Consider the following 56,747-nt stretch of genomic DNA (forward strand, 5'->3'; position numbering starts at 1 on the left):
TACGGCCAGCACCAAGGGCGAGGTTGCAATCAGCGTCACTGGCAGAATGTCAGTCTGTGCATCGAAGCCGGTGCTGTCCATCATGCGTTGCGCCGTCGTCAGCGGGCCGTTGATCGTTGTGCCAAATGTGTGCCCGTCACCGGCCGAAACCAGCATTTGCTGAATGCCGATCACGCCACCTGCGCCAGGCCGGTTTTCGATCACAACAGGTTGCCCCAACCGTTGCGCCAGTTCATCCGTGACGATGCGCGCAAGTGTATCAGGCGAGGAACCGGCCGGAAAACCGACAAAAACACGCACAGGCGCGGTGGGCCATGCGTCTTGCCCGAATGCGGGAACGGCGGTCAAGGCGACTGCACCGGCAAGCGCCATGCGACGGGTAAACTGATATTTCACGATCATCTCCTCCAATTTTCCACGTCAAAAGATACCAAACCATCGGCGATTGCAATGCCTACCGGCCACGCCGCAAGCGCATTTCCGGGACATAACGGCCAAATGGAAACCAACGCGCAGACACTTGGCTGACAGGGCACACAGCCCGACCACCCCCGGCAGGGGAATAAAACTTCGATTATCAAAGTAAATCTTTAACGCCCCGCATGCCAAGCAGCGTAAAATTGGCGTTTTATTAGAATTTATGACTACTTCCTTGCCAAGGTGGCGCAAAGAAATACTTTATGTTATCAAATCAAATATGAAAAGATGACTGACCCTATTACAACAAAACCCCTTACTGAAGGAGAGATCGTGCAAACCAAAGACCCACAGAAAGGCTATATTGCCATCCTAGGATGGAGCTTGAGATGCATTGATGCGCTGGAGAGATTTGACCGCCGCTATGTGATCGTTGCCCCGCAATGGGCCGAGGACTACGCGGCGCAACACGGCATTCCATTCGTCAGTTGGGATTTCGAGCGACTGAATGACCGGTCATTCGAGCTTTCGACAAAATTGAAGGAAATGGGCGTCGATGTCGCCATACCACTGTTCGAGGAAACCGTCGAATGGGCGGGGGCGGTCAATTCGGTGATCATGGACAACCCGCGCCTGTTGGGCCAGTCGATGCTGTTTCGGGACAAATCCCTGATGAAGCGCCGCGCGCAGCTTGGTGGTATCCGTGTGGGAATATTCGAGGAAGCAATGGATCAAAGCGACGTGATCCGTTTCCTGAAGCGCGTGAACCAGACGCTGCTGAAGCTGGATGGCGACCCCAACGACCCCATTCATTTCAAGGCGTTTGACAAGGCGGGTTGCCTTGGGCACCGCGTGATCCGTTCGCCCGACGATGTGGCCGCGATTGCCGATGACGAATTCCCGGCACTGCTTGAATCACATCTGGATGGTTGGGAATTCGCAGTTGAAGCATGGATCAAGGACCGCAAAATACAGTTTCTGAACATCTCGGAATATGTGACCTTGGGCTATTCCGTCTTTGTGCCCGCCACGCCCGAGTTGGAAAAATACCGCGCCAAGATCACCGAACAGATCGAAAAACTGATCGAGGTGTTTGACATCGATTTCGGCTTTATTCATCCGGAGTATTTCGTGACCAATGACGGCACGATGTATTTTGGCGAAGTGGCCTACCGCCCGCCGGGGTTCAACGCGTTTGAACTGATGGAACGCGCCTATGGTTTCAACGCCTATCAGGCGCTTGTGCTGGCGTTCGACCCGAAGGCAACGCAGGATGAACTGGATGCATTTTTCCCGACCCCCGTGCAGGATGCCAAGGGGCATGCGGGGTGTTTCGGCGTCTACCCCCGCCGCCGCGTGGTCAGCGAACTCAGCATTCCGCCGGAAACCGAAAACGACCCCTATTTCGAATTTCACGAGCTTGCGCCCCCGATGGAATCGAAGGTGACCAAGCGATCGGCGTTCGGCACGCATTGGGGGCTGGTCTATTTCTTCGGCGACGACCCGCACCGGCTGCGTGATTTATTGAAGGCGCAGGAAGACCTTGACTTCTACGTCTGACATGGCGCGGGTAACGCTGGCGCGGCCTGCGCGCCATGACCTTTTCGTCCGTGATAGGGCAGCCCGCGCAAGCCGCCCGTTCCGTTCGCAATGCGGCGCGATTGTTACGCAAGCCATAAAATCACAGCCTGCAGGGTTGTGCTATGCCAAGGCAGCCGCAAGGTTGGCCATGACACCATAGCCAGCGCTCTTGCGCGAAACAGGACAACCACGGATGACCACCAGCTTTCACGACGACGCCCTTATCGCGATCATGCGCAGCTTTGATCATGTGTTGTCCCAGCTGGCCACCGCATCAACTGCTGGCAAGGCGACATATCAAGGGCGCATGCTTGACACCCTCAAGCGGGTGTTGAAGCACCCGCAGGGGATCGCGGCCATAGAGTCGCGCATGGCCGAACTGGTCAAGGCTGGCATATTCGACGGCACAGACTGGGCCGTTCCCGCAAGCCTTGTTCCCGGAATGGTTGGCAACACGCTGAAAATGTCAGAGCCGCGGACCGTGGCGCTGGAATGCACCAGTCTGCTGCGGTTTCTGGCTGTCGCGAAAGGCACGCAATCGCAACCGGGTTTGCCGGTCGAGCATGCGCGGCATTTTCTGGCTCAGGTGCTGGCACTGAATCTGGACCGTATCCTTGGGGCGCATCATGAAGCGGCCCGCGTTCAGGCCAGCGAGATGGACAGCGCCGTCGACAGACTGCTGCAACACATCCTTGCGAATGTCGGAACAGAGGGGATCCTTGGTCAGCTTGTCGAGGAAGTCTGGCGCATTTTGCGTCAGCGTCCCATCCAGCTTGATCACGTCAAGTCGATGATCCTGCAAATCGCGCTTGCCATGAATGAAAACGGCCAGACCTTCAATGCCAGTGATACGCGGCTGGGTGCCGACAGGCTGATAAGTGCGTTGTTCGGGCCGACTGAATTATGTCGCGAAGATCCGGGGCTGGACGTGTATCTTGATCGACTGGCCGCCGCAGACACCGGCTGTTTGCAGGCCGAAGCCACCGGCATGGCACGCGCCATGCACGATACGGGCCTTGTGTCGGATTATCATGCCGCATTCCTGCGGTTTGTGCTGCAAAGCGGCCAAAGCCATCTTTTGGCAGATGCGCTTGGGCTTAGCAGCACAGGGCTGGATTCGCTTCGGTGTTATCAGGCGCTAGTGCAGCAACTAATTGACGTGGCCGTCCGGCCCGGCACCGCGCAGGCGGTTCTGGGGATCGCCTTGATGCTGGAACGCGGCATTCTGTATTCGCCCCCGATCGCCCCGTCGCTATGGCGGCTGTTGGGGTCGAAACTGACTGCGGAATGCGAAAGCAACCTGAACGCGGCTTTCGGTGCGGACCCTGCACCGCATCAGCGGCTTGTTGCAGGTGTGATGATGCTGCTGGGCCAGCCCTTGGGTATCGGTCAAGGGAACAACCCCACCTGCCAGTCGGCGCGGGCCTTGTCCATGTGGGCGCTGAACGATCCCGACTATCTGCTGTGGCAGCTTGCACAGGCCACAGCAAATGACCGGATCGTCATGCATTTCGAAGGGCAGCCACTGGACTCCGCCCTGTTGCCTGCGGGACTTGCCCTGCACACCCCGCTGGATGCGGACCCGGTTTCGGTTGTGCTGGTGCCACATCTGGACCGGATATATGCCGAAATGGGCCGTCTGGTCGCCGGACGCGGCGAAGATCCGCACCGCTGGATAAACCCCGAACTGCACGGCTGGTGGGTCGGGCGCGAATTTCACATCGCTGTGGACATTGCGACCGGCAAACTGCACGCCTATGACCGGTTCATACGCGATTTTCACATAGCATATCACCCGCTTCATAACGGCAATGAACCTGTCATCCATCCACAACCCGCAGGCATTGCCGTGACCGACAGTCAGGGCGTCTTTGTCGGCTGGCATGCGATTTCCATCATTCGGGTCGCGCTTGACCAATCAGCCGTGATGCGCGTCTATTTTTTCAATCCCAATAATGACAGCGGGCAGGATTGGGGCCACGGCATTGTGGTGTCAACCAGCGGCAACGGTGAACGACTGGGCGAAGCATCGCTGCCTTTTGCGCAATTCGCGTCGCGGCTGTATATCTTCCATGATGACGGGCTGAAAACGGCGTCTGAAGTGCCTGTTGACGACGCGGAAATTCTGGCCATCCGCGAACTTGCACTGCAAAGCTGGGCCAGAAACCGGCACTGACCCCCATTGACCCCGAAAATGCGCGGGCGGCTTTCCCTTGCACCGCTTCGGGCTGGCAATCGAGGCCAGTGCTGTGGCCGTATGACAGCGCGTCACGGTGCCCTTGCGGTTACGCGCCGCCGCCTGCCCTGTTGTAAATTGCCTCCATCAGGCGCAGGGTTTGCAGATTGTCCAGCCGGTCGGTGGCAAACGGGCGACCTGTGCGCAGACCAGTGACAAATTCGGTCACCGCACCAGTGAAACACGCCTGATAGTTTGCCGCCAGATCATGAATCGACACCTCATCAGGGCGGGACAGCAGCGTGATGCGGTCGCGGTCATAGACCAGCGTATCTGCCTCGCCCAGCAATTCCAGCCGGTCGGTCGGCAGATCCGGATACCCCAACGCCGAGATATTGGCATCAATCGTAATAATCGCGCCGTCATGCGATTGCAGTGTCACCAGCGCCACATCCTCGCCTTTCAAGGCGGGGTTCATCCTGTCCAGCCGCGCATCAAGAACGCGCATCTCGCCAAGAATGGACCGCAGCGCGTCCAGATGGTGAATCAGCACCTCGAACACCAGAAGGCGCGGGAATTCCGCCAGATAGGGCTGACGATTCAGCAAGAACGCAGGCGTATCGCCATAGCTGAGCAGTGACGCGGATCGCACTGTCAATCTGGCGTGCCGCAAACGCCCGATCTGGCCGCCCTGCACCCGCTGCGCGATTTCGGCGTAATGGGGCCGGAACCGGTAGTTTTCATGCACCATGAAGCGGATTCCCTCGCCCACATCGGCAATCAGGGCCTCTGCCTCGGCCACGGTGGGGGTCATGGGCTTTTGGCACATGACGTGAATGCCCTGCGCGGCCGCCATGCGCACAAGGGGGGCATGCGTGCCCACGGGCGTAATGATGTCCAGCGCGTCGGGGCGCGCCTCGCTCAGCATGCGGGCTGTGTCGGTGTAGACATGCGCAATGGCGAATTCATCGGCGCGTGCGCGGGCCTTTTGCGCATCCGGGTCGCAAATCGCCACCAGTTCAACACCGGACTGCGCCTGCCATCCTTTCAGGTGGAATTCGCTTATTGCGCCTGCGCCGGCAATGGCAACTTTCAATGGTGTGGTCATCGGTTCGTCATCCTGCATGTATCGCCCTCCATCACACGCCATCTTGCGCCGAGCATGGCGCAAGCCCCGCCACATGGCGGGCGGCTGCGGCATTGGCGGCGTGCACGGCCTGCCGTTCCCCCTGCCCTGCCGCCAAAGCCAGCGTAAAGGCACCGTGCCATGTGTCCCCCGCACCATTGGTGTTTTGCGCCACGACTGCGGGGACGGGTATTTCATAGGCCGATCTGCCGTCATGGCACAGAACAGGGTCCGGCCCGCGTGTCACACAGACCCATGCGTTCAGGTTTCGGGCCACCTGCGCCACGGCATCAGCATCGGCAGAACCCGCGTAATCTGTCAGGCCCTGCACGGAAAATGCAATATGGCTTGCGTGGTGCAGCGCATCCTGAACCAGACGCACAGGCGCTTCGGCATCAATGACGGCGGGTTTTCCGGCCGCGCGCGCCGCAGTCAGCAGCGCATGCGTGATTTGTGGGAAACGTGTATCGACCAGCGCCGCGTCATAGCCGAAGGGCTGCGGCAAGGGGGGCAGACCGGTCGCCAGCATGTCATCGCGCGCATTGATGATGGTGCGGTCGCCGTCTGCCTCGATCAGGACCGCCGAATGCGGGGTGACCCCGCCCGCAACCACATGCACCTGATCCAGCGGCACCCCAAGCGCGGTTATGCGCGCGCGCATCACATCTGCCAGATCATCATCCCCTATCGCCCCATACAGCGTGACCTGCCCGCCCAAACGCACAATAGCACCCGCTGCATTCAGCGCACCGCCCCCGCCCACCAGCCGCGATGCCTGTGCCTTGTGCTTGGCGCCAGCCACCGGAAAGCCGGACACCGACAATTCCAGATCCAGTGCAATCAGCCCCCCACAAATGATATGCGGCGCATTTTTGTCCATACGGGTCATCGTGCCCTAGCGCAGCATGTCAAGGCAGGCGACGCGCGCTTCGCGGGCCGCGTTCGCCAGCATGGCAACATCGCAAGGCCCGACAATCAGGCGGTAACCCGCATCCTGCAAATCGCGGTAATTGCGGTTTGGCCACAACACAGTGCCCAGTGACAACCCGCCCTGAAGGGCCAGCTCCTCGGCCTTGTTCACGACGTCCAGCACCTCGGGGGTGTCCATGCGTTCCAGATATCCCATGGACGCCGCCAGATCGTTGGGGCCGACAAACACCATATCAATACCGTCAATCGCCGCGATTGCCGGTATTTCCGACACCGCATCCACATGTTCAATCTGCACCATAAGCAGCAATTCTTCATGGGCACGGTCGCGCGCGAAATCGGGTAACGCGCCGAAGCCCGAAGCGCGCACAATCGGTGCGGCATAGCCACGCTGGCCGCGTGGCGGATACAGGCAGCAATCCGCCACGCCTTGCGCCATTTTCGCCGAATGCACCATCGGAACCATCAACGACCGCGCGCCCCGATCCAATGCGCGTTTCAGCACGGCCTCGCTGGCGTCGGGGACACGCAAAATGGCCTCGCCGCCTGCTGCTTCCACAGCGCGGATCAGGTTGAAGCCATCCTCCAGCCCCGCAGCACCATGTTCGCAATCCACGACAATCACATCCCAGCCCGCATGCACCAGCAGTTCCGCCACATCGGGCGATCCCAGATCAAGCCATGCCGCAGCGACAGTTTCGCCCGCCTTCAGACGCGCCTTAAGTTTGTTTCTTCCTGTCATCTTGTCATCTCTGTTATTTGGACGAAGTCCGGTTTCCAAAAAAGCTCCAGCCGGCGCGCAGCAACAGCGCGGCCCAGACCAGCAATGTCAGTGTGCCCAGCACCGCGGCCGTGTCGCGCGCGAAAAACTCGGTCAGATCGCCGCGTGATTTCATCATCGACACCATGAAGTTATCCTCGACAATGCGGCCAAGGACGATGCCCAGAATGGCAGGGGCCAGCGGCATGCCCGCCCAGATCATGCCACTGGCCAGAAGCCCCAGCGCCAGAATGATCCAGATTGCGATAACACTGCCGGTTATGGCGTAACCGCCAATCATGGACAGCAGCAAAATCAGCGGCATCAGAACGGCACGCGGCACGCGCAAAACCTGCGTGGCCAGCGCCACCACCAGCCCGCCGGTCAACAGCATCAGCACATTCGCCATGAAGAACGACCCGAAAATCGTGTAAACCAGCACTGTATCATTGGCGAAGATATCCGGCCCTGGTGTCAGGCCCTTCATCATCAACACGCCAATGGCAATGGCCGTCACACTGTCGCCGGGAATGCCGAACACCAGCGCAGGCGTCCATGCCCCCGCCACGGCGGCGTTATTGGCCGCGCCGCCATCAACAACCCCTTCGACATGCCCGCGCCCGTAGGCTTCGGGCGTTTTCGAGAACCGGCGCGACACGGCATAGGCAATCCATGCCGCCACATCGGCGCCCGCACCCGGCAGCGCACCGATAACCGTGCCCCCACTGGCAGACCGGATGACATTTTTCCAGCGTGTCCGGAATTCGCGCCAGGCTGCGCGAATGGCTGAAAACAGCGGCTCGACCACCAGTTTTCCCAGCCGTGTCTGACGGCCCAGCGCGGCATTTCGCAACAGTTCCGACAAGGCAAAAATGCCGATCATGGCGGGAATGAAGTTGATCCCGTCATACAGTTCCATAACGCCGAACGTATAGCGCGGGTGCCCCACGGCCACGTCAATGCCAATCGTGGCCACGGCCAGCCCGATAAACAGGCTTGCAAAATTGCGCGGCACGGACGGCCCGCCCACAAACACCGCGCAGGACAGGCCCAATGTGGCCAGCCAGAACGCCTCGTCACTGGAAAAACTGCGGGACAGTTGCGCAAGCTGCGGTGTGGCATAGGCCAGAATGGCAACCCCGATCACGCCCCCGCATACCGACGCAAAAAGCGATGTGAACAGCGTTGTGCGCGGCTTGCCCGTTTGCGACAGCCGGAAGCTGTCCTCGACATAGGCGGCGGATGCGGGCGTGCCGGGGATTTTCAGCAACGCGCCCGAAATATCGCCCGCAAAGATGGCTGTAGTCGTTGTGGCCACGATTGCGGCTGCGGCCTGAACAGGGTCCATGAACCATGTAAACGGCACCAGAAGCGCCACGGCCATGGTCGCTGTCAGACCCGGCATTGCGCCCACAAACGCCCCGTACAATGTGCATAGCAGGATCGTTCCCAGTATTCTGGGGTCAAGGACGATGGTGAATATGGCCAGCAGATCCATGCGCGCCTACCATGCATAGGGCGCAAGCACGCCCCAAGGCAGCACAACGCGCATAAGTGAATAAAAGATGTAATGCAGGACCACCGGCGCCGTGATCGCCATGATCCCCGCCAGCACCCAATTGCCGCCGAAAATACGCACCGCGCCCAAAAGCACCAGCGCCGCCGCAACATGAAAACCCAGAACAGGCAGCAGCAGCGCAAACCCTGCGACCAGCGCCACAATCCCCAGAAACGACATTGCGGCCAGCGGGGTAATCGCGCCCTGCGCAATGTCATCCTGTGCCTGCCCGCTGCGCATGTTGCGAAGCCCTTCCAGAATTATACCAAGGGCCGACAGGATCAGCCCGCCCGCGATGATTTTGGGAAACAGGTCAGGCCCGTAGGGCATGGCCCGAATGCGCGGGAACCCCTGCGCCCCCCAGATCATGGCAACGGCAAGGGCGATCAGGACCGCCCCCACCACAAAGTCACGTCGGATAATCATCTGTCTGCGCCGCGCTTATTCAGCCAGACCGACAGCTTCAATCGTGGCGCCCAGCGCTTCGTCCTGTGCCTGCATATAGGCCACCAGATCATCGCCACCTGTGAACACGACTTCCGCGCCACGCGATTCCTTGAATTCAGCCCATTCCGACGTTTGGGTGATTTCCTCGACCGCTTGCTGGTAGGCGCAGGAAATTTCCTCTGGCATGCCTTCGGGGCCGGAAATGGTGATATAGGCCGCAAGTGTCCAGCCGCTTTCCAGCGCTTCAGCCGTCACGGGCACATCCGGCAGGGCGGCCATGGGCGTGTCATGCATATAGGCAAGTGCGCGCACTTCGCCTGAATCCACCAGCGCCTTGCCTTCCGACAGCGCGGGGGTTGCCATATCAACACCGCCGGCAATAAGTTCCTGCAACGCGGGCGCCGCCCCTTGCGAGGGGATCCAGCGAATGCTTTCGGGGTCCATGCCTTCGGCATTCAGCATACCGGCCAGCGCAAGATGCCAGATACCACCCAATGATGTCCCCGACGCTGTCAGGTCACCGGGGTTTTCGCGGGCATGATCCAGAACATCGCCAATGGTTTCAAACGGGCTGTCCTTGGACACCAGAACGCTTGCGGGCACAATATCAATCAGCGCCAGCGGGGTGATGTTGGTATAGTTCAGGTCGGTCAGACCAACCCAATGCATGGTGTTGATTTCAACGGTCACCGCCCCCACGGTGTAGCCGTCCGGATCGGCATTGGCGATGGCACTGTGGCCGGTCACGCCGTTGCCGCCTGTGCGGTTCACGACATTGAACGGCACGCCCCATTTTTGCTCCAGCATGGTGGCCAGCATGCGCGAATTGGCATCGGTGCCACCCCCTGCGCCCCATGGGACAATATAGGTGACAGCGCGATCCGGCGTCCAGTCGCACGATTGCGCAAGCGCGGCAGTGCTGGTTGACGCCGCAATGGCACCCAGAACGCCAAGGCGCAGGGCTGTTTTCATCATGGATGTCATGTAAATTCCTCCTCCTCCGTGAACGAGAGCATTTGCACAGCGAATCCGCACGCGCCTCTCTGGGCAGGAGTAAACATGCACAAAGCAATTCAGTCAATCGATTAAACAACTGGATATTGCAAGTTTCGCGCGCTAAAGTTTTTGAATTATGATCAAACGTGTCACCCTTCGGACAATCGCCGACGATCTGGGAATCACTGTCGCGACTGCGTCGCTGGCGCTGCGGCGGCACCCGCGTATTTCACCGGAAACAACGCAGCGTGTCGAACAGGCTGCCGCGCGACTGGGTTATATTTACAACCGCGCCGCCGCCAATCTGCGCCAGACGCGCAGCAACCTTGTCGCGGTGTGCGTCAGTGATTTGTCCAACCCCGTTTTCAACGAATTCCTTGAGCATATAGAAGATGAGCTGCGCGAGCATCAGATGCAGGTTTTTCTGGGCATCGCCCGCGAGGATGCAGCCGTCCAGCGCCGCTTCTTGCAAACTGCACTGGAACAGGGCGTGGGCGGCATTATCCTGCTGCCCGTCAGGGGCACCACACGCGCCGATCTTGCCGCCCTGTTGCCCGACGGGCAAACCGACCCGTTGGTGCCTGCCGTGGTCGTATCGCGGGCGCTAACCGATGTGCCTTTGCCCCAGTTTGTGAATGATGACCTGCTGGCAGGACAACTGGCCGCCCAATGCCTGATAGAGCATGGCCACAGACAGATTGTCTGGGTGGGTGGCGGACAGCAGACATCAACGGCGCAAAACCGGCTTCTGGGTGTGCAGCGCGCGTTGTCCGATGCGGGCCTGCCCGCGGCCGAAATACTGCACGGGCCGACTTCACGCCAGTTTGGCCACCAGACCGCGCGCATGCTGCTTATGCGTGAAACACCGCCCACGGGTGTGGTGTGCTTCAGTGACCTGATCGCCTTCGGCATGATCACGGGCTGTCAGGAACTGGGCAAACTGCCAGGCAAGGATATTTCCATCATCGGCTGCGACGACATGGAAGAAGCGCATCTGACCTTTCCGCCCTTGACCACAATCGCGGTCGACAAGGCCGAAATCGGGCGGCGTGCATCGCGCCGGTTATTGGCGCCCATGACAGGGCAGGACATTGTCATCCTGCCCCCGCGACTGGTCATGCGCGAAACAGTGGGGCCTGCCGCTTCGCACAGCTGACCCCCCGTTCCGGCGCGTTCCTTATCCGATAGCGGCGCGCACTTTCTGGGTTTGAACGCCCAATCCTTCAATACCCAAGCGCACCACCTCGCCGCCCTTCAGGTAATGGGGGGGCTTTTGCCCCATGCCCACCCCCGGCGGTGTGCCGGTCGAAATGACATCGCCGGGTTGCAAGGACATGAAGCGCGAACAATAGGAAACAAGGTGCGGGATTTTATAGACCATCGTCGCGGATGATCCGTCCTGATAGCGCTTGCCGTCAACCTCCAGCCACATATGCAGATTGTCGATATCGTCCAGTTCGTCCGGTGTCACCAGCCATGGGCCCGTCGGGCCGAACGTGTCACAGCCCTTGCCCTTGTCCCATGTGCCCGCACGGTGCAACTGGAATTCGCGTTCGGACACATCATTGACCACGCAATAGCCCGCGACATGATCCAGCGCGCGATCTTCCGCAATATAGCTGCCCCCCTTGCCGATGATCACCGCCAGCTCCACCTCCCAATCGGTATGGGTGGACCCGCGCGGGATCTGGATATCATCATCAGGGCCAACAACGGCCGATGTCCATTTATTGAAGATCACGGGCTCTGGCGGGATGGCTGCGCCGGTTTCGGCGGCATGATCCGCGTAATTCAGGCCAATACAGATGAATTTCCCGATACGCCCCACACATGGGCCAAGCCGCAGGTCCTGTTGCGGCGTGCCCTCGACCACCGGCAGGGTTTCAATATCCAGCGCCGCAATCCGCGCCATTGTTTCGGGCAGCAATGTCTGGCCCGCAATGTCATCGACATGCGCCGACAGGTCACGCACACGACCTTGCCCATCCAGAATACCCGGTTTTTCCTGCCCCACAGGGCCAAAACGTAGTAGTTTCATCATCTATCCTGTTTTTTTCGCACCGCAACGCGGCATGTGTTTGGGGGGAATGTCAGGCATCCCCCGACGAAATCTTGCGTCAAGCCCCGTCAAGGCCATAGAACCGCGCGGCGGTCTGGCCGCTGATCTGCGCGCGGTCCGGCGCAGGCAGGCGTTCCAGCCAGTCGTGAAACACCCCATGCCACCCGTCATAGCTGCCGGCAAGCCGCAGCACAGGCCAGTCCGACCCCCACATCAGGCGATCTGCACCAAACCAGTCCAGCAAATCATCCATGACAGGGAACAGGATATCGCGCGCATGTGGCAATTGGGCAGCGGCCATTTCGGTCAGCAGGCCGGATATCTTGCAGCACGCGGCCGTGTCGCGGGCCAATCGCTGCATTCCGCTGCGCCACATATCATGGCGCGGGTCATCCGGCGCGGCGGCCAGCGCGGGTTTCGCCGCATGGTCAATCACGACCGGCAAATCAGGATTGCGGGCGCAAAAGCGCAAAAGCATGTCCAGATGCCGCGGCAACACCAGCGCGTCAAACCGCAGCCCATGTTCCAGCATGGCAGGCACCCACCCGTCCTGCGGTGCCGTCAGCAACCAGTCATCCTGTTCAATATCCTGCAACATAGGGCGAACGCCGCGCAATGCGCCATCTGCGGCAAGGGCCTGCAACCTTGTGCAAATATCGGGCTGCGTCAGGTCCGCCCAACCGACAACACCCGCCACCGCATCGCAATTTCGCGCCTGCGCCAGCAGCCAGCGCGTTTCATCCTCGGTCGGGGCGGCCTGCACCACGACGGCGCGCGCAATCGCGGCCTGCCGCAACCGCGCGGACAGGTCTTCTGTTCCGAAATCCTGCGCGATGGCCGCAAGGGACGGGTTGTTTCGATCAATCCAGCCATAATCCCCGCGATCCAGTGCCCAGATATGACAATGTGCATCAATTCCCGACATGCTAGATCGTGACCCCGCCATCAACCAGAACGGGCTGGCCGGTCATGAAGCGGCTTTCATCGGACAGAAGATAGGTGATCATCGGCACCAGATCATCCACCGCCCCCAGCCGCCCCATGGGTTGGCGCGCTATGAAATCACGCGCTGCCTGCACCGGATCGGCGGCCTGGGCAATGCGCCCGCGCAGGGACGGGGTTTCGATCGTGCCGGGGCACAGGGCATTGCAGCGAATCCCCTTTTGCACGAAATCGGCTGCAATCGCCTTGGTCAACCCGATGACCGCAGCCTTGGTCGCGCCATATGCCGCGCGATTTGGAAAGCCCTTCACCGATGACGCCATGGATGCCATGTTCAGTATGGCCGCTGTTCCCGTCGCGTCCGCGCGCCGCAGCATTCCGGGCAAAAACGCGCGGCACATGCGCACCATGGACGTGACATTGACATCAAGACTAAGGGTCCAGTCATCGTCGGACAGGTCCAGAATAGACCCTTGATGCACAATACCCGCGCAATTGAACAGGCCATCCAGATCGGGCAGCCGGTCGCGCAGCGCCGCAATGGCCTGCGGGTCACACACGTCCAGCTGCTGCACCTGCACATTGCCCGCACCGGAAGGCCCCGCATAATCCAGCAACGCTTCATTGATATCTGTCGCAATCACATGCGCCCCTTCAGCCGCAAGACCAATGGCAGCCGCACGCCCTATGCCCTGCCCGGCCGCTGTCACCAGGACAGTCTTCCCTTCCAGTCGCATATGCCCCCCTTTTTGCTGGCGGCTTTCACGCGCCTTGCACATGCCAAGATTTATATTTGGACAGACTATTCATATTTGATATGCTTGCAAGCATAAATTTTTGCTGCCATTTTCGCCTCCGACAGCCGGTCACCTTTGCGACCGAAGGGGGCGTATCGGTGCAGGGAACAGGAAACACGCATGACCGGTAAGAAAACGGTAGCCCCTGCAACCGCCAGCGACGCGCGTTACCGCGCACCGGCACTGGACAAGGGGCTGGACATACTGGAACTTCTGGCGACCGAGCCGGGCGGACTGACCCGCAGCGAGATTGTTCGCGCCATGAATCGCAGCCCAAGCGAGATTTACCGCATGATTGAACGGCTGGTCGCGCGGAACTACATCTGCCGGTCAGCAGAAGGCGACCGCTACGCCCTAAGCATGAAGCTGTTTTTACTGGGGTCTGCCCACCCGCCAATGCGGCGTCTGGTGTCGCAGGCGCAACCGTTGATGGACGAATTTTCACGCCGCACATTCCAGTCTGTCCATCTGGTCATGCAGGAAGGTGGCTGTGCGGCAGTGGTCGCGCAGGCCAGCCATCAGGCAACATGGGAATTCCGCCTGCGTGTCGGGTCGCAGCTGGACATTCTGACCACCGGATCGGGCCAGACGCTTCTGGCCTTTCAGGACACAGCCGCCCGCGCCCGCATTCTGCAGGCCATCCGCACAGATCAGGACAAGGCCGCGGACATCCCCGCCCCTGACGGGCTGGACGAACTTCGTGCCGCCGGCTGTCGCATCGGACCCAGCAGGCAACTGGTCGGTGTGACAGATATTTCAGTCCCCATATCCGGCACTGATGGCAATGCTGTCGCCGTGCTGACCTGCCCCTATATTCAAAGGATCGGGACGGACCATGCCCCCGATATTGCAGTATCACACACGCTGGAATTGTTGCGCGGCGTCGCCGCGCAGATTGCGCTGAACTAGGCGGGCGCAGTCATCAGACCGGCAGCCCATGGCGCGACTATCCGGAATAACCACCGGTTTGATGCCAGCGCCACGCATCCTCGATCATCTGCTTCAACGACGACCGCTTGGGAACCCAACCCAGTTCCTCTATGGCGCGGCGGCTACCTGACACCAATGCCGCCGCATCACCTTCGCGCCGCGGGCCGAAACTGTGCGGAACGCGGTGGCCGGTCCCTGCGCGGCATTGGCGAATAACCTCGGCCACGGAAAACCCGACACCTGTGCCCAGATTGAACACGCGACTTTGCTTGCCCGCACGCAACCACTCCAGTCCCAGCACATGCGCCTGCACCAGATCCATCACATGCACATAATCACGAATGCATGTGCCATCATGGGTCGGATAGTCGTTGCCATTGATCACCAGCGCATCCCGCGTGCCAGCGGCGGCTTCGATCATGATGGGAATCAGATGGGTTTCAGGGCGGTGCCATTCACCCACCTCCGCATCGGGATCGGCACCCGCAACATTGAAATACCGGAAGATAACAGAATTCAGCGCATGACTTTTCCCGAAATCGCGCAATATGTCCTCGATCGCGCGCTTTGACGCGCCATAGGCGTTCAAGGGTAATTGCGGCGTTTGCTCATCCAACACAACCCCGTCATGGTCCCCATATGTCGCGCAGGTCGACGAGAAGATCATGTCACGGCAGCCTGCGGCCACCATCGCCTCGATCAAATTCAGCGCCCCGCCCACATTGTTGCGCCAATACAGGCCCGGATCGCGCGACGCCTCGCCCACCTGACTAAGGGCTGCGAAATGCATCACGGCCACAGGACTATACTGCGCAAATGCCGCATCAATGGCGGCACGGTCCAGCAGGTCTGCCTGCACAAGGGGGCCAAACTTCACCGCCGCAGCCCAACCCGTGGACAGATTGTCAAAAGTGACCGGCCTGTATCCGGCCTGCGACAAAACCTTACAAGCGTGCGACCCGATATAACCCGCCCCGCCCGTCACCAACACATTGGGGGCATCCATAGCCAAGCTCATAAAAAAAGAACTCCAAAAAAAGTAGAAAATTCATGGTTGGTTTTGTGGGAAAATGCGCCCTATTGAAAGGCTGATCTGCATTTTTTGCGCATAAATTCGGGTGTATCGGCCGCACAGGCTGAATTCCTGTTCTTTTCCGGCGGGCAAGAAGGGCTTATGTCATGCACGGCAACAAAAAGGGAATAATATGCAGACAGATCCGGCCGTAATGGCATTCTTGCAAACCCGCCGTTCCAGACCAGCCAAACTTCTGGGTCTGCCTGTGCCCGACAAGGACAGTTTGATGACCCTGCTGACCGCCGCATCGCGCGTGCCGGATCATGGCAAACTGGAACCCTGGCGGTTCATCGTTCTGGAACATGCTGCATGTGCGACCATGGCCCGCAAGATCACAGACTATGGCAACGACCAGCACATCGACGCAGACAAGATCACCAAGGCCAGCACCACATTTGCACAGGCACATCTGGTCGTGGCAGTCGTGGCCAGCCCCAAACCATCAGAGAAGGTGCCGCTGATCGAACAGACACTGACCGCAGGCGCCGTATGTCTGGGGCTGGTGAATGCCGCGCTGGCCAGCGGGTTAGGCGCAAACTGGCTGACCGGCTGGGTGGCGCATGATCGCGCATTCGTCACGCCCGCACTGGGGCTTCAACCGGATGAATGGGTTGCGGGCTTCATCCACCTTGGAACAGCGTCATCCGCCCCGCCGGAACGCCCGCGCCCTGATGTCGCGGCAATGACGCAGTTTATCGACTGATTGCCGGTGCGCCGGATCGCAGCCCATAGGCCGCGATCTGGCCGTTAAGATCTGCGCGTGACCGCCTCGATCATGTCATAGGTGATGACACCTGACAGGATTATTCCGGCGATTACGAAAAATGCTGTCGTTGCAATGGCTGTCACAATCTTGACCTTGCGCATCATCTGGGCATCGGATGGTGCGGAAGATGGCGTACCCGGCACAACCTCGCCCGCTTCACCTTGGGTTTTCATGCGAAAGGGCAGGACCAGAAACATGGTCATGAACCAGATAACCCCATACAGCGCGATTGCAGACATGACCGACATCAGATTTGCTCCAGTTCAACCAGACAGCCGTTGAAATCCTTGGGGTGCAGGAACAGGACGGGCTTGCCATGCGCACCGATCTTCGGCTCTCCCGTGCCCAGAACGCGCGCGCCTTCAGCTTTCAGTTTGTCGCGTGCCGCCAGAATATCTTCAACCTCGTAACAGATATGGTGAATGCCGCCGGACGGGTTCTTGTCCAGAAAACCCTGAATGGGACTGTTCTCACCCAGCGGGTAAAGTAATTCGATTTTGGTATTGGGCAAGGTGATGAAAACCACTGTGACACCATGATCGGGTTCATCCTGTGGCGCGCCGACATCTGCGCCCAATGTGTTGCGGTATTGCGCCGCAGCGGCGTCCAGATCCGGCACGGCAATGGCAACATGGTTCAAGCGTCCGATCATGGCAATCCCCCAAGGTAACAATGTTGCGCAGGCTTATGCTGGGGATTTGCGCTTGATGCAAGTGCGGCGTGCCAGAATGGGGCGCAACTTTAACGGCATATTAGGCAAATTGCGGTGAACTGGCCTTCATCAATAGCGGACGGAGGATGTGATGAACACCTATGGCGCAGCAATGGCCCACCAGCGCAGCACACACGCAATGATGATGCGGCCCCGACCGGATGTGCATCATCGCGCCCACGGGGGAACGCTGCTGCTGGTGGAAGACAGCCATGTGGCCAGTGATGCCGTGCGCCTGATGTTTCGTGGCGCCGGTGCACGGCTGCGGCGTGTCGACAGCCTGAAGGCGGCGCAGCGCCATCTGGACCTGTATACCCCCGATGCGGTTATCGTTGACATCGGACTGCCCGACGGGTCGGGGCTGGACCTGATTGGGGCAATGGACACGCGCAGGCCGCGCGTGGGGCTAATTGTCGCGACATCCGGCCAGCCGGACCTTGCGGCCGCCGCACTGGATGCGGGCGCAGACCACTTCCTGCCCAAACCCATCGCCAGTGTTGCGCAATTCAGGTCCATCCTTGCGCCGGTTTTCTTCCACTTGCGTCAACACAATGGCCCTGCGCAAGTCCCGCAGCATGATCCGGCAGCGCTGCGCGATGACGTGTATCTGGCCTGCGATCTGCTGCAAGGGGCGGGCGCAGGCCCGCAGCGGACCTATGCACTCCAGTTTATCGAGGCGTTGGCAAACAGTCTGCATGACACGGCGCTTAGCGCGGCGGCAAGTAATGCACGCGACACAGGGCGCATCACGGATCTGGCGCTGATGTTGCGCAACCGCCTGCGCGGGCAACCGCTGATCTGACACAACCCGCGTTCAGCATGGGACAAACGGGGTGCATGATCAACGATCACACACCCCGCGTGCGGTTCAGGATTTCGGGGCCAGACGCAACCCCAGATCGCGCAACTGTTCATTGCTGGGGTCGGACGGGGCGTGCAGCAACAGATCCTCGGCGCGCTGGTTCATCGGGAACATGATGACCTGCCGGATATTCTGCTCATTCGCCAGCAGCATGACAATCCGGTCAATGCCCGCCGCGCAGCCACCATGGGGGGGCGCGCCGAATTTGAACGCCTTGACCATGCCGCCGAATCGTTTGTCCACTTCGGAATTCGGATAGCCCGCGATTTCAAACGCGCGATACATGATTTCCGGCTTGTGGTTCCGGATAGCACCCGACAGCAGTTCATAGCCATTGCAGGCCAGATCATACTGGTAGCCCAGAACCTGCAGCGGGTCACCGTCCAGCGCGGCCATCCCGCCTTGGGGCATGGAAAACGGGTTATGGCTGAAATCGATCTTGCCGGTTTCCGCATCCGCTTCATACATCGGGAAATCGACGATCCAGGCAAAGGCGAAGCGGTTTTCATCCACCAGCTTCAATTCGCGGCCAATCTCGTCGCGCGCTTTCGCGGCCACGCCCTCGAACTGCGCAGGTTTGCCGCCAAGGAAAAACGCGGCGTCCCCCTCCCCCAGACCAAGCTGGGCGCGGATCGCTTCGGTGCGTTCGGGACCGATGTTTTTGGCCAAGGGGCCAGCGGCTTCCAGCCCGTCATCGCCGGCACGCCAGAAAATATACCCCATCCCCGGCAGCCCCTGCGCCTGCGCGAAACTGTTCATCCGGTCGCAGAACTTGCGCGACCCGCCAGTCGGCGCGGGAATGGCGCGAATCTCGGTGCCTTCATTTTCCAGCAGTTTCGCAAATATCGCAAAACCGGACCCGCGGAAATGGTCGCTGACCACCTGCATTTCAATCGGGTTGCGCAGATCGGGCTTGTCGGTGCCGTATTTCAACAGCGATTCGGCATAGGGAATGCGCGGCCAGTCGGCAGCGGGGTCAACCGTCTTGCCGCCTGCAAATTCCTCGAACACGCCCTGCAGGACGGGGCCGACCGTGGAAAACACGTCTTCCTGTTCAACAAAGCTCATTTCGACATCAAGCTGGTAGAAATCGGTAGGCGAGCGGTCGGCGCGGGGGTCTTCATCGCGGAAACACGGCGCAATCTGGAAATACTTGTCGAACCCCGACACCATGATCAGCTGCTTGAACTGCTGGGGTGCTTGGGGCAGGGCATAAAACTTGCCCGGATGCAGACGCGAGGGCACCAGAAAATCGCGCGCGCCTTCGGGGCTTGATGCCGTGATGATGGGCGTCTGGAATTCGGTAAAGCCGGTGTTCCACATGCGTTGCCGCATGGACCGCACCACATTGGACCGCAGCATCATATTGGCGTGCAGATTGTCACGGCGCAGGTCCAGAAACCGGTAGGACAGGCGCGTTTCTTCCGGATAGTCGGGTTCGCCAAAAACGGGCAGCGGCAAATCATCAGCCGCACCCAGAATATCCATCGCGCGGGCATAGACTTCAATCTCGCCGGTTTTCAGTTTGGTATTGACCAGCGATGCGTCGCGCGCCTTGACCGTGCCTTCAATGCGGATGCAAAATTCGGCGCGCAACTTCTCGATATCGGCAAATGCCGGGCTGTCGCTGTCGGCCAGAACCTGGGTTATGCCGAAATGGTCGCGCAGGTCGATAAACAGAACCCCGCCATGGTCGCGGATGCGATGCACCCAGCCGGACAGGCGCACGGTTTCACCCACATGGGCGGCGGTCAGGTCTGCGCAGGTATGGCTGCGATAGGCGTGCATGGGCTGTTCCCTTGATTTCATAGGTGCAGGCTTGTCGCGCGATACACAATCTGGCGGGCCGGAAGTCAAGGGCAAGTCGGCGAATAAGGCTTATTCATGCGTCATGTCCAATGCATTCCCGCAGTCCCCGCAAGCACGGCCTGCGCCTGTGCCAGCCGGTCGTTTTGCAATTTCAGCGCCGCGCAGCACGCGATGACCGTTTCATCACGCATCAAGATGAAATCCAGCGCCGCCCCCAGAAGGGCCGGGTCCGCCCCCTGCGCCGTGGACAGCGCCGCGCGCAGGTCATCCACGGATGCGCCGCTGGCATTCAGGAAAACGGGCAGCAAATCCTCCTCGGCGCACAGCCACACGAAGGCATCAAGGGCTATGTTTTCTGCGGCATTTTGGTTCATGCAGGCAATCCTGTAGCGGCATGGGGTCAAGGGCTTAAAGGGTTTGTTAACGAATGCGGCGTAGCATGTGATTAACCATGTATAAGGCATCACCTATGTCAGGACGCATACTTATTGTCGATGATCTTTCAATTAACCGGACCATCCTGCGCGCCAAATTGCAGGCGGCTTGCTATGATTGCCTGATGGCTGACTGCGGTGAAAAGGCACTTTCCATGGCGCAGGGGGAAATGCCTGATCTTATCTTGCTGGATTACCGCCTGCCCGACATTGACGGCATCGACATATGCAAGGCGCTGCGCGCCAATCCGGTGACGCGCAATATTCCGATACTACTGTTTTCCGCAACCGCCGACCGTCAGCAGCGGCTGACCGCATTACAGGTCGGGGCGGATGATTTCTTGTCCAAGCCGTTGGACGAATCCTATCTTATGGGGCGGATCCGAAGCCTTTTGCGGGCACGCGACCAGCGCGCCCCGAACACCCTGCCAACCGCAATGCCTGCTGTTGCGGGCATGGCGGAACAGGCAAGCTGTTTCACCCCGCAAGGCAACATCATCGTGATTTGCGATTGCGGGGCCACACATACCGGCACCTGCGCCGACCTGCGAGAGGTTATGCCCGACATGCGCTGCACCTGCCTGAGCCTGCAGCAGGCATTGCGGCTGAATGCGGAAACCATGCGGCCCGACCTGTTTCTGGTGACACCCGATGTGATTACCCAACGCGGTCTGCAAATTATCCCCGACCTGCTGTCGCGCAACCAGTCGCGCGGTGCGGAACTGTGCATTATGCTGGCGCAGAAACAGGAATTGCTGGGCGCAATGGCCCTTGATCTGGGCGCAAGGGAAGTGCTGTACCTGCCGCTGGACGTGCAAGAAGCACAGCTGCGCCTGACCAAAATACTGCATCAGAAGTTACAGCGTGACGCCATGCAGCGCGCCTTTGAAACGCAACTGGATCAGGCGGTCCGCGACCCGCTAACGGGTTTGTTCAACCGGCGCTATCTGGGCGCACGCATGTCAGAAATCGCGGTGAACCTGCAATCAGGCAGCCTGTCACATTGCGCTGTTCTGGTGATCGATCTGGACCACTTCAAGGCGGTGAATGACCGGTTTGGCCACAATGTCGGCGATGACGTGCTGACAGAAGTGGCGCGCCGCCTGCGCGCCAGCCTGCGAAATACCGACATACTGGCGCGCTATGGCGGCGAGGAATTTGTCGTGGTTATGCCCGGCGCCGACCTGATGGCGGCGCGACGTGTGGCACTGCGGCTGTGCAAGGCGGTGCGTGAACATGGTTATGCGATTGCGGGCAGTAGCGAAGCGCTTCAACTCTCTGTGTCGATTGGCGTTGCCGTGCAGCATGCCGGGTTTCAGGGGGGGATGTCGGATTTTGCAAAAACCATTGTCGGTCGGGCAGATGATGCGCTGCGCGCCGCGAAGGATGGCGGGCGCAATCGGGTGGTAACGGGTCAGATTGCGGCGGCCTGACGATGCGGCACGCGTTACTCCTGTGTGCGCCCGCGCCACCAATCCGGCCTGCGTCTGTCCTGCAACCGCTGTTGCAAATCCGCCGCATAGGCCTGACGTTCCTGCGGTGTCATGGCAGCAACCCGCGCGACAAGGCGTGTCTGCATCCGTTCGCCCATATTGATCAGATGTTGCTGCGCCTCGTTCAGCGCGGCGCTAAACTGCTCGGCGTCAAAATCTTCGGCTTGCAGGCTTTCGATCATCTGTTCGGTGACCATGGGGCCGCGCGGTTGCTGGCGGTTTTCACGCCACGCCTGCCTTGTGTCGCGACGAAAGGCGCGCTGGTCATCAGACGGAAGGGCTGAAACCGCAGCACGCAAGGGCGTTCCATTCAGGCCGGCACGCGCCGCGATCCCGCCAATCAACCCGATAAATGCCAGATTCAGAATTATCGACAACGTCAGGACAATCTTGCCCCAGCGCGGCATGCGGTGCGTCTGCGTCGACTGTTCCATCATAGCTTAAAACCCCCACAAAAGCGGATCGTCCAACCCGACAAGCGGGGTGCTGATCACGTCAAAATAAAATAGCGCGTCTTGCAACAACAGCGGCGCATCCAGTGCGGCCACAGGCAACGGGGCCGCCACCCCGAACCAGAACCCCGCCGCCGCCGCAGTAATCCCGCCCGCAAGCGACGGGGCCGCCCAGCCGCCGAACCAGCGCCCGACCCTGTGCGCAAGGGCACGACCGGATCGCACAGGTGCAGAATTTCCCGGCGCGGCTGCTTTCTGCGCGGCACCGGCGGCATCTGCCAGAATGCGCGCCCGCAAATCGGGGGACAGAACAGGGGCCTGATCACGCGCGGCGTCAAAAAATACGTCCAGCGGGTCGGAACCAGTATTCAGGTGCTTGTCAGTGCTCATCTTCATACCCCAGAATTTCCCGTTGCCCTGACAAAAGCGCGGTCAGGTTGCGCTTGCCGCGCGCTGTCAGGCTTTCGACAGCTTCGACACCGATCATCATTATGGCCGCGATATCCGGATTTGACAGCCCTTCCAGATGCCGCAGGATAACGGCCTGACGCTGCCGCTCGGGCAGAAGTGCAAGCGCGTCCTGCAAGGCTGCGGCGCGTTTGGTTTGCATCATCTGCGCATCTACAGCCGGTGCATCATCCGGCAGGTCCGGCATGTCCGCCGGACCGGACCGGCGGCGGCGCAACCGGTCGGTGCACAGATTTGCCGCCACCCGAAACAGCCATGCGGCAGGTGGAATTCCCGTATCCTGCCAGTCAGGCGCGATACGCCACAGGCGCAGCATCGCGTCTTGCGTGACGTCCTCGGCCTCGGTCCGGTCATTCAGCATGCGCGCTGCGAACCGCAGAATGCGCGGGGCCAGCCTGTCGGTCAGGGTCTGTGCGGCCAGCCTGTCACCTTGCGCAAATTGCACAAGCAGTTCGGCATCGTGATTGGCCGCATCCATATCGCGTGGCACCATGCGTTTCCCTGTCCGGCAGTTCCGCCCCCGCTGTCAGTAATGCACAACGGACGGCTTCTGTCAGTCCTGTGCGCGATTTTTCGGGCGATCCCCCCAGCGACCACCCTGACGACGGTCTTCATGCCGCGTCATGCGCGTTTGCATACGGTCCATGAATGCCTCGTATTCCTGTGCATCGACAACGCCGTCATCATTGGCGTCAATCCGGTCGAACATGCGCTGCCCGAATTCCGCGCGCTGGCCGCGCGCACTTGCACCTTGTGCCCTGCGATGGCCCGACATAGCGGCGCGGCGGTCTTCGGCCAGCGCGTCCAGTCCGGCGCGCAGCGCATCCGCGTCCAGCATGCCGTCTGCATTGGCATGCTCCATCAGTTTGTCAACGACCTGATCCTGCCGCTCGGAACGCATGGTCTGCAAATGGGTCTGGAAATCTTCCAGTGTAATGGTCCCGCTTTGGTCGCGGTCCAGCTGTTCAAATCCGGGCAAGGACGGGCGTTCGGCAGTGCGCGCATCGGCAGGCATGCTGCCAAGCCCGAACGCAGAGATGCCGATAATAAACATAAGAGGTGTCTTCATGGGTCAATCCTTTCGGTTCGCATGCGGCACGTTTTGCCGCTTGATGTCCTGAAAACGGCCCATCGCTGACATTCCGTCGCGCAACATGGCAATTTGTTGCGACATCGTGACGCAAAACTTTAATCCCTGATGCAATTTATGCGACGATCCCCTATGTGGACACTCTACACGCGAAAGGCCAGAACATGCACGCAACGCAAACGGACGACATAGACGACAGACCGCTGTCACCGGCAATCATGCGCGGCTTGCGGTGCAAATGTCCTGCTTGCGGGGCTGCGCCGTTGCTGCGCGGATATCTGAAAGTGCGCGATACCTGTCCCGCCTGCGGCGAGGATTTGTCCCACCAGCGTGCGGATGACGGGCCCGCCTATCTGACCATGCTGGTCACATTGAAGGTCGTGACGCCTGCCATGGTTGCGGTCATGTTCCGTTGGGACCCGAACCCTGTGCTTCTGTTCACGGCATTTTCACTGTTGTTGATCCTGCTTTCGCTATTCCTTCTTCCGCGGTTCAAGGGCATGATCGTGGCCATCCAATGGTCGCGCCGTATGCACGGCTTCGGGGGAGTGGATGAACGAAACCGTTGACAAAACCGCAATCCGCCATGCATCGACGGTCCTGCTGGTGCGATCCGGACCTGACGGACCACATGTCCTGATGGGACAGCGCGGCGCGAAGGCCGCGTTCATGCCAGACAAGTTCGTTTTCCCCGGTGGTGCGGTTGACCCCACCGATGCCGATATACCGCTGGCCCGCCCTTTGGGCACACAATGCGCGGCCCGATTGTCCCATGATGCGCCCGGCGCAAACGCCCTTGCCGCGGCAGCAATCCGTGAATTATGGGAAGAAACGGGTCTGATGCTGGGCCAGCCCGGACAATGGCCGGACCCGCCACCGGACTGGTTGCCTTTTGCGCGACAGGGGCTTTTGCCGGATGCATCCGGCCTGCACTATATTTTCCGGGCCATTACGCCCCCCGGCCGCCCGCGCCGATTCGATGCGCGGTTCTTTCTGGCAGATGTCGAGAATGTCACGGGTGATCCGGATGATTTTTCACATGCCTGCGAGGAGTTGGCCCATCTGCATTGGGTGCCTTTCGATCAGGCCCGCAAGCTGAACCTGCCCTTCATCACCGAGGTGGTTCTTGCAGAAGCGCATGCCCGCATCAAAGGCGAGGATATGGCCAGTTCCGTGCCCTTTTTCGACAACTCGACCGGCATGTCCTGTTTTCGCCGGATCGCATAGGCCGGTTCCGGTCAAACTGCACTCTGGACAAAATGGTTCTGGTATTGCTTCTTTGGGGGTGACACTGTTTCGTATCCGGTCAGGATTGCGGAACAAACCTTGAGGAACCGAATGCCACTTCAGCCTGATGTGTCGCTATCGCCCCAGCCTTCGGACGAAGTGCGCAAAACCACCTGTTACATGTGCGCGTGCCGGTGCGGGATCAATGTGCACATGAAGGCAGGCAAGGTCAGCTATATCGAAGGGAACCGCGACCATCCTGTAAACAAGGGCGTGCTATGCGCCAAGGGTAGCGCAGGGATCATGCAGCACCTGTCGCCTGCCCGTCTGCGCGCGCCGCTGAAACGTGTCGGCCCGCGTGGTTCCGGCGAATTTCAGGAAATTTCATGGGACGAAGCGCTGGCCCTTGCCACAAGCTGGCTGAAACCCCTGCGCGAGTCTGCGCCCGAGAAGCTGGCCTTTTTCACTGGCCGCGACCAGTCGCAATCCTTCACCGGCTGGTGGGCGCAATCCTTCGGCACGCCCAACTGGGCCGCACATGGGGGGTTTTGTTCGGTCAATATGGCGGCGGCAGGCATCTATACGATGGGCGGGTCGTTTTGGGAATTCGGACAACCCGACTGGGACCGCACCAAACTGTTCTTGCTGTTCGGCGTGGCCGAGGATCATGATTCCAACCCCATCAAAATGGGCCTTGGCAAGCTGAAGGCGCGCGGGGCGCGGGTGATCGGGGTGAACCCCATACGGTCGGGATACAATGCCATTGCCGATGACTGGGTCGGCATCACGCCGGGCACGGATGGCTTGTTCATCCTGTCGCTGGTGCATGAACTGCTGCGCGCGGGCAAAATCGACCTGAACTACCTGATCCGCTATACCAACGCGCCCTATTTGATAAATGCCCATGATGGCGCACAAAAGGGCATGTTCCTGCGCGATGGCGACGGCAAGCCCATGGTGCGGGACCGCAAAACCGGACAGGCACTGGCATGGGACACACCGGGCATTGCCCCCGATCTGGCCGCTGGCGTCAGCATGGGCGGGGTGGAACACCTGCCCGTGTTCCGTCATCTGGCAGACCGGTATCTGTCGCCCGACTATGCGCCCGACGCCGTGGCCGGACGCTGCGGCATTCCCGCCGCCCGCATTCGCGCCATTGCCGCTGAAATTGCGCGCGTGGCCTTTGAAGAAGAAATCACCCTGCACCAGCCATGGACCGATTTTCGCGGCCAGCGGCATGAAACAATGGTGGGCCGCCCCGTGGCCATGCATGCCATGCGTGGCGTATCCGCCCATTCCAACGGGTTCCAGACCGCACGCGCGCTGCATATGCTGCAAATCCTGATCGGCAGCGTGGAAACGCCGGGCGGGTTCCGCTTCAAGCCCCCCTACCCCAAACCGCCGGAAGCGCATCCAAGACCCCATGCCCGCCACGCACCCGGCCAGCCACTGGACGGCCCGCATCTGGGCTACCCCCTTGGGCCGGAACACCTGCTGATCAATGATGATGGCAGCGCCCGACGCATCGACAAGGCCTTTTCATGGGACGCGCCGCTGTCGGCGCACGGGCTGATGCATATGGTCATCAGCAACGCGCATGCGGGCGATCCCTATGAAATTGACACGCTGTTCTTGTATATGGCGAATATGGCGTGGAATTCATCCATGAATACCAGTGCGGTCATGGACATGCTGACCGATCAGAACGCTGATGGCAGCTACCGCATTCCGCGCATCATCTATTCCGATGCCTACAGTTCCGAAATGGTGGCCTTCGCGGATCTGGTTTTGCCCGACACCACCTACCTTGAACGCCATGATTGCATCAGCCTGCTGGACCGCCCCATCTGCGAAGCGGACGCGCTGGCCGATTCCATTCGCTGGCCGGTGGTGGCACCTGACCGCAATGTGCACCCGTTCCAATCGGTGTTGCTGGATCTTGGCGCACGCCTGAACCTGCCCGGCATGGTCAACCCCGATGGAACACCCAAATTCAGCGATTATGCCGATTACATTACCCACCATGAACGCCGCCCGGGTGTCGGGCCGCTGGCGGGCTGGCGCAATGACGACGGCACAGGGAACGGGCGCGGCAGCCCCAACCCCGACCAGATCGCACGCTATATCGAAAATGGCGGTTTCTGGTCGTCGCATATTCCGGCACAGGCGCAGTTTTTCAAGCCATGGAACGCCGCCTATCAGGACTGGGCGGTGGCGCACGGGCTGTATGACAGCCCGCAACCCTATGTGTTCAACCTGTATCTGGAACCGCTGCGCAAGTTCCAGCTCGCCGCCGAAGGGCATGGCCACCGCCAGCCCCCCGACCATCTGCGCGCGCGACTGATCCGGACCATGGACCCGCTGCCCCTGTGGTATCCGACCTTCACCGATACCGAAACCGACCCGTCCGAATACCCCCTGCATGCCCTGACCCAACGCCCAATGGCGCATTATCATTCATGGGGCAGTCAGAATGCATGGTTGCGGCAAATCCACGGGACCACGCCGCTGTATGTGTCGGGCGAAATCTGGGCACAGCACCAGTTCAAACCCGGTGACTGGGCCACGCTCACCTCGCCCCATGGACAAATCACCCTGCCTGTGGTGCGCATGGACGCGCTGAACCCGAATACGGTCTGGACTTGGAACGCTGTTGCAAAACGGCGCGGCGCATGGGCGCTGGACCCCGCCGCACCGGAAGCCACAAAATCCAGCCTGCTGAACCACCTGATCCATGAATTGCTGCCGCCCAAAGGGGACGGGTTGCGCTGGGCCAATTCCGACCCCGTCACCGGACAGGCTGCGTGGTATGATCTGCGCGTACGCATTGAAAAAGCCCCCGCAGGGCAAGTGCACAGCGCGCCCGCCCATCCGGCGCAAACCTCGCCCGTGCCTGCCGCACCGCATGATCTGGCCCATCAGGTGAAGGAATGATCTTCATGCATCTTCATCTTGCAAAAAATACTCATAAAACATTGCGGCACGGCCCGACGCAGAAGGGACGCGCCCGATGACCGGCCAGCCTGCACAAACAGACCGCAAACTGGGTCTTGTCATCGATCTGGACACCTGTGTGGGGTGCCATGCCTGTGTGATCTCCTGCAAGGGCTGGAACACCGAAAACTATGGCGCGCCCCTGTCGGATCTGGACGCATATGGCGCCACCCCCGAAGGCACCTTCCTGAACCGTGTCCATACATTCGAGGTGGCGCGCGATACCGCGCCGCCGATGGTGGTGCATTTCCCCAAATCCTGCCTGCATTGCGATGATGCCCCTTGCGTGACGGTCTGCCCCACAGGCGCCAGTTATAAACGCGTTGAGGATGGCATCGTGCTGGTCAATGAAACCGATTGTATCGGTTGCGGGCTGTGTGCATGGGCCTGCCCTTATGGGGCGCGCGAAATGGACGGGGCAGCAAAGGTCATGAAGAAATGCACCCTGTGCGTGGACCGTATCTATAATGAAAACCTGCCTGTGGAAGATCGCGAACCCGCCTGTGTGCGCACCTGCCCCGCAGGCGCGCGTCATTTTGGCGATCTGGGCGATCCTGACAGCGATGTGTCGCGCCTTGTGGCCCTGCGCGGCGGGTTCGACCTTATGCCCGAACAAGGCACAAAGCCTGTGAACAAATACCTGCCACCGCGCGGGCGTGACACCTTGCAGGCCCCCGATCTGGCCAGCCTGTGCGATACGACATCCGACACCGCCGCCGCCACGGGCTTCCTTGGCTGGCTGGACCGCACGTTGGGAAAGATCTGATATGCATCCGGCCCCGTCCCTTATTTTGTTCACCGTGCTTTCGGGCCTCGGCTTCGGGCTGCTGGTGTGGTTGGGCCTTGGCCTGTCCGCGCCATTGGGGGCAAGGGCGTTCATCCTGTTCGGCCTTGGCTATGGTCTGGCGGGCGCGGGCCTGATTGCCGCAGCCTTTCATCTTGGCCATCCTGAACGCGCGCTCAAGGCGTTTTCGCAATGGCGCAGCAGTTGGCTATCGCGCGAAGCGGTGTTGTCTGTGGCCACGTTGCTGGCCCTTGCCCCGCATGCCGCCGCATCAGCCTTCTGGGGCACACCACTACCGGTGCTGGGGTGGATCGGGGCCATGCTGGCCTTGGCCACGATTTTTGCAACGGCAATGATCTATGCCCAGATCAAGGCGGTCCCGCGCTGGCACCACGCCAGCACCCCTCCGGTGTTCCTGCTTGCCGCGCTGGGGGGCGGGGCATTGCTTGCGGGGCTGGCAACAATCGCATTATGGGCCATGCTTGCGCTGGCGTTTGCAGTCGTCTTTCATTGGGTCGCGGGGGACCGGCAGTTTCGCGCATCAGGCACCGATACCGGCACGGCAACGGGTTTGGGCAGCGTGGGGCGCGTGCGATTGCTGGAACCGCCACATTCCGGCCAGAACTATCTGCTGCGCGAAATGGTCTATGTGGTGGGCCGCAAGCATGCCCGCAAGTTGCGTCTGATCGCGCTTGGCTTGGGCGCGTTTTTGCCCGCCTTGCTGTTGATCCTGCCCGTCAGCTACATATCGCTTGCGTTGGCCCTTCTGGCCCATACCGCCGGAATGTTTGTTCAACGCTGGCTGTTTTTTGCGCAGGCAGAACATGTCGTCGGACTGTATTACGGCAGTCGCGGGCAGGATTGACGGTTTTCAGCGCGACCGCTTGCGGCTAAACTCTGGTAACCGAGTGAAGCAGGACAACACGCGTGAGCAAGACAATCCTTGACCGACTGGAAGCGCAGGGGCTGCGCATGACCGACCAGCGCCGCACGATTGCGCATGTCATCGAGCAGGCATCGGATCACCCCGATGTCGAGGAATTGCATGCGCGCGCCAATGCGCTGGATTCCCGGATTTCACTGGCGACCGTCTATCGCACGGTAAAGCTGCTTCAGGAAATGGGCATTCTGGACCGGCTTGAATTCGGTGACGGCCGCGCCCGGTTCGAGGACAGCCAGCGCGACCACCATGACCACCTGATAGACATGGACACCGGCGAGGTGATCGAGTTTTGCGACCCCGAGATCGAGGCATTGCAGGAAAAGATTGCCCGCAGGCTGGGGTACCATTTGCACGGTCACCGGCTGGAATTGCTGGGCCGCAAACTTAAGCAATAGCGCATCCTTGGCGGGACGGGCGTGCCCCGCCTGTTTTGCGCCTTGGGGCGTTTACCCCAGATACTCGCGCAGCACGGGCGGCGGGTTGTCCAGCAGTTCCGCAGTCGGAAACGGGCCGGTGGCCTGCCCCTGTGCAACCAGAATCGTGCTGTCGGCAATGGCGCGCGCATCATTCACGTCATGGGTTACCATCAGCAGGGTTGCATTTGTCTGCGCACAAATATCGCGGACAAGATGCAGCATTTCGGATTTCATCGCAGGACCAAGCGCGGAGAAGGGTTCGTCCAGCAACACCAGCGGGCGTGCGCGCAAAAGCACCCGCGCCAGCGCAACGCGGCTTTGCTGTCCGCCCGAAAGTTCTGCGGGCTTGCGCCCCCCAAAGCCCGACAGTCCCACACGGGCCAATGCGGCCTCGATCTGGTGCTGTTCGGCGGCATTCACCCGCAAGGACGGTTTCAACCCCAAGGCAATATTCTGAAAGGCCGTCAGGTGCGGGAACAGATTGTTGTCCTGAAACAGAATGGAAATGGGCCGGCGCGACGGGCTGCGTGCGCTTAGGTCCACGCCGTCCCATTCGATCCGGCCAGACGGAACCGGCACAAACCCCGCGACTGCCCCCAGAAACGTGGATTTGCCCGCCCCGGAAGGGCCGATCACGGCCACATGCGCGCCTGCGGGCACAGACAGCGCTGCGTGCAGCGTGAAATCGCCCTGCCGTATTGTCACATCCTCAAGTCGCAGCATGCCCGCGCCCCCATCGGTCAAACCCCCAGAACAGGGCAAGGCTTGCGCCCAGCAAGACCAGCGCCGCGCCGGCGGCATCATCCAGCCGGTAAGCACTCATCAAACGGTAAAGCTGCATCGGCAATGTCGCCCCTTCACGTTCGGCAAACAGCATGATGACACCCAGATCGCCCATTGACAGCGCCGCAGTCAGCCCTGCGGCAAACCCCAGCGGACGGCGCAAGCGCGGCAGGGTGACAATGCGCAACCGCGCCGCCCCGTGCAGGCCCAACGCATCTGCAAGTTTGCCATGATCCGCCGTGACATCGCGCAAGGCTGGCAGGATCAGGCGCAAGGCAAATGGCATCGCCATGCCCGCATTCACCAACATTGTGACCAGAAGCGCGAAATCGCGCGGGTTCGCAACGGGCTGAATCAACAAAAACAGCCCCGTGCCAATAACCAGCGGTGACGCGGCCAGCGCCGCCAGACCCAACCATTCCAGAAATGCCCCCCCGCGTAGCATGATCACTGCATGGGCCAGCACCAGCGTCATGGCCATTGTCACAGCGGTGGCCCCCAACGCCACACCAAGCGACCGGCCAGCGGCGTGCCAAACCTCAGCGGGCAGTCCGGTGACGAAGGGCACCCCCCGCAAGGCAATCATGGCCAATGGCACCAGCAGGAACAATGCGCCCGCAACAATCAGGGCACTGTCCCACAGCCTAAGTCCCGTGCTGCCGGTGTCAAACCGCTGCACAGGTCGGTCCAGCCCCCCGCCCAATGCCTGCGGAACCGCAACCCGCCATGCCACCACACCAGCCGCCGCACACAGGGCAAATTGCACCACTGCCAGCAGGGCCGCGCGACCCATGTCATAGTCAAAGCGAAACGCCTGATAAATTGCCAGTTCAACCGTGGTTGCCCGCGGCCCTCCCCCCATCGTCAGGGCCACCGAAAAACTGGTCAGGCAGATCAGGAAAATAACCAGCAGCGCCCCGGGTACCAGCGCGCGCAGCATCGGCACCTCCAACTGGCGGAAATTGTCACGCGCGGTGAAGCCAAGCGACGCTGCCAGCCGGAACCGTTCGGCGGGGATGGCGGCCCAACCTTGCAGCAGAATGCGCGTCGCCAGCGGCAGGTTATAGAAGACATGTGCCAACACCACGCCATGCAGGCCGAATATGTTAAACCGCGCCAGTCCAGCCCAGTCCAGCCCCTGATTTATCAGCCCCGACCGGCCAAACACCGCCAGCAGCCCCAGCACGGCCACCAATGTGGGCAGGATGAATGGTGCCCCCATCAGCGTAATCAGCAGACCGCGCCCCCTGAAGTGCCGCCGCGCCAGCGCACGCGCAACAGGTATGGCCAACACAACCGACAGCAGCGCCGACAAGGCGGCCTGAACCAGTGTGAACCGCACGGCCGCCCAGTCCGCCCCGCGAAGTGCACTGAAACCGTCCGCGCGCATGGCAACCGCACCCAAGGCCCCGAAATTCAGGACCAGCAGCCACGCGGCAACTCCCCCGCCCGCAAGCAGGGTGAACAGCCGCGTGGCGCTGGCCGGATCACGGATCACCGCGTCATGCCATCCAGCCAATGCGCCAGTGCGGGTGTGCGGCGGTCATCTGCCATATCCTCGGTCAGGAATATCGCTGTCTCGGGCAAGGGCAGGTCGCGGAATACCTGCGGCCAGTCCTCGCGCGGCAGGGCCGACGGATAGGACCAGTTGGCAGTTGCAATCATGGACTGGAATTCCTGCGACAGGATGTAGGCCATGAATTGCCGCGCCAGATCGGGCTGTGTCGCGCCTGCCAGAATGCCCGCCGCCTCGGCAATGAAATAATGCCCTTCGTCAAAAATCGCGGCTGCTTTGGTGTCATCATCTTCTTCGGCAATATGATAGGCGGGCGATGTGGTGTAACTTAGCACCATGTCAGCCTCGCCATCGGTGAACATGCCATAAGCCTCGGACCAGCCAGCAGTGACCGTGACCGTCTTGGCCGCAAGGTTCTGCCAGATCCTGTGCGCGTCCTCGCCATACAGGTGATCGACCCACAGCATCAGCGCCAGCCCCGCACCGGACGAACGGGGGTCCTGCCAGATCAGGGAAATATCATCCCGTTCAATCAGTTCCGCAAAGCTGGCAGGCGGGGTTTCCAGCCGCGTTTTATCATAGACAAAGGCCGCGTAGGACCAGTTGAAGGGGATAAAACGGTCGTCATTCCATTCGACCGGCACGGTCAACGGGGCCAGATCCTGCCCATGTTGCACAAACAGGTCGGACTGGCGTGCACGCAGCAGTTCATCCGTGCCCAAACCGATAACAACATCGGCCTGCAAGCGCGGCCCTTCCAGCATCAGGCGGGGCAGAACGTCACCTGTTCGATATTCCAGCGTGCAATCGCAGCGCGCCTCGAACCCCTGTTTGATGGCAGGCCCCGGCCCCCAGCTGGACCCGAAGTAATCTGGTGCCAGCACAGTCAATGTGTCCGCCTGCGCAGGACCTGCCATTGCCAGCGCTGCAAGTGCCACGACATGAAAACGTGTCATCTGTTCAATCTCCTTCATTCACCAATGGCGGGGATTGAAACGGGTATATTGCCCGCAACCTTCCCTCCGCCGGTCTTAACCGGGTCAGGTTCAACGGGTCCGCAACAATCGCATCTCAGCCCGCACGCGGGCACCCCGAGGTGCCCTATCACTTAGGGGCTTTCATCTGTCGCGGCAAGTGCGGTGCTTGAGCCTTGCGCGCCTTACCGCTAAGTGAATACGTCAAAGGAGTGCACGCATGAGCTTTAACACATTCGGCCATCTGTTCCGTGTCACCACATGGGGCGAAAGCCACGGTCCCGCGCTTGGCGCCACTGTCGATGGCTGCCCCCCGGGGGTCGCGCTGGATGCGTCCATGTTGCAGCACTGGCTGGACAAACGCAAACCCGGCCAAAACCGCCACACCACCCAGCGGCGCGAACCCGACCAGGTGGAAATCCTGTCCGGTGTCTATGAAGGGCGCACCACCGGGACGCCCATTCAACTGATGATCCGCAATGTCGACCAGCGGTCCAAGGATTACGGCAATATCCTTGATACCTTCCGCCCCGGCCATGCGGATATCACCTATTTCCAGAAATACGGCCTGCGTGACCCGCGCGGCGGCGGGCGGTCCTCTGCGCGGGAAACGGCTGCGCGTGTTGCCGCTGGTGGTGTGGCGCGCGCGGTTCTGGCAACACTGGTGCCGGATTTGACGATTGCGGGATATATGGTGCAAATGGGGACGCACGGCATTGACCGCGCGCGCTTCGATCCGGAGGAAGCGGCCCGCAACCCGTTCTGGGTGCCCGATGCGCAAGCCGCACAGGACTGGGCGCAGGCGCTGGACCAGATTCGCAAGGACGGCAATTCCGTAGGCGCGGTGATCGAAGTGGTGGCATCAGGGGCACCAGCGGGGCTGGGCGCCCCTATCTATGCGAAGCTGGACACGGAACTGGCCGCCGCGATGATGTCTATCAATGCGGTCAAGGGTGTGGAAATTGGTGCAGGTATGGGCGCTGCGGCCCTGACCGGCGTGGAAAACGCCGATGAAATCGAGATGGGACCGGATGGTCCGCGCTACCGCTCCAACAAGGCAGGTGGAATTCTGGGCGGGATTTCAACAGGGCAGCAGATTGTCGTGCGCTTCGCCGTCAAGCCCACATCATCCATCCACACCCCGCGTGCGTCCGTCACCCGTGCGGGCGATCCCACCGATGTGGTGACGAAGGGCCGCCATGATCCTTGTGTGGGTATTCGCGCCGTTCCGGTGGGCGAGGCGATGATGGCTTGCGTCTTGTTGGATCACCTGCTGATGCAGCGCGCCCAGACGGGGGGGCTTGGGCCAGTGGGGCAGATCGGACCGGCAGCGCAGTAACGCTTGCGCGCTTTCCCCGTCAGTCGGCGGTTCTAGGGGTTGAAACGGACATTGGGAACTTTCCAAGGCGCGGAGCCAAGGCCGCAGGCCGCCGCGCCATCGGCGGGCCGTCCCGCGGCCTGCCGACTTGGCCAGCGATACGCCAAGCCATGAGAGGTGGGAGTACGCCGCCAGCATAAAGTGAACTTCACCAACGCAGGATCGACAGACCCCGGCCCGCCGATCGCGCGGGCCTTATCCAAGTACGAAGGGCAACTTCAGGCCACGAACCGCCGCCAACGGTGCCTTGGGAACCTGACACTGTCAGCGTCCGGACAGGTTGCGCCCTGAGTGCCGCCCGTCCCGTTACCTGATCGACACCCCTGCTTCCGGCGCCTGCGCCACCACATCCGCAACGAATTGTTGCAGCCAGCGTGCCAGTTCAGGGTCAGGCGTTGGTGTGCGTCCCAGCCCCAAGGGCACATCCAGCGGGCTGCGGTCATAGATCACTGTGTAATGCGCAAGTGCCATGACATAGGCGCCAAGGTCGTTCACATGAATATCGTCATGAAACAGCGCGTCAATACTGGCCAATCCGGGGGCCTGCCCTGCGCTGATGGCATCATAAAGTGCCGTCATCAGACGCGGGCCGGGAATCATGCGCATTTCGGGCATACCATCAGGACGGTGGCTGTTTACATGGTCGCGGATTTCCAGCCATCTGTCCTGTTCCACCTGCAAGCGTTCACGGAATGGCATATGCCCCTCTGCGGTGTCATCGCCCGATTCCGGCCCCGTGTCGCGTGTGATCCATGTGGCATAGAGCACCGTTTGCGCGCCGTTTTCCCATGCGTGCCGCACCCAGCGTAGCGCTTCTTCAGCGGAGTTATGATAGCCCATCGTGTTCAACAATGGCACACGTTCAGTCAGCACCAGCAGGTCATAATTGGCGATGTCACTGCGGGCATCGACCGGCTGGGCCGTGTTGTTCCAGCGCCAGTCCATCGGGCTGCCCGGAATGGTAGACCGGTCAATGACCGCCGTGCGCCCCCCCGTTGCCTGCACCATGGGGCGCAGCATATCCGGAATCGGATCTGTCAGCGAATGGCCGGACATGACCACACGCGCATCAAGCGGCATCTGGGCCAGCGCTGGCGTATGCGCATGGCCAAGATACAGCACCAGAAACGCGAAGATTTGCAGGGTGAAGCGCATGCGTGTGACCTTTCATCTTAGGCGTCATTCTTACGCCATAGTGGTTAAGGAACCGATAACGCAGCGCCTCAGTCCGCTTTGCGCCCCTGCAAATGTTTGCGCAACTTCGATGGCGGCGCTTTCTTGCGGCCCTTATAGGGGTTTTTGTCCGCTTGTGAGCGCATGAACATACGGATGGGCGTGCCGGGCATGTCGAAACTGTCGCGCAGCCCGTTGACCAGATAGCGCGCATAGCTGGCGGGCAGGTCTTCGGGGTTTGAACACATCACCACAAACCCCGGCGGGCGGGTCTTGGCTTGGGTCATATAGCGCAGCTTGATGCGTTTGCCGCCCGGTGCGGGGGGCGGGTGGGCCTCGACCATGGCGGCCAGCCACTGGTTCAACCGCGCCGTGGGCACACGGCGGTTCCAAACCTCGTGGGCGCGCAGCACGGCCGCATGCAACCGGTCCAGCCCTTTGCCGGTTTTGGCGGAAATCGTGACCAGCGGTGCACCCTTCAGTTGCGGAAGCAGTTTTTCAAACCCTGCGCGCAGCGCTTTCAGCTTGTCCTGCTTTTCATCCTCAAGGTCCCATTTGTTGACAGCGACGACCACGGCGCGCCCTTCGGTTTCGGCAAAATCCGCGATACGCAAATCCTGTTGTTCGAACGGAATCGCGGCATCCAGCAAAACCACCACGACTTCGGCAAAACGCACGGCGCGCAACCCGTCGGCCACAGACAGTTTTTCGACCTTGTCAGTCACGCGCGCCTTCTTGCGCATGCCAGCTGTGTCAAAAATGCGCGTCGGCGTGCCCAGCCAGTTCATCGACAGGGAAATCGAATCGCGGGTAATGCCGGCCTCTGGCCCTGTCAGCAGACGATCCTCGCCCAGGATCTTGTTGATCAGCGTTGACTTGCCCGCATTGGGCCGCCCGATGACAGCAACCTGAAGGGGGCGTTTTGCGCTGGGGGTGAAATCTTCCTGCTCGTCCCCTTCCGGAACGTCCAGATCGGTTTCCGGCGCATCCTCACTCGCCCGTTCGGTGAATTCATCGGCCAGCGGACGCAGGATGTGATAAAGTTCGTCCAACCCCTCGCCATGCTCGGCAGACAGGCGGACGGGTTCGCCCAGACCAAGGCTGTAGGCATCCAGAACGCCACCATCAGCGGCGCGCCCTTCTGCCTTGTTCGCGGCAAGAATGACCTGACCTGCACGTTTGCGCAGGATATCCGCAAACATTTCATCAGTGGGTGTGATACCCGTGCGCGCATCGACCATGAACAGGCATATATCGGCCATGTCTACGGCGCGTTCGGTCAGGCGGCGCATGCGGCCCTGAAGGCTGTCGTCGGTGACTTCTTCCAGTCCGGCCGTATCAATGACCGTAAAGCGCAAGTCGCCCAGTTTGGCAGCCCCTTCGCGCAGGTCACGGGTGACACCAGGCTGGTCATCAACCAGCGCCAGACGTTTGCCAACAAGGCGGTTGAACAGGGTCGATTTGCCGACATTCGGCCTGCCGACAATCGCGAGAGTGAAGCTCATATGCCCCTCCGGGGAAAGCGTGATGGCCCCGCACAGGGGCCATCAAGAAAACTGGGTCGCACCACAGGAAAACCCCTGACGGCGCGCTGGATTATTGGTGTCAGCGATAGGCGTTCAATCGTCCGTCGCTGGACAATACATAAAGTGTCCCACCCGCAACAACCGGACTGACCGCAGCACCGCCACGCAATTCGATCTGGCCATTCAACGCACCAGAGGCAGGATCGAACAGGCGGATCAGCCCGTCATTCGAGGCAACAACCAAGCGCCCGCCAGCCAGAACAGGGCCGTAATGGGCGAAAATCTCGGCGCGGCGCCGCTCGCGCGTCTGGGTGTGCAGCGGCAGCGGCTGCGCCCAGATGAAGTCACCATCGCGGCTGTTCAACCGGATCAGGCGGTTGCGGTCCGACATCAGGAAAACCGACCCGCCGACAGGCCAGACAGGGCCATAAGCGGCCTCATCCGCGGTCCAGATGCGGCTGCCGTCGCGGGTGTTCAATGCCATGACACGGCCGGACTGGTTGCCCACGAAGACCTGATCGCCCTGCACCACCGGATCCCCTGTCACATCGGTGACCCTGGCATAGCCAACCCCGATGCGCGTGCCGGCGATCACTGTGCGCCACATGGTCTGGCCGGTGTCCTGCCGCGCGGCAATCAATTCACCTGCAGGCGTCGGGAACAGCACCAGATTGCCCGCAATCGCAGGGGCAGCACCGCCCACCATGCTGGCAGTCGATGGGGTGCCGCTTAACTGCCAGTCGGTCTGGCCGGTGGTCGCATTGATGGACCACGCCGTGCTGTCAGACGCTACGACATACACGCGATCACCGGAAACAGTGGGGGCGCCCGTCAGGGGGGCGTCAAATGTCTTGGTCCAGATCACGTCACCGCTGCGCAGATCCAATGCGGCCAACACCCCGAAGGCCGATGTGACATACAGCCGGCCATTGGCCACAGCCAGCCCGCCGCCCGACGCGGCGTCGCCGCTGCGCGTGGTCGCGGGTGTCAGATCGCGTGTCCACGCAATTTCGCCTTGCGTGGTCACCGCAGCAACCTGTGCGCGGCTGTCCAACGTGTAAATCAACCCACCGCTGACAACGGGTTCGGCAGTGATTCTGTGCCGCCGCCCTTCGCCCTGCCCGATTTGCACGGACCACAGCGGCTGAAGATTGCCGCCAAGTGCAGGATGCGCGATACGGGTGCTGGGCGTGCCCAAACGGTGCGTCCATTCGGAATTGCTTGCTGTTGCAGGCAGACTGATAGGTTCGGCCCGATTGGCAGGTGCTTCCCCCGCACCTTCCGCAAAGGGGGCGCGCAGGGGAAAACGCTCCCCTTCAAGGATGAACCCGCGGTCACAAGCAGCGACGAGAGTGCCAAGGGCAAGGATGCTCGCGTATGTCCAGAGTTTCACCATGCACTCCTATAATTCTGGTCCGAACGGCCCGTTTTTCGAATTTTACCCCGATGGACAAGGCCCTTATATCTGGTTGCGTGTATCAGTTTGCGGCGGGATCACCACCCAAGGCAATGATTAGTTGTGTTGCCCGACGCTCCAACGCATCCGACACATCGGATTGTGACAGCAAGTCGGCCAGAATTTCAATGGTTCTTTCCGGATTGCCCTGTTCCAGTTGCAGCAACGCTGTTTGTTCAAGGGCCAGCGGCCGGAAAGGGCGGCCGGGTTGCGCAAGCCCTGCCAGAATGGTTTCACGTTCCGCCAGCGGCACGTCATCCCCACCCGCAATAACATATTTCAGCGCGGCCAACTGGCGGTAAGAATCGGTCAGCGCGTCATCTTCTGATGCGGCACGCAAGGCGGCCAGCGCTGCGGCGCGGTCGGTTTCGAACAATTCGCCTGCACTTAGCAGGTTGATCACGCCTTGCTGCGCACCGGTTGCATCGATTTGTGCCAGCGCCTGAATACGGCCTGCGGAGTCGTCGTTTTCCAGCGCCGTCAGCACTGCGTCACCAAACGCCTGCGCAGAGGCGCGGTCACTGGCCTTGCGCCATTCATTCCATGCAGCGCCGCCAACGACCAGCACGACCAGCAAAACGGCAATCCAGCCATAACGGCGCAGGTAGCCAACCATGCGGTCACGGCGCAGTTCTTCGGTGACTTCATTGATGAAACTGTCAGGATTGCTCACGCAGCACCTCGTTGGAAAAAACAACACACTCTTACCGCGAAGCGGGGGGAATTGCCAAGCCCTGCGCAACATTGAAGCACAAGTGTTGAAAGCGGGCGATCATTCCTTATGTTAATGGCTTAAACATCACTTGTGCTTTACCTTTGTCGCGTTTAATCTGAACCCGTCAGTTCAGCGTATCAAAACCAATGTCCGTCAACGATCGGAGTGATCAGCATGCGCTTGTTTCCACTTTTCACCGCGCTGTTGGTGATGTCCCTTGTCTATTTGATGGTGATGGAACGCGAAGCCCTGCTGGGATACGCCGGTGTCGTGACCGAAGAGCCTGCCCCCGAAGAAGCCGCCCCCCCTCCAGCGCGCGTGCGCGTCGTGGTACAGACATCCCACGCGCGCGAAATTGAAAACGCAGTCGTGCTGCGCGGACGGACAGAGGCGGCGCGTCAGGTCGATGTGAAGTCCGAAACCTCCGGCCTTGTCACGTCGGAACCGTTGCGGCGCGGGGCGCAAGTGGCGGCGGGCGCCCCGCTATGCGAGGTTGCCCCCGGCGTGCGCAAGGCCGCGCTGGACGAAGCGCGCGCCCGCCTGTCCGAGGCCGAAATCAATTTCCGCGCCGCGCAGGGCCTGTCGGAAAGCGGGTTCGGGTCGGACACACGGCTGGCCAATGCGCGCGCGGCACTGCAATCCGCGCAAGCCGGCGTGGACCGCGCCGTCGAAGAAATGGCACGGCTCGTCATGTATGCGCCATTTGACGGCATACTGGAAAGCGACACTGCGGAACTTGGCAGCCTGCTGCAACCCGGTGCCCCATGCGCCACATTGATACAACTGGACACAATACGCCTTGTGGGCTTTGCCACCGAAACACAGATCGAACGGCTGGTTCCGGGCGCGGTTGCGCAGGCACAGCTTGCATCGGGCCGTCAGGTCACCGGCGAGGTCAGCTTTCTGTCGCGCGCCGCCGATCCGCAAACCCGCACCTTCCGTGTCGAAGTGACCGTGCCCAATGATGACATGACGATTCGCGATGGCCAAAGCGCGGATATCGTGGTCGCTTCCCGCGCGGAACAGGGCCATCTGTTGCCCGGATCGGCCTTGACGCTGAATGATCAGGGCGAACTGGGGTTACGCGTTGTAGACGAGGACGGACTGGTCGGTTTTGCGCCTGCCACATTGCTGCGCGACACCGATTCGGGCGTCTGGCTGACAGGACTGCCCGATACGATCCGCGCAATCACGGTGGGGCAGGAATTCACCCGCGAAGGTGCATATGTCGATGCCGTGGAACATGACGCGGAAGGGGTTGCACCATGATCGGACTGGTATCATGGGCCGCAAGTCACGCGCGCATGATCATGGCATTGGTGGTAATGACCCTGTTTGCAGGGGCGGTGACCTATATCAACCTGCCCAAGGAAGGCGAGCCGGATATCGAGGTTCCGGCAGTGATCATCACTGTGCCCTTCCCCGGCATTTCGGCTGTAGACGGCGAAACCATGCTGGTCCGCCCGATGGAAACCGAATTGTCCGATCTGGACGGGCTGAAAACCCTGAGTGCGTTTTCCGCAGAGGGGTTCGCGGCGGCAGTTCTGGAATTTGAATTCGGTTGGGACAAGACCGCCACGCTGGCAGATGTGCGCGATGCCATGGGCCGCGCCGAAGGGAAATTCCCCAGCGGGGCGCAGAACTACTCCATCTCGGAAATCAACTTCTCGGAATTTCCGATGATCATTGTCGCCGTGTCGGGCGATGTGTCTGAACGCGCCCTGCTGCGCGCGACCCGTGACTTGCAGCGCCGCATCGAAGGGCTGGATTCGGTGCTGGAGGCCGAGATTGCCGGTTCGCGCGATGAAATGGTCGAAGTGCTGATCGATCCGCTGCGACTGGAAGCCTATAACGTGACCGCCGGTGAATTGATCAACGTGGTCACGCAAAACAACCAGCTTGTTGCCGCCGGTGAAGTGGAAACATCAACAGGCGCGTTCGGGTTGACCGTCCCTGCCAGTTTTCAGGGGCCAGAGGATATCTATCGTCTGCCCGTCAAGGTGAATGGCGATTCTGTGGTCCGGCTGGGTGATCTGGCAGAAATACGCATGACATTTGCCGACCGGACCGGAACGGCGCGGTTCAACGGGGAAACCAACCTTGCCATTCAGGTGGTCAAGCGCAAGGGCTTCAACGCCATCGACACCGCCGATGATGTGCGTGCGGCAATCGCTGCGGAACGCGCAAGCTGGCCTGACGAATTGCAGGCCGCAATTCGCATAACGCCCGCGCTGGACACGTCTGTTCAGGTGGATGAAATGGTCCGCCAGCTGGAAGGGTCCGTGTTGACCGCGATCGCGCTTGTCATGATCGTGGTGCTGGCGGCCCTTGGGGCGCGGTCGGCCATGCTGGTGGGTTTTGCGATTCCCGCGTCCTTCCTGTTGTGTTTCATCCTGCTGGGATTGATGGGAATTGCGGTGTCCAACATCGTGATGTTCGGGTTGATCCTTGCGGTGGGGGTGCTGGTCGATGGTGCCGTGGTGGTGACCGAATATGCCGACAAGCGCCTGCAAGAAGGCGATGGACCTATGCAGGCTTATGTCAAGGCCGCACAACGCATGTTCTGGCCAATCACCGCATCAACAGCAACCACACTTTGCGCGTTTCTGCCCATGCTGTTCTGGCCCGGTGTGGCTGGCGAATTCATGGGCATGCTGCCGGTCACGCTGATTTTCGTGCTGACCGCATCCTTGATCGTCGCGCTTGTGTTCCTGCCGGTTCTGGGCGGGTTAAGCGGGCGGGCCGCACGCATTCTGGACCACGCCACACAAGCACTGCGCCGCCTGCCATGGATCGCGCGCCTGCCGTTTGCCATTGCGGCTGCGGGCGCGATGTGGCTGGGCGCCATGCTGATGCTGAACCCCGGTTTTCTGCAAGGGGGGACACAGGCCGCGCAATCGGTGGGGCAGCTTGTGCCCGGTGCCGCGCTGATGGTCCTTGCGGCCATGGGGGTTTCTGTCAGCTTCGCGGCCATCAAGCGTGACCGCAAACCCCGCCGCATTGATGCAAAACGCAGATATTCGCCAGCTGGCCATGTGATGCGGTTCTTTGTCGGCAATCCTGTCATGCCGCTGGTGCTGGTTGCCGTGGTTGCGGCATTCGTGGTGGGGACATTCCAGTATTACGGTGAAAACAACCGTGGCGTGGAATTCTTTGTCGAGACCGAACCGGAACGCGGCATCATCTATGTTCGGGCGCGCGGCAATTTCTCGATCTCGGAAAAGGACGCATTGGTGCGTCAGGTTGAAGACATCGCCATAGCCGAGGAAGGAATCGACGCCGTTTTCGCCTTCGCTGGCGATGGCGGGCTGAACACCAACACGGCAGGCGCAGGACCGCCCCGTGATGCGATTGGCCAGATCCAGTTTGAACTGACACATTGGCAATCGCGCATCGGCGACCCGCGCATGCGCGGCGCGGCGATTCTGGAACGTCTGGAACAGCAATTCGACCAACTGCCCGGCATACAAACGGAATTTCTGGTGCAAACCGGCGGCCCGTCCGGACAGAAACCCGTTCACCTGCGCCTGAAAGGGCAGGATTTTGATGTGCTGGAAGGTGCCGTCGAAACCGTGCTGGCACAGTTTCAGGACACAGCGGGATTGTTCGATCTGGAAGACAGCCGGCCCATTCCCGGCATTGACTGGCAAATTGATGTCGACACCGCAATGGCGGGGCGTTTCGGTGCCGATGTGGCCACGATCGGGGGGATGGTGCAACTGGTCACACGCGGGCTGCTGCTGGACACGATGCGCGTGGACAGTTCGGATGAAGAAATCGACATCCGCGTGCGCCTGCCCGACGGCGACAGGTTGCTGTCAACGCTGGAAACGCTGCGGGTGCAAACGAGCTTCGGCATGGTGCCGCTATCCAACTTCATCTCGACTCAGCCTGTGGCGCGGCGCGGCCAGATCGACCGTGTGGACCAGCAACGCTATTTCGATGTGAAGGCCGATGTCCGCGCCGGACTGGTGCGGCTGGTCGACCCTGCGGGCGAGACAATGCGTGTCGTGCCCCGTGCCCAAACTGTCTTGCGTGAAAACGAGCCGGGCACCGAAGGCTATGCCCGCGCGCAGGACACACTGGCCGAGATTGAACAGAACGGCTGGCGGGTTGTGCCGATAACAGCGACCGAACGCATTGCCGCGCTGACCGAGTGGCTGACAACGGAAAACCCGCTGCCCGAGAGTGTCGACTGGCAATGGACCGGCGAGCAGCAGGATCAGGAAGAAAGCACCGAATTCCTGACTGTCGCCTTCAGCGCCGCACTGGGGCTGATGTTTGTGATCCTGCTGACGCAGTTCAACAGTTTCTACAATTCGGTGCTGGTGTTGCTGGCCGTGGTTCTGTCATCTGCGGGGGTGTTGATCGGCATGCTTGTCATGGACCAGACATTTTCGGTCATCATGACCGGCACAGGGATCGTGGCACTGGCAGGGATTGTGGTGAACAACAACATTGTCCTGATTGACACCTATCAGAGCTATGCTGCCATCATGCCACGGATCGAAGCGATTATCCGCACAGTAGAGGCCCGGATCCGGCCGGTATTGATGACGACCACCACAACGATGGCCGGTCTGACGCCGATGATGCTGGGCATCAGCATAGATTTCGCCAATGGCGGCTATGCAATTGATAACCCGACATCACTTTGGTGGAAGCAGTTGGGCACGGCAGTGGTGTTCGGTCTGGGTGTCGCCACGATCCTGACATTGATGCTGACGCCCGCCCTGCTGGCCCTGCGTGTGTGGATCGAAAAAGGGGCCTATCGCGGCGCACTTGGGCTGCGCTGGGTGCTGTCGCGGCGCGGGTCGGTTGCGCGGCGCGACAGCGCGCTGGAGGGGCAGTTGAAGAAGATCAGCGGCACCGAGATCGTCTGGCATGTGCCCCCTGCCCCGATCGAGGAGCAGTTGCCGCTGCAACTGGAAAACCCGCTGCCCCCGCAAGCGCCGTTGCGTGCGGCGGAATAACGGCTGGCATAATCAGCAAACACAAACGGCCTGATGCAGCATAGGGGGGCTGCCGCCCCCCGACCGGCCCTGACGGGCCGCCCGCCCCCTGCGAGTATTTCAGGCAAGATGAAGGCGGTAGTCGCTGACCAGCAGCCGCCAAGGTGACGCATCCTCGTCAACCTTCGTGAAGCGCGGCAAGGGCGGATCAAAGATATTGTCGGTTTCATCGTCATTGACGGTGCTGACCTCGCCAATCAGGCAATCCGCGCCTTCGGCCCAGAAGGCATGCCAGTCACCGGGCCTGAGTGTCACACTTTCGCCGGGTGCCAGTTTCAGCTTGCCGCCTGCGGGCAGCGTGCGGGCAACCCCGTCACAGGTCACTGTGACCGGCAAGGATGGATCGCGGCGCCCGTCAGGGGATGACGCGAAAAGTTCCACCACAAGGGTTCCGCCGCCACGGTTGATAATGTCTTCGGATTTGACGGCATGCGTGTGCATCGGACTAAGCTGGCCCACACGCGAGATCAGCAGTTTTTCGGCATAGACCATACCACGGCCCTGTTGCAGTTCTGCCAATGTGCCATTGCGCAAGGTGAACAGCGCAAGGCCCATACTCGCAAAATCACCGCCGCCATAATCGGTAATATCCCAGCCCAGCCGCCGGTCCCTGATATGGGTGTGATCGCTGGCGCGCAGGGCCTCGGGCGACAGATGGGCAAACGGGGGCAAGGCGAACCGGAAGCCCGCGATGAACGCATCGGCGGCCTGGAGTATATCGTTGATTACAGATCGTTTCATGCGTGCCTCCTGTTTGCGCTACCGGCCTTTTGTGGCATGCCCACAGCTGGCGTAAAAGCGCGAACTCGGTCCCCACTTGCATTTCCGCGCGCGACTGCGCATGTTGCGCGCCTGCCCCCTAACGAAAGGCGCGATTTCATGGTCGCCACGACTGACAGCCCCGCCGCGACGACGACATGGATCGTTCTGGTCGGCATCAGCCTGTGCCATATGATCAACGATGTGATGCAATCGCTGCTTGCCGCGCTCTATCCGCTGATGGCGCAGGAATTTTCGCTTAGTTTCTGGCAGATCGGGCTGATGACCTTCGCGTTTCAGGTGACAGCGTCGCTGATGCAGCCGCTGGTCGGGCTGGTGACGGACCGCAAGCCCATGCCGCAATCGCTGCCGGTGGGGATGGGGTCAACACTGATCGGGCTGGTGTTGCTGGCCAGCGCCCAAAGTTATGGCGGGCTGCTTGCGGGCGCCATGCTGATTGGCGTGGGGTCTGCGGTGTTCCACCCCGAAGCAAGCCGCGTTGCAAGGCTGGCATCAGGCGGGCGGTTCGGCACGGCACAGTCGCTGTTTCAGGTAGGCGGAAATTTCGGGTCCGCGCTGGGGCCATTGCTGGCGGCATTTATCGTCTTGCCTATGGGGCGGCCCAGCGTGGCATGGTTTGCCGTTCTTGCGCTTGTGGGCATGTTCCTGTTGAACCGTGTGGGCGTGTGGTATGGCGCGATCAACCGGGCGAACGCCGCGCACGGGCGCCCCAGCCGCGAATTGGGCCTGCCGCGCGGGCGCGTTGTCTGGGCGGTTGTCATTCTGGCCATTCTGACCTTCAGCAAGAATGCATATACCGCAAGTATCAGCAGCTATTACACATTTTTTCTGATCGAGCGTTTCGATATGGGGATCGGGGCAGCGCAGCAAATGCTGTTCCTGTTTCTGGCCGCCGCAGCTGCCGGCGTCATGCTGGGCGGGTTGATCGGGGACAGGTTTGGCCCGCTTGTCGTGATCTGGGTGTCCATTCTGGGGGTTTTGCCCTTCACGTTGCTGCTGCCGCATGTGGGGCCTGTGGCAACCGGCGTGCTGTCTGTGGTGATCGGGATCATCATCGCGTCTGCCTTCCCCGCGATTGTGGTCTATGCGCAGGAACTGTTGCCAGGGCGCGTGGGGCTTGTGGCCGGAATTTTTTTCGGTCTGGCCTTCGGCTTTGGCGGTATTGCGGCGGCCTTGTTGGGTGTTGTTGCCGATTTTCGTGGTATTATATGGGTTTATCAAGCCTGCGCCTGGTTGCCGGCCTTGGGGATTATCACAATATTTTTGCCCCGCAGGCCCATGATGCAAGCCTAGCCAGCGCTTGACCCTGCCATGACCTTCGGCTAATCCATGCAGCAGCGCGGGCATGGTGAAATGGTATCACATGAGCCTTCCAAGCTCTTGGTGCGGGTTCGATTCCCGCTGCCCGCTCCAACCTTCACTTGCATCAGGCGTATTTTCCGCATTTGCTGGCCGGACCAGCATAAGGAATGAGTGATGAGTGATATCCCGATGCCCCTGAACGGCTTGGTTACCGCGTTTCTGAATGACACGGCACCTGATGCGCTGCGCCAGACGGTTCTTGATGCGCGCAAGCGTGATACTTTGGCGGGAACCTACCCCTATCCGCGCTGGATGAAGAAAGCAGACTATGAGGATGAGCTGAAACCGCTGCAATTCGAACTGGTCAAGCTGCAACACTGGATCGCTGATACCGGCCAGCGTGTGGTTGTCATTTTTGAAGGGCGCGATACGGCTGGCAAATCAGGGGCCATCAACCGGATCACCGAAGTCACGAATCATCGCACCGTCCGGGTCGAGGCCCTGCCACGCCCCACCGACCGCCAGTTGCGCGAATGGTATTTCCAGCGCTATGTCGAATGCCTGCCAGCGGGCGGGGAAATGGTGCTGTTTGATCGCAGCTGGTATAACCGCGCCGTGATCGAGCATGTGTTCGGGTTTTGCACGCCCGAGCAGCGAGAACGGTTTTTCCTTCAGGTTCCGGAGTTCGAGCGCATGCTGGCGGGCGATGGTGTACACCTTATCAAGATCTGGCTGAATGTGGGACGGGCCGAGCAGTTGCGCCGCCTGCTTGCACGCGAATCCGACCCGATGAAGCATTGGAAACTGTCGCGTATTGACGTTGACGGCTTGGGGAAATGGAACAGCTACACCCATGCCATTGCGGAAACCTTCGCGCGCAGCCATACCGATTTTGCGCCATGGACCGTGATCCGGTCCGAAGACAAGTTCCGCGCAAGGCTTGCGGTGCTGCGCCATATCCTTGGCCAGCTCCCCTATGATTTCAAGGACACTGCCACGCTTGCGCCCCCTGACCCGCAGATATGCAGCACACCTGACGGGTGGGATATGGAGTTGTGGCCAGAGGGGGCGGACGACCAGACCGGTTAGCCGCCCGTCCTGTGCGCGCTGCCCTGTCGCATGGCCGCTTTGCATTCGGCGACCATGTAATCTGCAAACAGGCGTATCTTTGGGTCCTGCTGGCGCCTGTGGGGATAGACACAGGCAAAAATTGCAGGCTCGGGGGGGACATCCGGCAGGATTTCAACCAACCGCCCCGCGCGCAAATATGGGGCAAGTTCATATCTCGGGCGGTTCACTATTCCAGCGCCGTCCAGCGCCCAATCGACCAGAACGCCCGCATCATCGCAATCCAGCTGGCCCTGCAAATCCAGTCGCAACGGACCGTCAGGGGTTTGCAATGTCCAGTAATATTCCGGCGAACGCGGGTAGCGCAGCAACAAGCACGCATGGGCGCGCAGATCATCAGGGACTTCAGGCGTGCCGCGCGCCGCCAGATAGTCCGGACTGGCGGCAAGGACGCGCGGGGCGTCCATGATCTTGCGCTGCTTCATGCTTGAATCCGGCAACACCCCCAGAACGAAGGCCATATCGATCTGGTCCTCGACAATATCGACACGCCGGTCCGACAGTCGCAAATTCAGCCGGATTTCGGGATAGTCACGGGTAAACCGGCGCGCAAGCGGGGCAATCAATGCCCGCCCAACACCAAGGGGCGCAGTCACGCGAATGGTCCCGCGCGGCTGGCCCGATATGCCCGCAATCGCGGCCTCGGCATCCTCCAGCGCGGTGATGACCTTGCGCGCGTGGTCATAGAAATCGCGGCCGATTTCAGTGGGCATAAGTTTGCGGGTCGTCCGGTTGAACAGCCGCACCCCAAGACGCGCTTCCAACTCCTTGATCCGTTTGCTGGCCACCGCGGGCGTCAGGCGCAAATCCCGCCCGCCCGACGTGATGGAGCCAAGCTCACTAACCCGCACGAACACGCGCAACGATTCCAGATAGGACATCTGCGCCCCCGATTGCTATAATTTACAGCACAGTTACCAACAAACTGTTGAAACAGTCTAACCTTTTTGCCTGTTTCGTTGAAAGTGGTATTAAGCGATTATCCTGATTACCCTGTCTTGTCGCGGATCAAAGGTTCATCATGCCCAATCGTCAGGCCATGCGCTTCTTGTTGAACAGCAAAGCCGTAACACTGTCCGAGGTGGCGGCAACAGATATGTTGCTGGACCATCTGCGCCTTGAACAGCGCCTGCGCGGCACCAAGGAAGGCTGCGCCGAAGGCGATTGCGGGGCCTGCACGGTTCTGGTGGGACGGCTGGGCGCGCAGGGGCTGGAGTACGAGCCGGTGAATGCCTGCATCCGCCCGCTGGCATCCTGTGACGGCTGCCATGTCGTGACGATCGAGCATCTGCGCGGCCATGATGGCGCGCTGCATCCGGTGCAGCAGGCGATGGTTGACCATCACGGCAGCCAGTGCGGGTTTTGCACGCCCGGTTTTGTCATGGCGCTTTATGCCCTGTGGATGCGCAAACCCGCCCCGTCCGAGCATGACCTGGACCGCGCCCTTCAGGGCAATCTGTGCCGCTGCACCGGATATGCGCCGATTATCCGCGCGGGGCTTGCCATGGGCAGCTATGGCACAACCGACCCGCTGATGGACGAACGCGCATCCGTCGCGCAAACCTTGCGCGACTGGCAGGACGGGGCGCGCGTGGATATCGCAAAGCATGGCAGCCGCGCCATTTTACCCGCCAATACCGATGATCTGGCCCGCATTCTGGAACAGCACCCTGACGCGCGCATCATCGCGGGGGCCACAGATGTCGGGCTTTGGGTGACGAAATTCCTGCGCGATCTGCCGCTTGCTGTATTCATCGGCCATCTGGATGAATTGCGCGACATTGACGACACAGACGATGCCCTGCATCTGGGGGCGCTGGTCAGTTATGCACAGGCGCATGCCCCCCTGCGCCAGCATTTCCCGCACATGGCCCGCTACTGGGACCGGATCGCGGGCTGGCAGGTGCGCGCAATGGGCACGCTGGGGGGCAATATCGCCAACGGCTCGCCCATCGGGGACACGCCGCCGCCGTTCATCGCGCTGGGGGCGCGGCTGGTGTTGCGCCATGGCGCTGCACGGCGTGACATGCCGCTGGAAGATTATTTTCTGGATTATGGCAAGCAAGACCTGCGGGCGGGGGAATTTGTCGAAAAGATCATCCTGCCCAAAGCTGCGCCAAACACGCTGCACGCCGCCTACAAGATTTCCAAGCGCAGGGATGAGGATATTTCCGCCGTGGCGGCGGGGTTTGCCCTGACAGTTGAGGGTGGCACCATCACCGATGCGCGCGTGGCCTTCGGCGGGATGGCGGCAACACCAAAACGCGCGCGTCACGCCGAGGCGGCGCTGACAGGCCAGCCGTTTGCGATGGACAGCTTGCAGCGCGCCGCCAATGCCCTGCCACAGGACTTCATCCCCCTGTCGGACATGCGCGCCAGCGCCGAATACCGCATGCGCGCCGCGCAAAACCTGTTCACCCGTTTCTGGCTGGACGCAAACGGCACCCCCGCCACGCTGGAGGATGCGATATGAAAGACACCCCCACCAGCACAGACGGCGCGGCCCGACAGGACCAGAACCACGACAGCGCAATCAAACATGTGACCGGACGCGCGGAATATACCGATGACATCACTGAACCGGCGGGCTGCCTGCATGCCTATATCGGCACGGCAGGCGTTGCGCATGGCACCATTACCGCCCTTGATCTGGACGCAGTGCGCGCGGCCCCCGGTGTCGTGGCCGTGCTGACCGCACAGGATATACCGGGCCGCAACGACATTTCGCCCAACGGGCTGAATGATGAACCGGTTTTCAGCACGGGTCTGGTGCAGTTCCATGGCCAGCCGGTTTTTGCTGTGGTGGCCACAACCCGTGACCTTGCGCGGCGCGCCTGCCGTTTGGCAAAGTTCGAGTATGCCCCCCTGCCCCATGCCTGCGATATTGATGCGGCCGAACGCGCCGCCTATCCCGATGTGACAGCGCCGCTGACGCTGGAACGCGGGCAGGCGGGTCCGGCACTGGATGCCAGCCCACACCGCATCAGGGGACGCATGCGTGTGGGCGGTCAGGATCACATGTATCTGGAAGGGCAGATCGCGCTGGCCATCCCCGGCGAAGATGACGAAGTGTCGCTGTTTGCCTCCACCCAACACCCGAGCGAGGCGCAGCACATGGTCGCCCATGCGCTGGATGTGCCTGCAAATGCTGTTGTGATCAATGTGCGGCGCATGGGCGGGGGGTTTGGCGGCAAGGAAACGCAGATGAACCTGTTTTGCGTCATTGCCGCGCTGGCTGCAAAACAACTGGGTCGCGCCGTGAAATTGCGCCCTGACCGTGATCAGGACATGGAAATCACTGGCAAGCGGCATGATTTCCGCATTGATTATGATGTGGGGTTTGACGATCAGGGCCGCATTCTGGCCGTGGACGGCGTGTTTGCCGCACGCTGTGGCTGGTCATCGGATCTGTCCGGCCCCGTGACAGACCGCGCGCTGTTTCATGCTGACAACGCCTATTTCTACCCCCATGTGCGCCTGAAATCCCGCCCGATTAAAACCAACACTGTCAGCAACACGGCCTTTCGCGGCTTTGGTGGTCCGCAGGGTGTGATTGCCGCCGAACGCATGATCGAAGAAATCGCCTATGCGTTGGGCCGTGACCCGCTGGAGATACGCCGCGCCAACTTCTACCGCGATGGCGCGGATGTGACCCCCTATCACCAGACGGTTGAAGATAACATCCTGACACGGCTGGTGGATGAACTGGAACAATCCTGCGATTATCAGGCCCGGCGGCGCGCGGTGCTGGACTGGAACGCCAAGGGTGGCATCATCCGCAAGGGCATTGCCCTGACCCCCGTGAAATTCGGCATCAGCTTCACGGCCACATGGTATAATCAGGCTGGTGCCTTGGTGCATGTCTATAATGACGGGTCGATCCACCTGAACCATGGCGGCACCGAAATGGGACAGGGGTTGTATACCAAGGTAGCCCAAGTGGTGGCCGAAGCGTTCGGCGTTGATATATCCCGCATCAAGATCACCAAAACCACCACTGAAAAAGTGCCCAACACATCGGCCACTGCCGCCAGCAGCGGGTCGGACCTGAACGGGATGGCCGCCCTTGATGCCTGTAACCAGATCAAGGCGCGGCTGGTGGAATTCGCGGCCAGCCATTGGGGCGCAGACCCGCAATCAGTTCGGTTCCAACGCGGTCAGGTGACAGTGGGCGCGCAGGACATTCCCTTTGATGAACTTATCAAGGCCGCCTATATGGCGCGCATCCAGTTGTCAGCCGCAGGGTTTTACAAGACACCGGAAATTCACTGGGACCGCGCCAAGGGTCGCGGCCAGCCGTTTTATTATTTCGCCTATGGCGCTGCCTGCGCAGAGGTCAGCATTGACACATTGACGGGCGAAACCCGCGTGGACCGCGCCGATGTGCTGCATGATGTGGGCCGGTCCCTGAACCCCGCGCTGGATCTGGGGCAGGTCGAAGGGGCGTTCGTGCAGGGTATAGGCTGGCTGACGTCAGAAGAACTGGTGTGGGACGACAAGGGCCGGTTGCGCACGCATGCGCCATCCACCTACAAGATCCCGCTGGCGTCTGACCGGCCACGCATTTTCAATGTACGGCTGGCGGATTGGTCCGAAAACGTGAAACCCACAATCAAACGGTCCAAGGCCGTGGGGGAGCCGCCCTTCATGCTGCCCATTTCCGTGTTCGAGGCGATTGGCATGGCCGTGGCGTCGGTCGCGGATTACCGCGAATGCCCCCGCCTTGATGCACCCGCCACACCCGAACGCGTACTGATGGCGGTCGAGCGGTTACGGGCGCGCACATGAACGGCGCGCACGACATCCTAAGCGGCCCCGCAGCCGTGATCCATGCGCGCATTTCGCGCGTGCACGGGTCCAGCCCGCGCGAAACAGGCGCAGAAATGTTCATCACCGCGCAGGGTATGGCAGGCACCATCGGCGGCGGGCAGGCGGAATGGCTGGCACTGGGCCGCGCGCGCGACATGCTGGCACAAGGTGAAATGCGCGCAACGCTGGATATCGCCCTTGGGCCGGAAATAGGCCAATGCTGCGGCGGGCGGATCGCGATAGATCTTGTGCGCCTTGGCGACAGCGCGCGCGCGGCACATCTGGCGCACCTACAGGGGGCAGTGCGCCCGCATGTGCTGATCCTTGGCGCGGGCCATGTGGGTCGCGCGCTGGCGCGCATCATGGCAACCCTGCCCTGTGACACATTCCTGATCGACACGCGCGCCACCGAACTGGCGCAAGCCCCCAAGGGCGTGCAAACCCGCCTGACCCCCTTGCCCGAAGCGGAAATTGCACAAGCCCCGCCAGCAAGCGCGTTCATTGTCGCCACCCATGACCACGGGCTGGATTTTTTGGTAACGCTGGCCGCGCTGCGGCGCAAGGATGCGGCCTATGTGGGGTTGATCGGGTCAGCCACCAAACGCGCGCGGTTTGACCGTTTCGCGCGTGACCACGGCGCGGGCACCGACACGGCGGCGCTGACCTGCCCTATCGGCGTGGCGGGCCTTGGCGACAAGCGCCCCGAAGTCATTGCCTTGATGACCGCGCAGGAAATCATTACGGCCTTGCGCAACACAGCCCACGCACAAGCCGGTGCCTGTGCCGCATCCATGTGAAAGCACCAAGATGACCCGAACCCTGATCCGCGCGCGGTTGTTGACCTTTCTGCGCGAACCGCACGGCCCCGATGATACGGCCAGTTTCCGCTATATCGAAGATGGCGCTTTACTGATCGAGGGGGGCATGATCCACGCCATAGACGAATTTGGCCAAATAAACGCCCCCGATGCAACCATCATAGACCACCGCCCGCATCTGGTCCTGCCCGGTTTTATCGACACACACCTGCATTTTCCACAAACGCAGGTGATTGCAAGCTGGGCTGCGGAATTGCTGGACTGGTTGAACGATTATACCTTTCCCGAAGAAACCCGCTACAGCGACCCGGACCTGTGCGCGCGCATGGCCAGCGCGTTTCTGGACCGGCTGACAGATCATGGAACGACAACAGCTGTGGCCTATGCGTCTGTGCACGCAACCTCTGCCGAGGCGCTGTTTGCGGAGGCGTTGAAGCGTGACATGCGCCTGATCACCGGCAAGGTGATGATGGACCGCAATGCGCCGGACGGGCTGCGCGACACGGCGCAATCAGCCTATGACGATACCAAGGCACTGATCGCGCGCTGGCATGACAAGGGGCGTCTGGCCTATGCGATCACGCCGCGTTTTGCCATCACCTCCACCCCCGCGCAGATGGCGGCCGCGCAGGCCTTGGCGCTTGAGCATCCGGATTGCTACATCCAGACCCATCTTAGCGAAAATCACGCCGAAATCGCGCTGTCTTGCCAGCTATACCCCGATGCGCTGGATTATACCGACATTTACGCCCGCTACGGGTTGCTGGGGCCAAAATCACTGCTGGGGCACGCGATCCACTTGTCTGACCGCGAAATAGCGGCCCTTGCAGATGCAGGGGCGAAACCGGTGTTTTGCCCGACATCCAACCTGTTTCTGGGCAGCGGGTTGTTTGATGATGCGAAACTGCGCGCGGCTGGACTGGTCAACGCGATTGCCAGCGATATAGGCGGCGGCACCAGTTATTCGATGCTGCAAACCCTGGCCGAGGGATACAAGGTGCTGCAACTGCAACGCCAGCGCCTGCACCCGTTTCGTGCCTTTCACTGGATCACGCGCGGGAATGCGGCGGCCCTTGGGCTGGCGCACCGCATTGGCACGCTGGACGCAGGCACCGAGGCTGATTTCGTTGTCCTGAACGCCCGCGCAACCCCTGCCATGGCCCAGCGCATGGACCGCGCTGACACCCTGACCGAGGAATTATTTGCCCTGCAAGTGATGGGCGATGACCGTTCTGTTGTGCAAACCTATGTCGCGGGGCACCCGCAAAAGGCGGTCTGACACGCGCTGCGCGTTCTGCGGGTATGATATGACCGGCTGTTCAGGGCGTGTTCGTATTGCCTGTGGGTTTGGGCCTGTTGCGGCCCTTCGCACTTGGATATAGCCCGCGCCGTGGGCATTCCCCGAATGGCAGCTTCAGACCAGTAGCCCCTGAACTGACAGAACCGAACGCAAACAGCATCAGCGCGGTGCCATATGCAACCAATAGCTGTAATCGCCAGCCTGCGGCGCGGCATCCGTGTTGGAATCCGGCAAGGCCCGCTGTTGCATGGCCTGTTGCAGGACGCGTTTCAAGCGGCGCAGCGCAACAGGTTTGGTCATTAGCATCAATCCCGCGGATTCTGCGCGCTGCGCAAGGTCCGGACTGTGATTGGCGGTGATCAGAATTGCCGGAATCGCGCCATAGCGGCTGCGCAACTGCGCCACAACATCAATCCCGCTTTCGCCATCATCCAGCAAATAATCGGCCAGTATTATATCAGGCGCAACGCCCAGCTCGGCCACCTGCTGTTCGGCCTGCGCAAGGTTTGCGGCCTCCAGCGGGCTTGCGCCCCAATGCTCCAGCACGTCCATCATGGCCGCACGCACACTGGCGTCATTTTCAATCACCAGCACAAGCAGGTCATCCAGCGGACTGCGTGCCGCATCCTGCCCTGCGGCCGCAACAACCGGATCAGGCACCGCCATTCGGGACCGTGGGACGGTCAGCCTGAACACCGTTCCCTTGCCCATCTCCGAACGCAATTCCAGCGGGTGGCCCAACAGCGCACAGGCCTGTTCCACAATCGCCAGCCCCAACCCCATCCCCGTCGAGGCATTTGGCGCAAGCCGCGTGAATTCCTGAAAAATCTCGGATTGTTTGTCAGGCGGAATGCCCGGCCCTGTATCCCAGACTTCCAGCCGCAACCGCGCCCCCTGATTGCGCACACCGACCAGAACCCTGCCAGACGCGGTATAGCGAATGGCGTTTGACATCAGGTTTTGCAAAATACGCTTCAGATAGATTGCATCACTCAGGACAACGGCACGACTGGGCATAACCACCAGACCCAGCCCTTTTGCCTGCGCAATGGGGCTGAATTCCTCGCTCAGGCGGTCCAGCAACGGGCCAAGGGCGATAGGTTCGGGTTTGGCGCGCGCCGCACCAATGTCGAATTTGGAAATATCCAGTAGCGCGCCCAATATCTGCTCTACACTGCCGAAGGCGCTGCTTATGCGCTCGGTCAGGCGTGCTTGCCCTGCGTCAAGTCTTGTGGTGGACAGCGACCCCAGAAACAGCTTCGCCGCATTCAAGGGTTGCAGCAGATCATGGCTGGCAGAGGCCACAAACCGCGATTTCGAGGTATTGGCCCGTTCCGCCAGATCGCGCGCGGTTTCAAGCTCCAATGTGCGTTCCCGGACCCGCGCTTCCAGTGTTTCATTCAACCCGTGCAATTCGGCAATAGCGCCGCGTTCCTTGGTCATGTCGGTCAGGGACATAACGAAACCACGGTCGGGCATGGCCTGCGCCGACAGGTGCAGGATGGTTCCGTCATCTTGTGTGATATCCAGCGACAGCGGCGGGCGATAGGGCGGGCCTTGCACCCATTGCATCAACAACTGGGCGACACGCCCCTGCCCAAGCTGGCGACGGCGGGACAGATCCTGCAGGATACTGGCAAAGGGGGTGCCGATGGCCAGCAATTCCACTGGCGGCAGGAACATCTCGCGCACGCGCCGGTTCCAGCCGGCCAGCCGTGCCTTGGCGTCGAAAATTGCCACCCCCTGATCAATATGGTCCAGCGTGGCGCGCACCATCTGCGCCTGTTCGTCCAGCAGTTTCGCGCGTTCCTCGCGTTCGGTGCGCACCATTGG

Annotated in this window: 51 protein-coding genes, 1 tRNA gene and 1 riboswitch (2 of these 53 running past the window's edge); of the genes, 23 read left to right on the forward strand and 29 right to left on the reverse strand. The window is 60.8% G+C overall.

Annotated elements, in window-relative coordinates:
- On the reverse strand, window positions 1–396 hold the start of the coding sequence (locus ACTIE1_RS03270; RefSeq protein WP_439561657.1) for a Bug family tripartite tricarboxylate transporter substrate binding protein. It extends 582 nt beyond the left edge of the window; 396 of the gene's 978 nt are visible here — the first part of the coding sequence; it begins with the start codon at window positions 394–396; its stop codon lies off the left edge, out of view.
- 405 nt (window positions 397–801) lie between these two features.
- Here ACTIE1_RS03270 and ACTIE1_RS03275 point away from each other — a divergent pair, with 405 nt between their 5' ends.
- Window positions 802–1,977, forward strand: a complete 1,176-nt coding sequence (locus tag ACTIE1_RS03275; RefSeq protein WP_439563256.1) for an ATP-grasp domain-containing protein — start codon at window positions 802–804, stop codon at window positions 1,975–1,977.
- A gap of 214 nt (window positions 1,978–2,191) precedes the next feature.
- On the forward strand, window positions 2,192–4,174 hold the full coding sequence (locus ACTIE1_RS03280; protein WP_439561659.1) for a hypothetical protein: 1,983 nt from the start codon (window positions 2,192–2,194) through the stop codon (window positions 4,172–4,174).
- A gap of 109 nt (window positions 4,175–4,283) precedes the next feature.
- Here ACTIE1_RS03280 and ACTIE1_RS03285 read toward each other — a convergent pair whose 3' ends face one another.
- Genes ACTIE1_RS03285 through ACTIE1_RS03310 form a run of 6 tightly spaced genes read right to left on the reverse strand, consistent with a single transcriptional unit; the run spans window position 4,284 to window position 9,979 of the window.
- Window positions 4,284–5,300, reverse strand: coding sequence for a Gfo/Idh/MocA family protein (locus ACTIE1_RS03285; RefSeq protein ID WP_439563257.1), 1,017 nt, complete (start codon window positions 5,298–5,300; stop codon window positions 4,284–4,286).
- Window positions 5,301–5,313: 13 nt separating this feature from the next.
- The gene (locus ACTIE1_RS03290; protein ID WP_439563258.1) at window positions 5,314–6,189 is read right to left on the reverse strand and encodes a PfkB family carbohydrate kinase; all 876 of its coding nucleotides are present in this window, start codon (window positions 6,187–6,189) and stop codon (window positions 5,314–5,316) included.
- A gap of 6 nt (window positions 6,190–6,195) precedes the next feature.
- Window positions 6,196–6,972, reverse strand: coding sequence for an HpcH/HpaI aldolase family protein (locus tag ACTIE1_RS03295; RefSeq protein ID WP_439561662.1), 777 nt, complete (start codon window positions 6,970–6,972; stop codon window positions 6,196–6,198).
- Between the two features lie 13 nt (window positions 6,973–6,985).
- The gene (locus ACTIE1_RS03300; RefSeq protein ID WP_439563259.1) at window positions 6,986–8,488 is read right to left on the reverse strand and encodes a tripartite tricarboxylate transporter permease; all 1,503 of its coding nucleotides are present in this window, start codon (window positions 8,486–8,488) and stop codon (window positions 6,986–6,988) included.
- Between the two features lie 6 nt (window positions 8,489–8,494).
- The gene (locus ACTIE1_RS03305; protein WP_439561664.1) at window positions 8,495–8,974 is read right to left on the reverse strand and encodes a tripartite tricarboxylate transporter TctB family protein; all 480 of its coding nucleotides are present in this window, start codon (window positions 8,972–8,974) and stop codon (window positions 8,495–8,497) included.
- 15 nt (window positions 8,975–8,989) lie between these two features.
- Window positions 8,990–9,979 carry a tripartite tricarboxylate transporter substrate binding protein gene (locus ACTIE1_RS03310; RefSeq protein WP_439561665.1) on the reverse strand — a complete coding sequence of 330 codons (990 nt, stop codon included), beginning with the start codon at window positions 9,977–9,979 and terminating at the stop codon, window positions 8,990–8,992.
- Window positions 9,980–10,127: 148 nt separating this feature from the next.
- Between ACTIE1_RS03310 and ACTIE1_RS03315 the strand changes: the two genes are divergently transcribed.
- Window positions 10,128–11,147, forward strand: a complete 1,020-nt coding sequence (locus ACTIE1_RS03315) for a LacI family DNA-binding transcriptional regulator (RefSeq protein WP_439561666.1) — start codon at window positions 10,128–10,130, stop codon at window positions 11,145–11,147.
- 21 nt (window positions 11,148–11,168) lie between these two features.
- On the opposite strand, the gene ACTIE1_RS03320 is transcribed toward ACTIE1_RS03315, so the two are convergent.
- The 3 genes from ACTIE1_RS03320 to ACTIE1_RS03330 form a co-directional block, all read right to left on the reverse strand.
- Window positions 11,169–12,029, reverse strand: coding sequence for a fumarylacetoacetate hydrolase family protein (locus tag ACTIE1_RS03320; protein ID WP_439561667.1), 861 nt, complete (start codon window positions 12,027–12,029; stop codon window positions 11,169–11,171).
- 79 nt (window positions 12,030–12,108) lie between these two features.
- On the reverse strand, window positions 12,109–12,975 hold the full coding sequence (locus ACTIE1_RS03325; protein ID WP_439561668.1) for an amidohydrolase family protein: 867 nt from the start codon (window positions 12,973–12,975) through the stop codon (window positions 12,109–12,111).
- A 1-nt stretch (window position 12,976) separates the two neighbouring features.
- Window positions 12,977–13,729, reverse strand: coding sequence for an SDR family oxidoreductase (locus ACTIE1_RS03330; protein ID WP_439561669.1), 753 nt, complete (start codon window positions 13,727–13,729; stop codon window positions 12,977–12,979).
- Window positions 13,730–13,909: 180 nt separating this feature from the next.
- Between ACTIE1_RS03330 and ACTIE1_RS03335 the strand changes: the two genes are divergently transcribed.
- Window positions 13,910–14,698 carry an IclR family transcriptional regulator gene (locus ACTIE1_RS03335; protein ID WP_439561670.1) on the forward strand — a complete coding sequence of 263 codons (789 nt, stop codon included), beginning with the start codon at window positions 13,910–13,912 and terminating at the stop codon, window positions 14,696–14,698.
- A 37-nt stretch (window positions 14,699–14,735) separates the two neighbouring features.
- Here ACTIE1_RS03335 and galE read toward each other — a convergent pair whose 3' ends face one another.
- On the reverse strand, window positions 14,736–15,737 hold the full coding sequence (gene galE, locus ACTIE1_RS03340) for a UDP-glucose 4-epimerase GalE (RefSeq protein ID WP_439561671.1): 1,002 nt from the start codon (window positions 15,735–15,737) through the stop codon (window positions 14,736–14,738).
- A gap of 187 nt (window positions 15,738–15,924) precedes the next feature.
- Here galE and ACTIE1_RS03345 point away from each other — a divergent pair, with 187 nt between their 5' ends.
- Window positions 15,925–16,497, forward strand: a complete 573-nt coding sequence (locus tag ACTIE1_RS03345) for a nitroreductase family protein (RefSeq protein WP_439561672.1) — start codon at window positions 15,925–15,927, stop codon at window positions 16,495–16,497.
- Window positions 16,498–16,541: 44 nt separating this feature from the next.
- On the opposite strand, the gene ACTIE1_RS03350 is transcribed toward ACTIE1_RS03345, so the two are convergent.
- Both ACTIE1_RS03350 and mce read right to left on the reverse strand, forming a co-directional pair.
- The gene (locus ACTIE1_RS03350) at window positions 16,542–16,808 is read right to left on the reverse strand and encodes a DUF1467 family protein (RefSeq protein WP_439561673.1); all 267 of its coding nucleotides are present in this window, start codon (window positions 16,806–16,808) and stop codon (window positions 16,542–16,544) included.
- On the reverse strand, window positions 16,808–17,212 hold the full coding sequence (gene mce, locus ACTIE1_RS03355; RefSeq protein WP_439561674.1) for a methylmalonyl-CoA epimerase: 405 nt from the start codon (window positions 17,210–17,212) through the stop codon (window positions 16,808–16,810). The genes ACTIE1_RS03350 and mce overlap by 1 nt, the downstream gene beginning before the upstream one ends.
- A gap of 151 nt (window positions 17,213–17,363) precedes the next feature.
- Between mce and ACTIE1_RS03360 the strand changes: the two genes are divergently transcribed.
- Window positions 17,364–18,074 (forward strand): response regulator, encoded by a 711-nt coding sequence (locus ACTIE1_RS03360; RefSeq protein WP_439561675.1) that lies wholly within the window; start codon window positions 17,364–17,366, stop codon window positions 18,072–18,074.
- 66 nt (window positions 18,075–18,140) lie between these two features.
- Here ACTIE1_RS03360 and aspS read toward each other — a convergent pair whose 3' ends face one another.
- Together aspS and ACTIE1_RS03370 are read right to left on the reverse strand one after the other, a co-directional pair.
- A complete protein-coding gene (gene aspS, locus ACTIE1_RS03365; RefSeq protein ID WP_439561676.1) occupies window positions 18,141–19,922 on the reverse strand; it encodes an aspartate--tRNA ligase in 1,782 nt (593 codons plus the stop codon).
- Window positions 19,923–20,023: 101 nt separating this feature from the next.
- Complete coding sequence (locus ACTIE1_RS03370) at window positions 20,024–20,317, reverse strand: DUF3572 family protein (protein ID WP_439561677.1); 294 nt, start codon at window positions 20,315–20,317, stop codon at window positions 20,024–20,026.
- Between the two features lie 95 nt (window positions 20,318–20,412).
- Between ACTIE1_RS03370 and ACTIE1_RS03375 the strand changes: the two genes are divergently transcribed.
- Window positions 20,413–21,810, forward strand: a complete 1,398-nt coding sequence (locus ACTIE1_RS03375) for a diguanylate cyclase (RefSeq protein WP_439561678.1) — start codon at window positions 20,413–20,415, stop codon at window positions 21,808–21,810.
- A gap of 14 nt (window positions 21,811–21,824) precedes the next feature.
- Here ACTIE1_RS03375 and ACTIE1_RS03380 read toward each other — a convergent pair whose 3' ends face one another.
- The 4 genes from ACTIE1_RS03380 to ACTIE1_RS03395 are packed head-to-tail and all read right to left on the reverse strand — an operon-like array spanning window position 21,825 to window position 23,859.
- On the reverse strand, window positions 21,825–22,307 hold the full coding sequence (locus tag ACTIE1_RS03380) for a periplasmic heavy metal sensor (protein WP_439561679.1): 483 nt from the start codon (window positions 22,305–22,307) through the stop codon (window positions 21,825–21,827).
- A 3-nt stretch (window positions 22,308–22,310) separates the two neighbouring features.
- On the reverse strand, window positions 22,311–22,712 hold the full coding sequence (locus ACTIE1_RS03385; protein WP_439561680.1) for a hypothetical protein: 402 nt from the start codon (window positions 22,710–22,712) through the stop codon (window positions 22,311–22,313).
- Window positions 22,702–23,283, reverse strand: coding sequence for an RNA polymerase sigma factor (locus ACTIE1_RS03390; protein WP_439561681.1), 582 nt, complete (start codon window positions 23,281–23,283; stop codon window positions 22,702–22,704). Before ACTIE1_RS03390 ends, ACTIE1_RS03385 begins: the two co-directional genes overlap by 11 nt.
- Window positions 23,284–23,343: 60 nt before the next feature.
- Complete coding sequence (locus ACTIE1_RS03395; protein WP_439561682.1) at window positions 23,344–23,859, reverse strand: hypothetical protein; 516 nt, start codon at window positions 23,857–23,859, stop codon at window positions 23,344–23,346.
- 185 nt (window positions 23,860–24,044) lie between these two features.
- Between ACTIE1_RS03395 and ACTIE1_RS03400 the strand changes: the two genes are divergently transcribed.
- The 6 genes from ACTIE1_RS03400 to ACTIE1_RS03425 all read left to right on the forward strand — a co-directional run bounded on the left by ACTIE1_RS03400 (window position 24,045) and on the right by ACTIE1_RS03425 (window position 30,223).
- Window positions 24,045–24,449, forward strand: coding sequence for a DUF983 domain-containing protein (locus tag ACTIE1_RS03400; protein ID WP_439561683.1), 405 nt, complete (start codon window positions 24,045–24,047; stop codon window positions 24,447–24,449).
- A complete protein-coding gene (locus ACTIE1_RS03405) occupies window positions 24,433–25,107 on the forward strand; it encodes an NUDIX hydrolase (protein ID WP_439561684.1) in 675 nt (224 codons plus the stop codon). Before ACTIE1_RS03400 ends, ACTIE1_RS03405 begins: the two co-directional genes overlap by 17 nt.
- A 111-nt stretch (window positions 25,108–25,218) precedes the next feature.
- Window positions 25,219–28,041, forward strand: a complete 2,823-nt coding sequence (locus ACTIE1_RS03410; protein WP_439561685.1) for a molybdopterin-dependent oxidoreductase — start codon at window positions 25,219–25,221, stop codon at window positions 28,039–28,041.
- Between the two features lie 76 nt (window positions 28,042–28,117).
- A complete protein-coding gene (locus ACTIE1_RS03415; protein WP_439561686.1) occupies window positions 28,118–28,867 on the forward strand; it encodes a 4Fe-4S dicluster domain-containing protein in 750 nt (249 codons plus the stop codon).
- Window position 28,868: 1 nt separating this feature from the next.
- Window positions 28,869–29,750, forward strand: a complete 882-nt coding sequence (locus tag ACTIE1_RS03420) for a dimethyl sulfoxide reductase anchor subunit family protein (RefSeq protein WP_439561687.1) — start codon at window positions 28,869–28,871, stop codon at window positions 29,748–29,750.
- A 107-nt stretch (window positions 29,751–29,857) separates the two neighbouring features.
- A complete protein-coding gene (locus tag ACTIE1_RS03425; protein ID WP_439561883.1) occupies window positions 29,858–30,223 on the forward strand; it encodes a Fur family transcriptional regulator in 366 nt (121 codons plus the stop codon).
- Between the two features lie 51 nt (window positions 30,224–30,274).
- Here the strand turns inward: ACTIE1_RS03425 and thiQ are convergent, their stop codons facing one another.
- From thiQ to ACTIE1_RS03440, 3 genes are read right to left on the reverse strand one after another with little or no spacing between them, the layout of a single operon-like run.
- A complete protein-coding gene (thiQ, locus tag ACTIE1_RS03430; RefSeq protein ID WP_439561688.1) occupies window positions 30,275–30,967 on the reverse strand; it encodes a thiamine ABC transporter ATP-binding protein in 693 nt (230 codons plus the stop codon).
- Entirely contained in the window at window positions 30,954–32,525 is a 1,572-nt protein-coding gene (locus tag ACTIE1_RS03435; protein ID WP_439561884.1) for a thiamine/thiamine pyrophosphate ABC transporter permease ThiP, read from the reverse strand. Before ACTIE1_RS03435 ends, thiQ begins: the two co-directional genes overlap by 14 nt.
- On the reverse strand, window positions 32,522–33,499 hold the full coding sequence (locus ACTIE1_RS03440) for a thiamine ABC transporter substrate-binding protein (protein ID WP_439561689.1): 978 nt from the start codon (window positions 33,497–33,499) through the stop codon (window positions 32,522–32,524). The genes ACTIE1_RS03435 and ACTIE1_RS03440 overlap by 4 nt, the downstream gene beginning before the upstream one ends.
- Window positions 33,500–33,543: 44 nt before the next feature.
- Window positions 33,544–33,647: riboswitch (TPP riboswitch) on the reverse strand.
- Between the two features lie 90 nt (window positions 33,648–33,737).
- Between ACTIE1_RS03440 and aroC the strand changes: the two genes are divergently transcribed.
- Window positions 33,738–34,856 carry a chorismate synthase gene (aroC, locus tag ACTIE1_RS03445; RefSeq protein ID WP_439561690.1) on the forward strand — a complete coding sequence of 373 codons (1,119 nt, stop codon included), beginning with the start codon at window positions 33,738–33,740 and terminating at the stop codon, window positions 34,854–34,856.
- A gap of 345 nt (window positions 34,857–35,201) precedes the next feature.
- On the opposite strand, the gene ACTIE1_RS03450 is transcribed toward aroC, so the two are convergent.
- From ACTIE1_RS03450 to ACTIE1_RS03465, 4 genes are all read right to left on the reverse strand, one after another.
- Window positions 35,202–36,050, reverse strand: coding sequence for a hypothetical protein (locus tag ACTIE1_RS03450; protein ID WP_439561691.1), 849 nt, complete (start codon window positions 36,048–36,050; stop codon window positions 35,202–35,204).
- Between the two features lie 68 nt (window positions 36,051–36,118).
- Window positions 36,119–37,573, reverse strand: a complete 1,455-nt coding sequence (der, locus tag ACTIE1_RS03455) for a ribosome biogenesis GTPase Der (RefSeq protein WP_439561692.1) — start codon at window positions 37,571–37,573, stop codon at window positions 36,119–36,121.
- A 100-nt stretch (window positions 37,574–37,673) separates the two neighbouring features.
- On the reverse strand, window positions 37,674–38,990 hold the full coding sequence (locus ACTIE1_RS03460) for an outer membrane protein assembly factor BamB family protein (RefSeq protein ID WP_439561693.1): 1,317 nt from the start codon (window positions 38,988–38,990) through the stop codon (window positions 37,674–37,676).
- A gap of 82 nt (window positions 38,991–39,072) precedes the next feature.
- Window positions 39,073–39,723 carry a hypothetical protein gene (locus tag ACTIE1_RS03465; RefSeq protein ID WP_439561694.1) on the reverse strand — a complete coding sequence of 217 codons (651 nt, stop codon included), beginning with the start codon at window positions 39,721–39,723 and terminating at the stop codon, window positions 39,073–39,075.
- A 216-nt stretch (window positions 39,724–39,939) separates the two neighbouring features.
- On the opposite strand from ACTIE1_RS03465, the gene ACTIE1_RS03470 reads away from it, so the two are divergent.
- Together ACTIE1_RS03470 and ACTIE1_RS03475 are read left to right on the forward strand one after the other, a co-directional pair.
- Window positions 39,940–41,034 (forward strand): efflux RND transporter periplasmic adaptor subunit, encoded by a 1,095-nt coding sequence (locus ACTIE1_RS03470; RefSeq protein ID WP_439561695.1) that lies wholly within the window; start codon window positions 39,940–39,942, stop codon window positions 41,032–41,034.
- On the forward strand, window positions 41,031–44,738 hold the full coding sequence (locus tag ACTIE1_RS03475) for an efflux RND transporter permease subunit (protein WP_439561696.1): 3,708 nt from the start codon (window positions 41,031–41,033) through the stop codon (window positions 44,736–44,738). Before ACTIE1_RS03470 ends, ACTIE1_RS03475 begins: the two co-directional genes overlap by 4 nt.
- 99 nt (window positions 44,739–44,837) lie before the next feature.
- On the opposite strand, the gene ACTIE1_RS03480 is transcribed toward ACTIE1_RS03475, so the two are convergent.
- On the reverse strand, window positions 44,838–45,518 hold the full coding sequence (locus ACTIE1_RS03480) for a D-lyxose/D-mannose family sugar isomerase (RefSeq protein ID WP_439561697.1): 681 nt from the start codon (window positions 45,516–45,518) through the stop codon (window positions 44,838–44,840).
- 138 nt (window positions 45,519–45,656) lie between these two features.
- Here ACTIE1_RS03480 and ACTIE1_RS03485 point away from each other — a divergent pair, with 138 nt between their 5' ends.
- The 3 genes from ACTIE1_RS03485 (at window position 45,657) to ppk2 (ending at window position 47,948) form a co-directional block, all read left to right on the forward strand.
- Window positions 45,657–46,850: an MFS transporter gene (locus ACTIE1_RS03485; RefSeq protein ID WP_439561698.1), complete on the forward strand. Its 1,194-nt coding sequence runs from the start codon at window positions 45,657–45,659 to the stop codon at window positions 46,848–46,850.
- Between the two features lie 46 nt (window positions 46,851–46,896).
- Window positions 46,897–46,970, forward strand: a tRNA-Gly gene (locus ACTIE1_RS03490).
- Between the two features lie 63 nt (window positions 46,971–47,033).
- The gene (ppk2, locus tag ACTIE1_RS03495; protein WP_439563260.1) at window positions 47,034–47,948 is read left to right on the forward strand and encodes a polyphosphate kinase 2; all 915 of its coding nucleotides are present in this window, start codon (window positions 47,034–47,036) and stop codon (window positions 47,946–47,948) included.
- On the opposite strand, the gene ACTIE1_RS03500 is transcribed toward ppk2, so the two are convergent.
- Entirely contained in the window at window positions 47,945–48,868 is a 924-nt protein-coding gene (locus ACTIE1_RS03500; protein ID WP_439561700.1) for a LysR family transcriptional regulator, read from the reverse strand. The genes ppk2 and ACTIE1_RS03500 overlap by 4 nt on opposite strands.
- 140 nt (window positions 48,869–49,008) lie before the next feature.
- On the opposite strand from ACTIE1_RS03500, the gene xdhA reads away from it, so the two are divergent.
- From xdhA to guaD, 4 genes are read left to right on the forward strand one after another with little or no spacing between them, the layout of a single operon-like run.
- On the forward strand, window positions 49,009–50,460 hold the full coding sequence (gene xdhA, locus ACTIE1_RS03505; RefSeq protein WP_439561701.1) for a xanthine dehydrogenase small subunit: 1,452 nt from the start codon (window positions 49,009–49,011) through the stop codon (window positions 50,458–50,460).
- On the forward strand, window positions 50,457–52,775 hold the full coding sequence (gene xdhB, locus ACTIE1_RS03510; RefSeq protein ID WP_439561702.1) for a xanthine dehydrogenase molybdopterin binding subunit: 2,319 nt from the start codon (window positions 50,457–50,459) through the stop codon (window positions 52,773–52,775). The genes xdhA and xdhB overlap by 4 nt, the downstream gene beginning before the upstream one ends.
- Window positions 52,772–53,593, forward strand: a complete 822-nt coding sequence (gene xdhC / locus ACTIE1_RS03515; protein ID WP_439561703.1) for a xanthine dehydrogenase accessory protein XdhC — start codon at window positions 52,772–52,774, stop codon at window positions 53,591–53,593. The genes xdhB and xdhC overlap by 4 nt, the downstream gene beginning before the upstream one ends.
- A 10-nt stretch (window positions 53,594–53,603) precedes the next feature.
- Complete coding sequence (guaD, locus tag ACTIE1_RS03520) at window positions 53,604–54,893, forward strand: guanine deaminase (RefSeq protein WP_439561704.1); 1,290 nt, start codon at window positions 53,604–53,606, stop codon at window positions 54,891–54,893.
- Between the two features lie 180 nt (window positions 54,894–55,073).
- On the opposite strand, the gene ACTIE1_RS03525 is transcribed toward guaD, so the two are convergent.
- Window positions 55,074–56,747, reverse strand: partial view of a PAS-domain containing protein gene (locus tag ACTIE1_RS03525; protein ID WP_439561705.1) — the 3' portion only. The gene runs 606 nt beyond the window's last position; only the last 1,674 of its 2,280 coding nucleotides appear in the window; its start codon lies off the right edge, out of view; the stop codon is at window positions 55,074–55,076.

Source organism: Roseinatronobacter sp. (genome assembly GCF_051859525.1).
In the GTDB taxonomy this organism is placed as follows: Bacteria; Pseudomonadota; Alphaproteobacteria; order Rhodobacterales; family Rhodobacteraceae; genus Roseinatronobacter.

Bases quoted from the DNA above. Each gene is read 5' to 3' on its own strand.
- ACTIE1_RS03415 (WP_439561686.1), top strand. From the start codon at position 28,118: ATGACCGGCCAGCCTGCACAAACAGACCGCAAACTGGGTCTTGTCATC.
- ACTIE1_RS03385 (WP_439561680.1), bottom strand. From the start codon at position 22,712: ATGAGCACTGACAAGCACCTGAATACTGGTTCCGACCCGCTGGACGTA.
- ACTIE1_RS03410 (WP_439561685.1), top strand. From the start codon at position 25,219: ATGCCACTTCAGCCTGATGTGTCGCTATCGCCCCAGCCTTCGGACGAA.
- ACTIE1_RS03345 (WP_439561672.1), top strand. From the start codon at position 15,925: ATGCAGACAGATCCGGCCGTAATGGCATTCTTGCAAACCCGCCGTTCC.
- ACTIE1_RS03395 (WP_439561682.1), bottom strand. From the start codon at position 23,859: ATGAAGACACCTCTTATGTTTATTATCGGCATCTCTGCGTTCGGGCTT.
- ACTIE1_RS03350 (WP_439561673.1), bottom strand. From the start codon at position 16,808: ATGTCGGTCATGTCTGCAATCGCGCTGTATGGGGTTATCTGGTTCATG.
- mce (WP_439561674.1), bottom strand. From the start codon at position 17,212: ATGATCGGACGCTTGAACCATGTTGCCATTGCCGTGCCGGATCTGGAC.
- ACTIE1_RS03450 (WP_439561691.1), bottom strand. From the start codon at position 36,050: ATGCGCTTCACCCTGCAAATCTTCGCGTTTCTGGTGCTGTATCTTGGC.
- ACTIE1_RS03300 (WP_439563259.1), bottom strand. From the start codon at position 8,488: ATGGATCTGCTGGCCATATTCACCATCGTCCTTGACCCCAGAATACTG.
- ACTIE1_RS03390 (WP_439561681.1), bottom strand. From the start codon at position 23,283: ATGGTGCCACGCGATATGGATGCGGCCAATCACGATGCCGAACTGCTT.
- der (WP_439561692.1), bottom strand. From the start codon at position 37,573: ATGAGCTTCACTCTCGCGATTGTCGGCAGGCCGAATGTCGGCAAATCG.
- ACTIE1_RS03420 (WP_439561687.1), top strand. From the start codon at position 28,869: ATGCATCCGGCCCCGTCCCTTATTTTGTTCACCGTGCTTTCGGGCCTC.
- guaD (WP_439561704.1), top strand. From the start codon at position 53,604: ATGACCCGAACCCTGATCCGCGCGCGGTTGTTGACCTTTCTGCGCGAA.
- thiQ (WP_439561688.1), bottom strand. From the start codon at position 30,967: ATGCTGCGACTTGAGGATGTGACAATACGGCAGGGCGATTTCACGCTG.
- ACTIE1_RS03330 (WP_439561669.1), bottom strand. From the start codon at position 13,729: ATGCGACTGGAAGGGAAGACTGTCCTGGTGACAGCGGCCGGGCAGGGC.
- ACTIE1_RS03315 (WP_439561666.1), top strand. From the start codon at position 10,128: ATGATCAAACGTGTCACCCTTCGGACAATCGCCGACGATCTGGGAATC.
- xdhA (WP_439561701.1), top strand. From the start codon at position 49,009: ATGCCCAATCGTCAGGCCATGCGCTTCTTGTTGAACAGCAAAGCCGTA.
- xdhC (WP_439561703.1), top strand. From the start codon at position 52,772: ATGAACGGCGCGCACGACATCCTAAGCGGCCCCGCAGCCGTGATCCAT.
- ppk2 (WP_439563260.1), top strand. From the start codon at position 47,034: ATGAGTGATATCCCGATGCCCCTGAACGGCTTGGTTACCGCGTTTCTG.
- ACTIE1_RS03375 (WP_439561678.1), top strand. From the start codon at position 20,413: ATGTCAGGACGCATACTTATTGTCGATGATCTTTCAATTAACCGGACC.
- ACTIE1_RS03400 (WP_439561683.1), top strand. From the start codon at position 24,045: ATGCACGCAACGCAAACGGACGACATAGACGACAGACCGCTGTCACCG.
- ACTIE1_RS03380 (WP_439561679.1), bottom strand. From the start codon at position 22,307: ATGATGGAACAGTCGACGCAGACGCACCGCATGCCGCGCTGGGGCAAG.
- ACTIE1_RS03280 (WP_439561659.1), top strand. From the start codon at position 2,192: ATGACCACCAGCTTTCACGACGACGCCCTTATCGCGATCATGCGCAGC.
- ACTIE1_RS03305 (WP_439561664.1), bottom strand. From the start codon at position 8,974: ATGATTATCCGACGTGACTTTGTGGTGGGGGCGGTCCTGATCGCCCTT.
- ACTIE1_RS03500 (WP_439561700.1), bottom strand. From the start codon at position 48,868: ATGTCCTATCTGGAATCGTTGCGCGTGTTCGTGCGGGTTAGTGAGCTT.
- ACTIE1_RS03440 (WP_439561689.1), bottom strand. From the start codon at position 33,499: ATGACACGTTTTCATGTCGTGGCACTTGCAGCGCTGGCAATGGCAGGT.
- aroC (WP_439561690.1), top strand. From the start codon at position 33,738: ATGAGCTTTAACACATTCGGCCATCTGTTCCGTGTCACCACATGGGGC.
- ACTIE1_RS03425 (WP_439561883.1), top strand. From the start codon at position 29,858: ATGACCGACCAGCGCCGCACGATTGCGCATGTCATCGAGCAGGCATCG.
- ACTIE1_RS03335 (WP_439561670.1), top strand. From the start codon at position 13,910: ATGACCGGTAAGAAAACGGTAGCCCCTGCAACCGCCAGCGACGCGCGT.
- aspS (WP_439561676.1), bottom strand. From the start codon at position 19,922: ATGCACGCCTATCGCAGCCATACCTGCGCAGACCTGACCGCCGCCCAT.
- ACTIE1_RS03370 (WP_439561677.1), bottom strand. From the start codon at position 20,317: ATGAACCAAAATGCCGCAGAAAACATAGCCCTTGATGCCTTCGTGTGG.
- ACTIE1_RS03290 (WP_439563258.1), bottom strand. From the start codon at position 6,189: ATGACCCGTATGGACAAAAATGCGCCGCATATCATTTGTGGGGGGCTG.
- ACTIE1_RS03310 (WP_439561665.1), bottom strand. From the start codon at position 9,979: ATGACATCCATGATGAAAACAGCCCTGCGCCTTGGCGTTCTGGGTGCC.
- xdhB (WP_439561702.1), top strand. From the start codon at position 50,457: ATGAAAGACACCCCCACCAGCACAGACGGCGCGGCCCGACAGGACCAG.
- ACTIE1_RS03325 (WP_439561668.1), bottom strand. From the start codon at position 12,975: ATGTCGGGAATTGATGCACATTGTCATATCTGGGCACTGGATCGCGGG.
- ACTIE1_RS03285 (WP_439563257.1), bottom strand. From the start codon at position 5,300: ATGCAGGATGACGAACCGATGACCACACCATTGAAAGTTGCCATTGCC.
- galE (WP_439561671.1), bottom strand. From the start codon at position 15,737: ATGAGCTTGGCTATGGATGCCCCCAATGTGTTGGTGACGGGCGGGGCG.
- ACTIE1_RS03485 (WP_439561698.1), top strand. From the start codon at position 45,657: ATGGTCGCCACGACTGACAGCCCCGCCGCGACGACGACATGGATCGTT.
- ACTIE1_RS03480 (WP_439561697.1), bottom strand. From the start codon at position 45,518: ATGAAACGATCTGTAATCAACGATATACTCCAGGCCGCCGATGCGTTC.
- ACTIE1_RS03295 (WP_439561662.1), bottom strand. From the start codon at position 6,972: ATGACAGGAAGAAACAAACTTAAGGCGCGTCTGAAGGCGGGCGAAACT.
- ACTIE1_RS03360 (WP_439561675.1), top strand. From the start codon at position 17,364: ATGAACACCTATGGCGCAGCAATGGCCCACCAGCGCAGCACACACGCA.
- ACTIE1_RS03475 (WP_439561696.1), top strand. From the start codon at position 41,031: ATGATCGGACTGGTATCATGGGCCGCAAGTCACGCGCGCATGATCATG.
- ACTIE1_RS03320 (WP_439561667.1), bottom strand. From the start codon at position 12,029: ATGAAACTACTACGTTTTGGCCCTGTGGGGCAGGAAAAACCGGGTATT.
- ACTIE1_RS03405 (WP_439561684.1), top strand. From the start codon at position 24,433: ATGAACGAAACCGTTGACAAAACCGCAATCCGCCATGCATCGACGGTC.
- ACTIE1_RS03470 (WP_439561695.1), top strand. From the start codon at position 39,940: ATGCGCTTGTTTCCACTTTTCACCGCGCTGTTGGTGATGTCCCTTGTC.
- ACTIE1_RS03460 (WP_439561693.1), bottom strand. From the start codon at position 38,990: ATGGTGAAACTCTGGACATACGCGAGCATCCTTGCCCTTGGCACTCTC.